The sequence below is a fragment of the Streptomyces sp. NPDC006368 genome, assembly GCF_040612535.1.
In the GTDB taxonomy this organism is placed as follows: Bacteria; Actinomycetota; Actinomycetes; order Streptomycetales; family Streptomycetaceae; genus Streptomyces.
The window spans coordinates 1-55,242 of the sequence record NZ_JBEXQK010000044.1 but is presented as its reverse complement, the minus strand read 5'-3'; the positions used below and the strand labels follow the sequence as shown (position 1 = coordinate 55,242).

Genomic DNA, 55,242 nt, shown 5'->3' with positions numbered 1-55,242 from the left:
GTGCTCCCGGCCGCCCCGCCGCGTATCCATGAGGCATCGGACGACTCGGGGTGGGGCATGGCCTTCTGGGACAACCTGTGGCGGAACAACACGGTGGCACAGTTCGACTCGGGCAGCGCCACGACGAACTCCATCGACCTGACCAAGCGGCGGCCGACCGTCTCGCTCACCAAACAGGGCGCCGCCACCGGCAACCTGCGCGTCAACCTCTCCTGGCGGATGCGCACCTCCGACATCGAGGGCCGCTCCAAACAGAGCGGCCGGCTGCTGCGGCACCCCTTCAAGCTCTTCCAGCCCGAAGTGGTCCAGGCCCACACCCAGGGCGTGGTCAACGTGGACCTCGACATCGGGTGCCTGTGGGAGATGGCCGACGGCAGCAAGGGTGTGGTCCAGCCGCTCGGCGGCTTCTTCGGGGACCTCAACACACCGCCGTACGTGAAGCTCAGCGGGGACGACCGGTTCGGAGCACCGTCAGGCGAGACGATCTTCGTCAACCTCGATCACCGCGAGGCGATCAAGCGACTGCTGTTCTTCGTCTACATCTACGACCAGACACCGGCCTTCGACCGCACGCACGCCACGATGACGCTCTACCCGAGCAACGGCCCGCGCATCGAGATCGAACTCGACGAACGCGCCCCACAGGCCCGCTCGTGCGCGGTGTTCCTGCTGGAGAACGTCAAGGGTGAGCTCGTGGTACGCCGCGAGGTGCGGTTCGTGTACGGCTTCCAGGCCGAGCTGGACCGGCTGTACGGGTGGGGCCTGCAGTGGGGGCGCGGCTTCAAGGCCGGCAAGGTCTGAGGCCTCGCCCGGTCAGTTCCGTACGAACTGGGGGCCCATCGGCGGCAGCCGGAAGCCCGGGTCCGGGGCGGGCGCCGCGGCGGCGGCCGGCTGGGGATAGCCGTACGCGGGCTGCGGCGCGGGAGCGGCGGCCGGCTGGGGGTAGCCGTAGGCGGGCTGCGGATACCCGTACGCGGGCGCGCCGGCCGGCGGAGGCGGGGCCGGAGGGGTGGTGGGCGGAGCCGGAGGGGTGGTGGGCGGAGCCGGGGGAGCGGGAGGCGCGGCCGGGGCTTGCGGCTCCTGCCGCGCGTCCGGCGCCGGCTCCGGTGCCGTCCCGCCGGTGCCCTCGCCGCGGTCCTGCCCGGCGTCCTCGGCGTCCTCGGCGTCTTCGTCCACCGAGATGCCGAACGCGGTCGCCAGGCCGATCAGCCCCGTCGGATAGCCCTGCCCTACGGCGCGGAACTTCCAGCCATCCCCGCGGCGGTACAGCTCGCCGCAGATGATCGCCGTCTCCGCACCCGTCTCCGGCTTCACGTCGAACACGGCCAGCGGCTCGGCGGCGCCCGAGCCCGCGTCGTACAGCAGGATCCGCAGGTCCCGTACGCGGTCGAAGGTGTCACCGTCCGACGACGCCGCCAGCACCACCTGGTCCACCGACGCGTCCAGCGCCGCCAGGTCGGCCTCGACCGTGTCGGTCAGCCCCTCCGTGACGCGCTTCTTCGACAGCCGCCGGACCAGGCCGGACGGGTGACGCGGCTGGTTGTAGAAGACGAAGTCCTCGTCCGAACGCACCCGGCCGTCGGTGCCGAGCAGCAGCGCCGAGGCGTCCACGTCGGGAATCCCCGGGCCGGGGGTCCAGCACAGGACGGCCCGGACGGCCGCGGCGTCGAGCGGGACGTTCGAGCCCTTCAGCATGGCGTGCGTCATGCCCGTCATCCTGCCTGGCCGTCCACGGGCCGGACAACGCGGGGGCCGGGTGTGGCCGTGCGTGGGGGGCGATAAGCAGCCGAGTTACCTGAAGTTCATGCACATGGGGAACCCGCGACACCCGTCTCTACGTACTATTACCGGCCACATGTCATCCGGGCCTCACCGCCAGTTCGGGGGAGTTATATGCGTCATTTCGGGCACATCCCGCCCGCTTCCCGGGTCGGGCTCTTCCATCGGGAGCCCTGCGAGTTCACCGGCGAATCCCCGGCGCGGGTGCTCGCGGCGGCCCTCGGGGCCACGCTCTACAGCCCCGCCACACGGCCGCGGCTCGCCGACGACGTCCTGAAGCAGGTGGGACGCGGGGTCGTATCGATGGTGCTGTGCCTGGAGGATTCCATTGATGACGCCGAGGTGGAAGGGGCCGAGGAGAATCTCGTCCGCCAGCTCGGCGACCTCCACCGGCGCGGCGCCGAGACGCCCCTGCTCTTCGTCCGCGTCCGCGAGCCCGCCCAGATTCCCGACCTGGTTCGGCGGCTGGGGACGGCCGGGCGGCTGCTGTCCGGATTCGTACTACCCAAGTTCACGGAGGAGCGTGGCGCGGCCTTCCTGGAGGCCCTCACGTCCGCCGAAGCGACGAGCGGCCGACGGCTGTTCGCCATGCCCGTCCTCGAGTCCCCGGAACTGCTCCACCTGGAGACCCGGGCCGAGACCCTGACCGGCATCGGCCGGATCGTGGACAAGTACCGCGACCGGATCCTGGCCCTGCGGCTCGGCGTCACCGACTTCTGCTCCGCGTACGGGCTGCGCCGCTCACCCGACATGACCGCCTACGACGTCCAGATCGTCGCGGGCGTCATCGGGGACGTGGTGAACGCGCTGGGCCGCTCCGACGGCACCGGATTCACCATCACCGGACCGGTCTGGGAGTACTTCCGCCTCGGCGAGCGCATGTTCAAACCGCAGCTGCGCCGCAGCCCCTTCACGGAACAGCGCGCCGACGAGCTGCGCACCGCGCTCATCGAGCACGACCTGGACGGGCTGCTGCGGGAGATCGAGCTCGACCGGGCCAACGGGCTGCTGGGCAAGACCTGCATCCACCCCTCGCACGTGCTGCCCGTGCACGCGCTGTCCGTCGTCAGCCACGAGGAGTTCAGCGACGCGCAGGACATCCTCCGGCCGGAGCGGGGCGGCGGTGGAGTGATGCGCTCCGCGTACACGAACAAGATGAACGAGGTGAAGCCGCACCGCGCGTGGGCCGAGCGGACCCTCCAGCGCGCCGAGGTCTTCGGCGTCGCCAAGGAGGACGTCGGCTTCGTGGAGCTGCTCACGGCCGGAATGGCCACGTGACGCCGGTCGGACCGGTGGAGCCGGTGGAGGCCGTGCCTCCGGGCAGGCGCGCGCACCCGGCGCCTCCCCCGAGGGAGAACATGAAGGAGAGCGTGAAGGAGAACGAGAACGTGGTGTGGTCGGGCACATGGGTCGCCGAGCGGCTCGGCGTCGAGCTGACCGGCGACGCGTCGCTGCGCGACCTGCTGGGCCTGGCCCTGCGGCGCAACCCGAAGCGGGCGCACCTGCTCGTCTCCCACGTGCTCGGCAAGCACGTCCCACAGAGCCCGCGTGTGGTCTGGCGGTCCGGTTACGACCTGGGCGTACGCGTCCGTGAGCTGCTCGGCCCCGCCGACGCGCCCCGGGCGGTCGTCCTCGGGTACGCGGAGACGGCGACCGGCCTCGGCCACTCGGTCGCGGACGGGCTGGGCGTCGCGCCGTACCTGCACTCGACGCGCCGCCCCGTCGAGGGTGTCGCGCGGGCGGGCGGCTTCGAGGAGTCCCACTCGCACGCCACCTCGCACCTCCTCCTTCCCGAGGACCCGGCGCTGCTCGCCGGCCCCGGGCCGCTGGTGCTGGTCGACGACGAGTTCTCCACCGGCAACACGGTGCTCAACACGGTGCGCGCCCTCCACGAGCGCTACCCGCGCGAGCGGTACGTCATCGTGGCCCTCGTCGACATGCGGTCGGAGGCCGACCGGGGCCGGCTCGCGGACTTCGCGGCGGAGATCGGCGCCCGCGTGGACCTCGTGACGCTCGCCTCGGGGACCGTGCGCCTGCCGGACGGCGTGCTGGAGAAGGGCCAAGCGCTGGTGGCGCGGTACGAAACGGCCCCTTCGGCCGTGTCCGCCGTGTCGGTCGCGCGGTCGGTGGACGGTCCGGTGGGCGGCCCGGTGGACGTCCACCGCGTGGAGCTCGGCTGGCCGGCCGGCGTACCGGACGGAGGCCGGCACGGCTTCACCCCGGCCCACCGCGCCCGCCTGGACGCCGCGCTCCCGGCCATGGCGGAACGCCTCGCCGCCGCGCTGGGGCTCGCGCCCGCCGACCCGGCCCGCCAGGCCGCCTCCGAGGGCGCCCGGCCCCGGGTCCTCGTGCTCGGGTGCGAGGAGCTGATGTACGCGCCGCTCGCCCTGGGCGTCGCGCTGGAGCGGCTGGCCGACGCGGACGTGCGGTACTCGACCACCACCCGCTCTCCCGTGCTCGCCGTGGACGACCCCGGCTACGCCATACGCACCCGGCTCGTCTTCCCCGCACACGACGAGCCCGCCGACGGCCCCGGCGACCGCTACGCCTACAACGTCGCGGGCGCGGGCTTCGACGCGGTCGTCGCCGTCGTCGACTCCACCGCCGACACGCCCGCCCTGCACGCCCCGGACGGCCTGCTGGCCCGGCTCGCCGCGCACATACCGCGCGTCCTGCTCGCCGTCGTCCCCTCGTACACACCCTCGTACACACCCAAAGGTGCCTCCATGCTGCCCGAGCCGCTGCGCGGTCCCGCCTTCTCCTCGTACGCCCCCGAAGAGGTCGGCTGGCTCCTCCAGGACCTCTCCGACGTCGAGCTGGAGGCGCCCACCGAGGAGCGCGAGGAGGCGATCCAGAAGGGCGGCGCGCACTACGCCGAGTCCCTGCCCGTCGAGTACCAGCCGAGCGACCGCTACCAGGAGCTGTTCCACGCGGCGCTGAAGACCTCCGCCGCCCGTATCGCCCGCGCCGTCGGTGCCGTCACCGAGACGGTCCTCGCCGAGAGGTCACCGCGCCCCGTGCTCGTGTCCCTCGCCCGCGCCGGCACCCCTGTCGGCGTCCTCATGCGCCGCTGGGCCCAGCACCGCCACGGGCTCGACCTCCCCCACTACGCCGTGTCGATCGTGCGCGGCCGGGGCATCGACGCCAACGCCGTGCGCTGGCTGCGACAGCACCACAACCCCGGCGACGTCGTGTTCGTCGACGGCTGGACCGGCAAGGGCGCCATCACCCGCGAACTGGCCGACGCCCTCAAGGACTTCGACGGCTTCAACCCGGAGATCGCGGTCCTCGCCGACCCCGGCTCCTGCGTCCGCACCTACGGCACCCGCGAGGACTTCCTCATCCCCTCCGCCTGCCTCAACTCCACCGTGTCCGGCCTCATATCGCGCACCGTCCTGCGCGCCGACCTCGTCGGCCCCCACGACTTCCACGGCGCCAAGTTCTACCGCGAGCTCGCCCGCGCCGACGTCTCCCACGCCTTCCTCGACACCGTCGGCGCCCACTTCGACGCGGTCACCGACGCCGTCGACGCCGACGCCAAGGAGCTCCTCGCCACCGACCGCACCCCCACCTGGGAGGGCTGGGCCGCCGTCGAGCGCATCAGCGAGGCGTACGGCATCCACGACGTCAACCTCGTCAAGCCCGGCGTGGGGGAGACCACCCGCGTCCTGCTGCGCCGCGTCCCGTGGAAGATCCTCGCCCAGCGCGGCGCCGGCGCCGACCTCGACCACGTACGCCTCCTCGCCGACCAGCGGGGCGTCCCGGTCGAGGAGGCCGACGACCTGCCGTACACCTGCGTAGGCCTGATCCACCCCCGGTACACCCGAGGGGCCACCGGCGCCGACGGCAGGGCGGCGAGCCAGGCATGAAGACGCTCATCGCCAGCGACCTCGACCGCACGCTCATCTACTCGTCCGCCGCCCTCGGCCTGACCATGCCGGACGCCGGGGCGCCCCGCCTGCTCTGCGTCGAGGTCTACCAGCACAGACCGCTGTCGTACGTGACCGAGACCGCCGCCGCGCTCCTCACCGAACTGCCGCGCCACGCCGTCTTCGTCCCGACCACCACCCGCACCCGCGAGCAGTACCACCGCATCCGGCTCCCCGGCCCCGACCCCGAGTACGCGATCTGCGCCAACGGCGGCCACCTCCTCGTCGACGGCGTCACCGACCCCGACTGGCAGCGCACCGTCGCCGACCGCCTCGCCGACGAGTGCGCCACCCTCGACGAGGTCCGCGCCCATCTGCTGGCCGCCGCCGACCCCGCCTGGCTGCTGAAGGAACGGGTCGCCGAGGACCTCTTCGCCTATCTCGTCGTCGAACGCGCCCTGCTGCCCGAAGGCTGGGTCAAGGAGCTCGGCGTCTGGGCGGAGGCACGCGGCTGGACCGTCTCCCTCCAGGGCCGGAAGGTGTACGCCGTACCGCAGCCGCTCACCAAGAGCGCCGCGATGCGGGAAGTCGCCCGACGCACCGGCGCGTCCCGCGTGCTGGCCGCCGGTGACTCGCTGCTCGACGCCGACCTGCTGCTCGCCGCCGACCGGGCCTGGCGGCCGGGCCACGGCGAGCTCGCCGACACCGGCTGGAGCGCCGGGAACGTGGACGTACTCGACGAGAACGGCGTCCTCGCGGGCGAGGAGATCCTGCGCCGCCTCCTCAGCTCCGCCGCGCTCCCGAACCCGGCTTGACCAGCCGCACACCCGCGAACACCACGACCGCGCCGACCGCCACCACCAGCACGGCCTTGGAGTAGAGGGACACGTAGCGCGTGACGTCCTCCCAGTTGTCGCCCAGGGTGTAACCGGCGAGGACGAAGACGGTGTTCCACAGCGCGCTGCCCAGCGTCGTCAGCGCGAGGAAGACCGGCAGCGGCATCCGCTCGATCCCGGCCGGTACCGAGATCAGCGAGCGGAAGATCGGGATCATCCGCCCGAAGAACACCGCCTTGGTGCCGTGGCGGGCGAACCACGCCTCCGTGCGCTCGATGTCGGCGACCTTCACCAGGGGCAGCTTCGCCGCTATGGCCACCGTACGGTCGCGGCCGAGCGCCGCCCCCACCCCGTACAGCGCGAGCGCGCCGATCACCGACCCGGCGGTCGTCCACAGCAGGACGGCGATCAGGTTCATCCGGCCGGTCGCCGAGGCGAACCCCGCCAGCGGCAGGATCACCTCACTGGGGAGGGGCGGGAAGAGGTTCTCGAGGGCGATGGCGATCCCGGCGCCGGGCGCGCCCAGCGCGTCCATGAGGCTGTTGATCCAGCGTTCCATGGCCCCACGCTAGGGACCCGTAGCTGAAGGCACCCTGAAGGCCGCCGCACGGTCGGGGCGCGGCCGATCGGCAGGGTCGCCGGCGGGTGACGCCGGGGTCGCCGGGCGGGGATCAGCCGCAGCAGCCTCCGCCGCAGCACCCGCCTCCGCCTCCGCCGCCGCTTCGCGCGGGCGCGGCGCCGCCCTTCGCCGTACCGCCGACGGCCACGGCCGACAGCAGCTTGACGGTGTCGTCGTGTCCGGCGGGGCAGGCGGCAGGGGCGGAGGACTCGGCCATGGGGCGGTTCAGCTCGAAGGAGTCCCCACAGGTGCGGCAGCGGTATTCGTATCGAGGCATGGCCACAGATTAGCGGCGAGCGCCACCGCCCCGTTCCTCACGAATCAGCTCCACGGCATGGGCGACCGTGGTCCGCACGGCCTCCGTCTCGCGCAGGAAGCGCCAGTAGTCGGGGTGACGGCCCTCCAGCCCGGCAATGGCCCGCTCCAGCCGGGCGACGGAGTCGTCGAGGGGACGGGCGTGCCGGGGGTCGGGGGTGGTGCGGCCGGCCATGGCGAGGCGCTGGGCGTCGCGGATGGCGAACCGGGTGCGCTCGATCTCCTGCTGCGGGTCCTCGGCGACGGCGTTCAGCCGGCGCAGCCGTTCGCCGGCGGCCGAGACGGCCTCGTCGGTGCTGTTGAGCAGCGCCCGTACGGTGGTGAGGAGGGCGGTCGTGTCGGCCCAGCGCTGTTCGGCGTGGGCGAGTTCCGCTTCCTTCAGCCTCTCCTCGGCCTGGCGGACGTTCTTCGCGGCCTGCTCGGGCACGGGCTGGAGGTCCTGCCAGCAGGCGACGGTGTAGCGGCGGCGCAGTTCGCTGAGGACGGGCTCGACGGCGGCGGCGCGGTGGGCCAGCGCCTGGGCCCGGGTACGCAGGGAGACGAGCCGTTTGGCCATCTCGGCGGCGCGCTCGGGCAGCCGCTCGGCCTCCATCCGTACGGCCTCGGCGTCCCGGACGACGCGGTCGGCGCGCTGGAGGGTGTCGGTGACGCCGTGGTGGCCGGCGCCCTGGTTGAGCCTGGTGAGTTCGGGGGCCAGCGCGGCGAGCCGGGCCGCGAGGTCATCGGCTCGCATTCCGGAGCTCCGCACCGCGTCGAGAGCGGTGCTCGCGGAGAGGAGCGCCGCCCTCGCCCGCTCCACGGCGGGCGCCAGCCGCGCCAGCTGCGTCTCCGCCTTGTCGAGCAGCGGCCCCAGCCCCTGCTCGAACCGGTCCAGCTCGCCCTTGACCCGTACGAGCGCGTCCTTGGCCCGGTTGAGCTCACCGCGCGCGCGTGCGGCGACGGAGGCCTCCAGGCCGTCCCGGTCCAAGTCGTACGCGTCGACTGCGGTGATGTACGCGTGGCTCACCTCGTCGATGCGCCGCCCGAGCGCCGCGAAGTCGTCCGCCGCGCGCCGCGCGGCGGGGGAGCCGTCCACCGCCGTGATCGTCTCGATCGAGATCCGCAGATCACGCTGCGCGGTGTCCAGCTCGTAGAACGCCGCCGCGGCGGCGTCCTTGGCGGCCTGCGCGTCGGCGCGCTGACTCTCGCCACGTCCGCCGAACCAGCGGCGCGTACCCCCACCTGCGAAGGCGGCCGGGGCGGCCGCGATCAGCAGCGGCACCGGCAGCAGCACCAGCGCGAGCAGGTCCTTCGCGTACCGCCGCGCGTGTGTCGCCGTCACATCCCGCTCCCGTGCCGTGTCCGCCCCTGCCGGTCAATTCTCCCACCAGTAAGGACGAACACACCGGCCCGTTAGTTCGCCGTACGCACGGTCACTTCCCCGTTGTCACTGCGGGCCTTCACCACGTGGGCGCTGCTCTCGTCGGTCGGCACGTCCACCGTGACGTCTCCGTTGTCGCTCCGCGCGGTCACGGCGTACGCGACCTCGTGCCCGCTGCCGCCCGGGCCGCCGGGCAGCTCGATGCTGATCGAGCCGTTGTCGCTGACGGTCTCCACCCGGTCGGGCACGCCGCGAGGGCCAGCCGCACCTCACCGTTGTCGGCGCGCGCGATGACGTTCCTGGACGTGGACCGCTCGACGGCGATCTCCCCGTTGCCGCTCTGCACGTCCAACGGCCCCGAGCCGTCGCGCACGACCACCTTGCCGTTGTCGGACCGGATCCTCAGCGCCGTACGGAACCCGTCGGCGGTCACGGCCCCGTGGTCGTTCTCCACCGTGACGGCGACGGCGCGCGGCACCCTCACCTCGTACCGGGCCCGACAGTTGCTGATCATCGCGTCGCACCCCAGCCGCAGCGTGAGCTTCCCGCCCTCCATGCCCCACCGGGCCTCCGGCCCCTCACCCGCGACCACCCACCCGTCGACCTGCCGGGTGACCTCCACGTCCTCCACGTCGGCGGGCACCAGCACCAGCTCGGAGTCGTCCGAGTCGATCGTCAGCGCCCGCCCCTCGAACGGAAACGTCTTCCGCTCCACCGGCGCCCCCGCCACGTCGGTGCTCCCGCACCCCCCGACCCCGAGCGCCACCAGCACGACTCCGCCGACGGCGACGAACGAACGGTGACGGTGGATACGGCGTCCGGCCACGATGACCCCCGGGTAGCGCTGCTGTGTGCCCTTCACGCCACGTAAACGCACGACACCCCACGATCCGGCCGTCCACCGTCCCGGGGGTGGGGACAACCCCCGACTCCGTCCCACGCCACAGGTCCGGGCCATGGGTTTGCGGGATGCACCGGTGTGCCATGTACGCTGTTGCCTCACTCCACGGGTGCGTAGCTCAGGGGTAGAGCGCTGCTCTTACAAAGCAGATGTCGGCGGTTCGAAACCGTCCGCGCCCACAGCGAGAAACAGCAGGTGAAAGCCTGATTGGGCCCTCCAGTCGATCTTGACTGGAGGGCCTTCTCTCTTCGCGGGGCCACATCGAGGCCACAAATCCCCACCGAGGTCGCCCCTGAGGTCACCCGCTCGGTAGGTTCCGGCCTCCGGTCTTTTCGAACCTGATTCGTGAGCGCAGGACGGTGCCACGCTCCACCCCACCGCCGGACCACGTCCTCGCAACACGGCCACAGATCGGCGAGCAGATCCGCGCGGCACGACTCCACGGGAACCTCACCCAAGAGTCGGTGGCGAACCGAATCGGCCTCGATCGGCCCTCGTACAACCGCATCGAGCAGGGTCATCAATCGGCATCGCTCGACGCTCTCGACCTCATTGCCGACGCGATCGGCGTCCCCCTCGCCGACCTCGTACGGTGGGGCCCGGCCGGCCGCGACGGGGGGGGCTCGGCCGGAGGGGGCGGTCGGGGTCAGCCCTTCGGCTCCGGCACGATGAAGGCGGGCACCCCGGCGGGCCTCCTGGCCGGTCCCGGCGGCCGCCCATGCGGGGGCGAGGCGAGCCCGCAGATGCTCTGCGGGCGGCGCCTCCTCGTCCGCAGGAAGCGGGAAGGCGTCCACGGCGGCACGGACGGCGGCGAGCCGCGGATGACCCGGCCCGCTGAACAGATCGACGTGCATGGACTGGTCCCCTGTGAGCTCGGCAAGATCACGGACGCGTAGCACCTCCGCGATCCGCCGGACCACTACGAGCCGGGGCACCTTCAGCCGTCCTTCTTCGAGCGCCCGCACCCACGAGGCGCTCTTGCCGCCGAGCAGACCGCCCATCTGGACGCGTGTCATGCCGCGGCGAGTCCGGAGGATCCTCAGCCGCTGCCCGAAGGCGACGGGGCTGTCGTACGGGTCCGGGGTTGCATCGGATGACACAGCCTTGCCCTCCCTCTGTGAGGCTCGACACTCACAGGCTATGGGGCAAGGTCTCTCTCGTGTGAGTCCGAACGCACAAAAACGCTCCCTGCCCGGCCCCTTGAGTTCCAGCGGTCATCGCAACACCCGAACTCCCAACATGAGAATGACCTCACCAGCGAGGCCCTCGTCATCCCTTCCGAAATCAACAGGGGCGGGCGGTTGGACCGTAGGCGGCACGTCACTCAGCGCGCCGCGCCGGGGTCAGGCCACCGGGCGGGCTCGATGATGCGGCTCGGGTACTGCAGCCACACAACCGTCAGCGCTCTCCAGCGTTGATCTCGGGAATGCTGTCGAAGGGCTCGATGAACGACCAAGCCGACGGCCTCGGTGCCGAGTTGCATGAGGGCCCGCCCGTTCGTACGGTCTGGTTCCCTGCGATGCCGAGCCAGAGCCCGTCGGCCCGAAGCTGGGTGTGGAGGGCGTGTCCGCACAGGACGAAACGGCCGCTGCGACTGCCGCAGCCGCTGCGGGACTCGGCGTGAGCCGCCCCATCATCAGGTGCGTGCGCCAGTACGCCACCACGTGATTGCCGACGCAGTCACGAACGGGGGTGCCCGCTCCGGCACGAGCACGTCCGGCCAACTGGCGAGGTTCGTGTGTGCGGTTCGAGCACGCAGCCGTCTCGTCGTCCCGGTCCTCCCGTGAATCCAAGGGCCACGTATCTGTCGGCCGCCCAGGTCGCATAACGCTGCGCGGCGATCCTGTGGGGCTTGCCATGGGAAAGCAGGGCAGCCCTTGGAGGCGCTGACGCTTGAAACCTCATTTCTTGAATGGGTTACCGGATTTCCCCAGTGGGGCGACACGTTGTACAGGAGTACGGTGGAAAGTGAAGTCCAATCAGGGCCGCGGCGGTCGTTCGGGCCCATGAGGAGATTCCCGTGAAAATCAAGCGTTCAATAACTGTCGTGCTGACAAGTCTCGTACTCGCCTTCGGCGGGGCCGCACTCGGTGCTACCCCGGCGTCGGCCGGAGGCGGCGGGGAAAGCCCCTGTCAGATCGGAGCCTCCGCTGGTGCGGGCGCAGTCGTGGGCGGGGGCGGCGCCGCTGCCGGCTCCTGGGCACAGGTCGGCTGCAAGTAGGCAGCGACCGGGCTGCGCGCAAATCCACGAGTGGTCGTGCAAGAGTGGCTGGAAAGCCTCTCTGGCGGCCACTTCGGCAATCAAGGAACTGTCTGGCGACCGGCTTGCGCCGCTCAATGAGTGGCGGCTGGTCGCATTTCGCGTACTTCCCCCGGCTCCCATGCCTCACCGTACGCACAGTGGTTGAGCGGAAGCCGCCTTGTTTCCGCGACTCGCCAGGCATGCAGACGGTCCAGGCGTTCACACGGTCCAGGAATTCAGGCGGTCCCGGCTGCGGCCAGTGCCGCCACCGGCAGCAGCAGCATCCACTGGGGCAGGCGCAGGAGTGGTTTCGACCAGCCGGCCGTCAGGGACACGGCGAGGAACACGCCCGAGTAGGCGACGAAGTGGGCCGCGAGGAGCCAGGCGATGGTGGTGCCGCCGTCTCGTTCGCGCAGGCCCAGCCAGATCAGGGCTGCGGCGGCCAGGGCCAGGTCGGCGGTGACCATGTGCCACACCGCGTGCAGGACGCGCCGGGGTTCCTCGGTGAGGTTGCCGGCCAGCAAGGGTCGGACCACGTCACGGCCGCCCGCGACGAAGTGAAGGGCGGCGACCGCCGCGGCGGTTGTGCCGGCGATGAGGAACCAGGCGTTCATCGGGTCTCGATTCCGCGGCCGACCATGGCGGCCAGTTGAGGGGCGAGCCGGGGGTGGGGTTGCCCGCCCACCAGCCCGACGTGGAAGAAGACGGCGCCGGCGAGGGTGTCGAGAACCAGGTCGACCGGGACATCGGGGCCGGCCTCACCGCGCTGGACGGCTCGCTCGAACACGGCCACCAGACCGTCCTTGGCCGGGGCCAGGAACTGGGTCCGGATACGGCTCCGCAACGTGGGGTCGGCGGAGAAGTCGGCCAGCAGGCCCGGCAGCGCAGCGGCGGCGGCCGGGGCGGAGAACTCCTGGATCAGGGCTTCCAACAGCGCCGTCAGGTCGCCGGCCAGGCTGCCGGTGTCGGGAACCTCGGCCGCCTCGGTCTCGGTGAAGACCGCCTCGTACACCAGCTCCGCCTTGCCCGACCAGCGCCGGTAGACGGTGTCCTTGCCGACACCCGCCCGGGCCGCCACGGCCCCGATGGAGGTGGCCGCGTAGCCGAGTTCGGTCACGAGCTCGGTCGCGGCGGTCAGGATCGCCCGGTGGGCGCGAATGTCTCGGGGGCGCCCACGAGGGGCGTCGCTGGGAACCGTCATGGGATAACCATACGGGACGACCCGTTGGGTAAGTGCCCGGGGCGGTTCGGGGAGGCCGCCGGAACGGTGGGGAACCGCTCGCCGATCTTGTACGTCCCTCCCGGGCGTGGGGCGAATGGGGGGCGGGGCGGTATGCCTGGAGCGGGCGTGGACATCGATCGTGGGCGGCGGGCGAGGGGTGGGCTCTGGGTGCCCGGGCTCGTGAATCTCGGCTTGGGCGTGCCGGCGATGGTCCCGCTCCACCTCGTGCGGTGGTTGGTGGTCGCCTACCTGCCGATGGACTGCCGCAGCGTGGACGACCTGGCTCGCCCCGGGCTCACCAACTGCGACTATCACACGCTCGATCACGCGGGTGCGGTGATGGTGCTGCTGGCGGTGACAGGGCTGTTCACGCTGGTGACCATCCTCATCGTGGACGTGCTCCTGCCGCTGCGGCGCGGTGCCCGGCTCGGCAGGTGGCTCGGCGCGGCCACGCTGGTCCCTGTGCCGTTCGCCGTGTGCCTGGCGCTGACCTGAGGGGCTACCCGGGGTTTGCCCCACCCGCGGACTCCCGCTGATGGATGTCGCGCCGCCGCGTTCGTGATCATGCTGGGCCGTGACACGGCAACGGCGAGGAGCGCCGTCATGCGGACCATGCGGAGCGCCTCCCATGGGGGCGGAAGGCCGGCGGGGCGGCGCCCTTGGGGCGGTCGGGCGCTCGCGGTGCTGACGAACCGCGACCGAGGCGACCGAGGCGATTGAGGTGACCGAGGCGGGGGTGGGGCCGGCGGGCCGGCCCCGGCGGGGGTCAGGAGTTGGGGTGCTTGCCGTGGTTGGCCTTGCGGTTCTTGCGGGTGCGGCGCTTGTTCCCTCGCTTGGACATGGCGCGCATCTCCCTTGAATCGGCGCATAGGGGACCTTCGCCATTCCAGGTTCCGCCCCGGAGCCGCGCACCAGGCGGCGAACCGTCGCAGTGGCGTCGCCGTACGCGCCCGGAGCGCACCCGGGCCGGGGTGCCGTGCGCCTTCCCGGAGGCGGTGCCGGGTGGTGATCCTGCGGGCGGGGACTCGATCGGCTCATGACGCAGGGAGGCGGTTCGGCATGGCTCGTAGGCAGTCGAAGTGCGGCGCGTGTACCAAGCACGGCGGGCGTTGTCAGCGGCTCGCCATGATCGGGGCCTCGCGGTGCAACCTGCATCGCGGGGACTGGGCCACGTACACGATCGACCGGTTAAGGGAGCGGGAGCGGGAGCGCAAGCGCCGCAAGCGGTGACCGGGGGCCGTGGCCGGAAGCGGTGACAGGGAGGGGCGCGACGGGAAGGGCGGGCGGAGGGAGACTGGAGGCATGTGCCGCAGCATCAAGACCCTCCGCCCGCCCGTACTCGCCCACGAGGCCACCGAGGAGGACGTCCGCGCCGCCGCCCTCCAGTACGTCCGCAAGGTCTCCGGGTTCCGCGCCCCGGCCGCCCACAACCGGGAGGCCTTCGAGCGCGCCGTCGAGCAGGTCGCCGAGGCGACACAGTCGCTGCTCGACGGTATCGAGGTGCGGGGGGCTAGGCAGCAGGCGCGGGTGCGGGCGTCTGCGTCGGACGCCGTATGACGTATCCCGCCAGGCTGCCCGCCAGTACGAGTGCCAGGGCCGGGACCGCCACGCCGGTCCATGTCGCGCCCAGCCACTGGCCGCCGAAGTAGCCGAGGCCCACGCCGTACGTCGCCCAGGCCGCGCCCGCCAGCGCCGACCAGGGCAGGAACTGGCTGGCCTTGCGCCGCGCCGCGCCCGCGCCGAGCGAGACCACCGAGCGGCCGGCCGGTACGAAGCGGGCGATCACGACGAGCAGGCCGCCGCCCCGGGCGAGCGCCGTGCCGAGACGTTCCCGCGCGGTGACCAGGCGGCGCGAGCGGGCGATGGCCCGGTCCAGGCGCTCACCGCCGCGCCAGGCCAGGCGGTACGCGACGAGGTCGCCGAGCAGGGAGGCGGTGGCCGCGCACAGGGCGAGGGTGAGCAGTGAGCCGGTGCCCGTCGCGGCGGCGGTCGCGGCCGTGATCACCAGAAGTCCGCTCGGCAGGACCGGCAGGAAGACGTCCAGGAGGACGGAGGCGGCCACCGCCGCGTAGATCCAGGGGCCGGCGGTCAGTGACCCCACGCTTTCGAGCACCTTCACCCGTACACTTTCCGGTCCCGTGACGCAGGGCGGCTGACAGGGACACAGCGTACGGCGTCACGCGGCGACCGGGCTGCCCTTTTCCCGGCGCTCGGCGGCGCCGGACGTACCGGACGCGCGGGAGCCGAACAGGCTGCCCAGGGACAGCGCGCCGGGGCCGGTGAAGACCAGGAGCAGCAGCGCCCAGCAGAAGACCGCCGGGACCTCGCCGCCGTTCTCCATCGGGAACAGGCCCATCGGCTGGTGGACCGTGAAGTACGCGTACGCCATTGACCCGGAGGCGATGAACGCGGCGGCGCGGGTGCCGAGGCCCAGCAGCACCAGGCCGCCGCCGACGAGCTGGATCACCGCCGCGTACCAGTTGGGCCAGGTGCCGGCCGGAACGGTGCCGCCGGTGCCGGCCGCGCCGCCCAGGACGCCGAAGAGCGAGGCGGCGCCGTGGCACAGGAACAGCAGGCCGATGACGATCCGGAAGAGGCCGAGCGCGTACGGCCGGGACGTATCGAGTTTCGCGCGGATCGAGGACATGGGTGGGCTCCGTTCGGCTGGGGACGATACCGATGAGGCCTCCACGTTAGGCTCCCCTAATCAATACTTGCAAGTTCAACATTCGAGGGGTCGTGCACCGGCGTGGCCGCGAGCAGAGCCGCCCGGGCGACCGCGTCCGCGTCCGACAGGGTCACCGAGTCGACCCCGGGCCGGGCGCCCGCCGCCGTCACCCAGTGCACGCCCTCCGTGGGAACCCCCAGCGCGAACCGCCGTGCGTGTGCCCGCCCCTGGCGGTCCACCAGGCGGTACGGGCGCGGCGTCACATCCAGTCCGCCGGTGTCGTAACCGTCGACGGTGTGCGTCCGGCACGCACCCGTGCGCAGCAGCTCCGCCAGCAACGCGTCCCCGGTGCGCCGCAGGTCCGGCTCCGGCAGCCGCGCCTCGACGAGCGTGGTCGCCGTCACGGCCGAGCCGGGGACGTCCGGGGAGGCGGCGGTGAACACGCCGCCCTCCGCGCGGACATCGAGCCGGGGGCCGATCACGTCCAGCACCCCGGCCTCGATCAGCGCGGCCATCTCCTCGATGCGGCGGCGCGGCGGGCCGATGGACAGGAAGGCGTTCAGCGGCGTGTACCAGCGGTCCAGGTGGTCGCGGCGCGACGCGCCCGGCAGGCCGGCGTGGTCCACGATCTGCCGCAGCTCGTTGCGGATGTCGCGCAGGACGTCCAGCGCGGCCTTCAGCGGGCCCCTGACATTGCCGAGCGCCGCACGGGCGGCGTCCCGGCGCAGGTACGCCAGCAGCCAGGCGCGGTGCTCCTCCGGCGAGCGGAACGTTTCGTCACCGTACGGGCGTGAGAGCCGCTCCCAGGACCAGCGGTCGGCCGCGGGGACGCCGAAGGCGTCGAGGGTGGCCCGCGGGTCGGACAGGAAGCGGGCGCGGAAGCCGGTGATGTCCGGCAGCAGCGCCTCGTAGTACGTCGTCTCGACCTCCAGCGCCACCAGCGGCCAGATCTCGGCCAGGAAGTCCGGAGGGTCGCCCGCGTCCGCCCGTTTGCGGAACGTCTCGATGACGTCCGGCGTCAGCACCAGCGGCTCGTGCCGCTCCGAGGGCCCCTTCTCGTTGTCGCCGCGCGCCTGGTACGGCACCCCGCGCCGCGACCCCGCGTACAGGCGCGGCTCCCGCCCCGAGGGGCGGTACGCCAGCCGGTCACCGTCCCGTACGAAGACGCCGCCGCGGCCGGTCGTCAGCAGGGCCATGTGGTCGAAGAAGTTGAGGCCCAGGCCCCGCAGCAGCACCGGCTCGCCGGGGGCGAGCGCCGACAGGTCGAGGTCCGCGGGGTTGGCGGGCGGCAGGTACCGCAGCCCGTGGCGGTCCGCGTACGCGCCCAGGGTGGCCTCCGGGCGTCCGGGCACCGTCGGCAGGTGCCCCTGCGCGAGGACGACCGCCCCGAGGCCCGTGAGCACCGTGCCGTCGTCCAGGGTGAGCGTCTGCGGCCCGCGCTCCCCGTCCACGGCGCGCCCGCCCCCCGTGGAGTCGTCGAGGCGTACCGCGCGGGCCCGGTGGACCCGTACGGTCACCTCCGGCGGCGCCTCACGCACCGTGCGCGCGAACGCCCACTCCAGATAGGCGCCGTACAGGGCGCGGGTGGGGTAGTCGTCGGGGCCGAGTCCGTACGCGCGCGTGGCGGCCCATTCGTACAGGCTCGGCCCCGGGCGTATCGGCCCCTCGCAGCGCACGCTGGCGTCGGTGAACACCGTGACCTGCGACGCGACCGTGTTCATCAGCAGCTCGGCCGGCTGGTCGGTGCGCCACACCCGGCCGGGGCCCGGCGGGGCGGGGTCGATGACATGGATCGTCAGCGGGGCCCCCGGGGCCAGTTCCGGGGCGGAGGCGCAGAGCCGTTCGAGCACCGACGTGCCGCGCGGACCGGCGCCGACCAGGGCTATGGCATGGGGAACTGCGGACAAGACTCGTACTCCCGGGGCAGGGGGGCGCGGCAAGCGGAACGCTCATCATGCCGCTGTCCCCACCCCCACCGAACCCTTGGGTGGAGCCTTACCGTCCGCTATGGGCGGGATGGGGTAGGTCCTGAACGGGACGTTCACACGACGTTCACAGCCAGAGGTCACTGCCCGGAGGTCCCACCGCCCGGAGGTCACCGCCAAGCGGTCAGCGCCCGGACGTCACCGCCCGCAGGTCTCACCGCCCGAAGGTCACCGCCAAGCGGTCAGCGCCCGGACGTCAGTGTCTCCTCCTGTACGGTCACGAGGCCGGAGTCCTCCTGAGCGTGCTCCAGCCGCAGGTCCGCCGACCGCCCGCGCAGCGTCAGCGTCATCAGCTGGTTGCCGAACCACGGCCCGCCCGTCCGGCGCCAGTCGACGACCGGCCGCCCGCTCCGGCCGTGCCGTGCCAGGACGCGCCCGAGACGTCGTCCCGCGCGCCCCCAGCCGAAGCGGAACGCCCAGCGAAGCGAGCGCGGGATGCGGTTGTGCACCGGCGAACACGTCAACTGGAGCACCCGCGCGTCGGGGACGGCCTCCGGCCACGCCCGCCACTGCGGCTCCGCGATGTACGCGTGGTGGACGTCGCCCGACAGTACGCACACCGTCGCCGGGGCGCCGGGACCGGTGCCCGCCTCCGCCAGCAGCCGCGTCAGCCGCTCGAACGACTCCGGGAAAGCCGCCCAGTGTTCCAGGTCCGCCTTCCGGCGCACGGCCTCCGACAACCGCGCCCAGCGCGCCCCCCGCTCACCCCGGCACAGCCGGGCGTTCCAGGTCTCGGCGTCGTGCATGAACGGCGGCAGCAGCCACGGCAGGGAGGTGCCCACCAGCAGGTGGTCGCAGTCCGCCCGGTCGGCCAGCGCCTCCTCGCGCAGCCAGCGCTCCTCCGTCGCTTCGAGCATGGACCGCCGCTTCTCGTCCAGGACCCGGGCCGCCCGGGTGTCCGCCATCAGCAGCCGGGTCCGCCCGAAGTCGCGCCGGTAGCTCCACCGCACCGTGGTCGGATCCTCGTCCGCCCCGGCGGCGAACTCGCGCAGCAGCTCCGTCCCGTCCGGCACGGAGCGCACCGCCGTGTACAGGGGGTCGGCGTCCAGCTCGGCGGGGGAGAGGTTGCCCAGGTGCTGGTGGACCCAGTACGACATCAGCCCGCTCAGGATCCGCTCCCGCCACCACCCGGTGCGGCGCATGTCCGCGACCCAGGCCGCGCTGGTGTTCCAGTCGTCGACGACGTCGTGGTCGTCGAAGATCATGCAGCTGGGCACGGTGGAGAGCAGCCAGCGCACGCCGCTGTCGAGCCAGGATTCGTAGTAGAGGTGCGTGTACTCCTCGTAGTCCGCGACCTGCGGCCCCGGTGGTTCACGCAGGTCGCGGCGGTCCGCCAGCCAGCGGCGCGTCGCCGGGGACGTCTCGTCCGCGTACACCTGGTCGCCGAGGAGCAGCAGGACGTCGGGGCGTACGGCGTCGGGGTCGGCGCACAGCCGGGCGGCGAGCTTGTCCAGGGCGTCCGGACCTACCGGGTCCTTCCCGTCGCCCACCCTGCCCTCGCCGACCTTCCCGTCGCCGGGCGGCGCCGACCAGCGGCAGGACCCGAAGGTGATCCGCACCTCGTCGGAGGCCGGCCGGGGCGTGGTGATCGTGCTCGCCGGGTAGCGCGAGTCGGCGAGCGGCCACACCACGCGGCCGTCCAGCCGCACCTCGTAGGGGGTCGTGGTGCCGGGTGTCAGCCCGGTCACCGGGATCAGCGCGTAGTCGTGCCCGGCGATCCGGAACGTGCGGGTCTCGCCGCCGCCCCCGCCGGCGCACCGGACCTCCGCCGTGCAGGGGCGGTCCGCCTCGACCCAGATCGTCGCGCGTTCGCCCGCGTCCCAGTCGACGTACCGCAGGACCGGTCCCAACCGCAGTCCGGCTGCCATGCCGTGGCCTCCTCCGTCGCCCCGCCCGTATATATGTACGGTACGGAACGACGGAGGGCGGTGCGCGGTTTCGCCCGGCGCGGCACCGCGCGGTTTCGCCCGGGGCCCTTCGGGGCGGAACGCTCAGCAGCCGTTGAGGACCGACTGGAGCGCGCTCTTCTCGGCGGAGTCCACGCTCAGGTTCCAGTGGTGCTTCACGTGCACCCACATCCGGGCGTACGTGCAGCGGTAGGTGGTGCGCGGCGGCAGCCACTCGGCCGGGTCAAGATCGCTCTTGGCCTGGTTGACGTCGTCGGTGACGGCGATCAGCTGCGGGCGGGACAGGTCGTTGGCGAAGGCCTGGCGCTGGGACGTCGTCCAGCCGCTCGCACCCGAGCGCCACGCCTCGGCGAGGGCGACGACGTGGTCGATGTCGAGGTCCGATGCCGCGCGCCAGGTGGCGCCGTCGTACTCGGAGTACCAACTGCCGCTGACCGCCGCACAGCTGGAGTCCTGGACGACGTTCACGCCGTCGCGCTTGAGGACGATTTCGCGGGTGTTGCAGGTGCCCGACTGGGTGCTCCAGTGCGGGAACAGATCCCGGCTGTAGCCGCTGGAGGAACCTTCCGCCCTGACCGTCAGCTGACCCAGGTACGTGCGGGCCGTGGAGGCGCTGATCGGGGTGGGCGGGGCGGCCTGGGCCGCCGGGGCGGTGGCCAGGACGCCGGTGGCGGTGAGGGCGGCGGACGCGGCGAGCACGGCTATTCGACGCGCGTAGACACCGGGCATGACGTTCTCCTTCGAGGCGGGGGGTGGTGACCGCGCCGCCCGGGGTCGGGCAGCTCGGTCAGCGTGGCGGCGCCAGGTTTCCGCAGGGGGTGCGCCAGGTAACAGCGTGACGACATGGGCACGTCACATCAAGGGGGTGTCATGAATACGTCACCGCCCACGAGGCGCCTGGCGCGGGCTTTCTGACCTGCCGACAGATGGCTTGTACCGCTTTGGACGGTGTCCTGGGTGGTGATCGCTCGCTGGGCTGTCCATGGGGAGGGGGCGTGGGGCCGGACGCCCGGGCCGGCCCGACAGCACGGACGACGGACGGGCGGTGCCCCTTGGCGCCGGCCCCGGCCGACAGTCTCTGCCAGGCCCGCTCGGGCACCTTCGCGGCCAGGGCATCCGCGCGGCACTTCCCCGCACCGCTGGTGACTTCGCGGGAGCAGGTGACGGCAAGCACGTAGCCGGTACCGCGCTCTTCCGGCGCGAACCGCGGCTGGGGTTGCCGCCGTAGACCTCGTCGCCTGCGACCCGGCCCAGGCGGTGCCCGGCGTCGAGGCACCGGCCGATCATGCGGGCGGCGAGTTCCGGCGTGGTCGCGAGAACAGTGCCCTCGCCCAGGCCCGCCGCCCCGCAGCGGTCCGGGTTGCACGTCGACGAGCGCGGGATGCAGCTCGCGGTCCACCGCCGCGTGCCCCCGGCGGCCCGCGTGGACGAGGTGGACGGCGACCTGCGCGTTTTCGATCCTGCCGGCGGTGCCGGTGCACTGGCGCCGGACACCGATGGTGTGCGTGTCCTTCTTCACCTCCCCGGTCGAGTCCCTCACCCGGCGCCGGGGCTCAACCCGCGCGAACCGGCCCGCTATCCGGCCCGTCAAGACCCCGAACGCCTCCTGCCGGCGGGCAGGGTCTGCGCTGTGACCCGCGGCCACCACAAGATTTCAGTCTTCACACACGGATGATCAGCGGTGGCCGTACCCGTCAATCAGCCGGTATTGAGCGCTCCAAGTGGTTGTGGCCGCGCTCCACGTCGAACGTCGCAGTCATCACGGAAGCGCGGTCGCAACCCTTCAACCGGCCATTCCGAGCACCGAAGAGGCCCTACGCTTTGACCTGCGCATATGCGTTACCGAGTTCGCATCCGCCACACGCTTCATGCGTGAGCGATGAGTTTGGGCGGCGGATCGGGTCTGCCCTGGCATGACTCGAATCATTGCTGACATCCCCGTCTCTCTCGACGGCTTCGTCACCGGGCCCGACCCCAGCCCGGACAACGGTCTGGGCACCACCGGCGACGCACCCGGCCTACGACGTCTCCCGGTGATCCGATGACCACTGTCGACGCCAATGAGATCGCCTTGGGCATCGAGTCGTTCGGTGACGACGACGCGCCCCTCGTCCTGCTCGCGGGCGGGACGACGATGCTTTCCTGGCCCGACGCGCTGTGCGAGCGCCTCGCCGCCGGCGGCCGCCGTGCGGTGCGCTACGACCTGCGCGACAGCGGGGAGTCGACGACGACGGATCCGGAGGCGCCCGCCTACACCTTGCGCGGCCTCGCCGCGGACGCGGCGGCCCTTGCCGACGCGCTCGGCGGGGGGCCTGCGCACCTCGCGGGGATCGGCGTCGGCGGGATGGTCGCCCAGGTGGCCGTGCTCGACCATCCGGGCGCGTTCTCGGCGCTCACCCTGGTCGGCACCCGCGCGGTTGCCCCTGGCCCGCCGGACGACGACCTCCCCGACCATGACCAGGCGACGATGAGCCGGCTGTTCGCGCGTCCGATGCCCGATTGGACCGACCGCGAGGCGGTTGCGGAGTTCGCCGCCGCCGGCGCGGAGATCCTCGGCAACGACCCCGTCGCCGCGCGTGCAATCGCTGGGCGCATCTGGGACCGCACGCCCGGCACCGCACCACCGGTCCAGATGGCCAACCAGATGGGCATGGTGTTTTCCAGGCTCGACTGCAAACCCCGCTGGCGCGAGCGCCTGCCCGGGATCGAGGTCCCCACGCTCGTCGTCCACGGGCGCCGCGACCCGTTCTTCCCCGTCGGCAACGGCGAGGCGATCGCGCGCGAGATCCCCGGGGCACGGCTGCTCGTCCTCAAGGAAGCCGCCACCGCGATCCCCGATGCGGCGGTCGGCGAGGTCGCCGAGGCGATGCTCACACTCGGATAGAGGACGGCGGGTGTCGCGCGGGTCGGGCCTCCACGCAGCAGTGGACGCCGGAGGCTCGATCCGCCCGCGCGCCCGCGATCGGCACGATTCCAACCCGAGGTCGTCCAGGACGCTTCTCTCGATCCATGCCCCGTAAACCCACGGCTTCTGCCGTCAGCGCTCCACGTCGAACGTCATAGTCATCACGCAAGCGCGGCCACAACCAACGGGAAACCCTGGCGCGCAGATGGCTACGAGGCAAGCGCGTCGGCGTGCGCATGGCCCGCAAAGGCATCGAGTCCAGCAGACGGTTGGGCCGCCGCAGGTGGGTGATCGAGCGGACGACCTCGTGGCTTTGTGCTGCTACAAGTGACTGGTCCGCCTCACCACACAGGAAACCGTCCTAGACAAAGGAGGCCGTCCTAGGGTTGACGCGTGCTGCTGCCCGTCAATGTCACCTTCGGGGCGGTCCTCGCCGTCCTGCTCGTCTGTGCCGCCACCGTCGCGGCCTTCGCCCGGCTGCGGCCCCCGCGCGAGATCGTCACGGCGGGCGTGCGGGCGGCGGTGCAGCTCGGCGCCGTCTCGCTGGTCATCGGGTGGGTGGTCCGCGCCGTACCGCTGCTGCTGGCGTTCCTGCTGATGATGTACGCGGTCGCCGTACGCACCGCCGGGCGCCGCGTCACCCGCAACGGCACCTGGTGGTGGGCGGCCGTGCCCATCGCCGCCGGGGTCGTTCCGGTGGTGGCCGCGCTGCTGCTCACCGGGCTCGTGCCGGTGAAGGGCATCGCGCTGATCCCGGTGACGGGCATCCTCATCGGCGGCGCGCTCACCGCGACGGTGCTCGGTGGGCGGCGCGCGCTGGACGAGTTGGAGACCCGCCACGGCGAGGTGGAGGCGGGCCTGGCGCTCGGGCTGCCGGAGCGGGACGCCCGGCTGGAGGTGGCCCGGGAGGCGGCGGCGGACGCGCTCCTGCCGGGGCTGGACCAGACCCGGACGGTCGGGCTGGTCACGCTGCCGGGCGCGTTCGTCGGGATGCTGCTGGGCGGTGCGTCACCGGTGGAGGCGGGGGCGGTGCAGCTGTTCGTGCTGGTCGCGCTGATGGCCGTGCAGGGGGTCGCGGTGGCGTCGGTACTGGAGCTCATCGCGCGCGGGCGACTGCACCGGAGGTCGTAGTGAGCCGGGGCACGGGCCCGTGGAGCCGCCCGCGCAGGCGGAGGCGGGCGGCGCCCGCGCAGGCGGAGGCGGGCGGGTGCCCGCGTCCATCGGAGGCCGCCAGGTGCGCATCGGCGGGTCCGCCGGCGGCGGTGGCGGACGCGGGGGTGTGCCTGCGGCTTCGCCGGGCCCGTGGCGGACGTGAGCACGTCCCCGCACCCCCGGACGACGTCGCGTTCCGCACGGCAGGCGGGCAGGCGGGCAGGCGGGCAGGCGGGCAGGCGGGCAGGCGGGCGGGCGGTGACAGCGGGAGCCGGAGCCCATGCGGTCGCCGCCCTCCGGCCGCCCCCGGGAGTCCTCGCGGACGACGATCACGTACCCTGGACGGAGCAGAAGGGGAGTAGCTCTTCGCCGGAACGTCGACATACTGCCGGGCCTCGTGCCCGGCCGGCGCCCGGAGGCGGCCTCGTTCCGGGGCCCGCCAGCGAGACCTTCGGCAACAGCAGCGTCCATCCACGCGCGCGCCGGTGCGCGTGCCCATGGCCCTGCCGTGCCGGAGCGACCCCTGACACGTCTCTTCTCGGTACGGCGGAGCCCGACCGATTGAGGAATCCATCCCGTGCTCAGCCTCACGATCATGGCGATCACCTTCGGCGTCGTCTTCCTCGCCGAACTCCCCGACAAGACCGCCCTCGCCGGGCTCATGCTGGGCACCCGGTACCGCGCGTCCTACGTCTTCGCGGGTGTCGCCGCCGCCTTCGCCGTCCATGTCGCGCTCGCCGTCGCCGCCGGCAGCGTCCTGACCCTGCTGCCGCACCGGCTGGTGCAGGCGATGGTGGGCGTGCTGTTCCTGGCGGGCGCGGCGATGCTGCTGCTGAAGAAGGACGACGGCGAGGACGAGAAGATCAAGGCCCCGGCCGACCAGTCCTTCTGGAAGGTCTCCGGGGCGGGCTTCATGCTGATCCTGGTGGCCGAGTTCGGTGACCTGACGCAGATCATGACCGCGAACCTCGCCGCCCGCTACGACAACCCGTTCTCCGTCGGCATCGGCGCGGTCCTCGCCCTGTGGGCGGTCGCCGGCATCGGCATCCTGGGCGGCCGGACGCTCATGAAGTACGTACCGCTGCGACTGATCACCAGGATCGCCGCCTGCCTGATGCTCGCGCTGGCGGGCTTCAGCCTGTACGAGGCGCTCGCTCCGTAGGAGCCGCCCACGCGGTGACGTGGAGGCGGATCGTGCCGTCGGCATCCGCCTCCACGCGCACGTGCGTCAGGTCCGGCACGTGGACGTCCGGGGCGAAGGCGCCCGCGCGGGGGCCGACACCGACCACGCGCATCCCGGCGGCGCGGCCCGCCAGGATGCCGGCCTCGGAGTCCTCGAACACCACGCAGTCCGCCGGGGCGAAGCCCAGCTCGGCGGCGCCCTTCAGGAAGCCCTCCGGGTCCGGCTTGCTCGCCCCCACCAGCTCGGCGGTCACCCGCACCTCCGGCATGCGCAGCCCGGCCGCGCCCATGCGGGCCTGGGCCAGCGCCTCGTCGGCCGAGGTGACCAGGGCGTGCGGCAGGCCGGTGATGGCGTCCATGAAGGCGGGGGCGCCGCCGATCGGGACGACGCCGTCGAGGTCGGCCGTCTCCTCGGCGAGCATCGCGCGGTTGTCGGCGTGGTTCTCCGCCATGGGGCGCTCGGGCAGCAGCACCGCCATGGTCGCGTACCCCTGGCGGCCGTGGACCACCTTCAGCGCCTCCTCCGGGTCGAGCCCGTGCCGTACCGCCCAGCGGCGCCAGCAGCGCTCGACGACGGCGTCGGAGTTCACCAGCGTCCCGTCCATGTCGAGCAGGAGGGCCTTCGCGGCCAGGTACGGGGCGGCGGACGTCATCGACGGCTCCACGGGAGAGGTGGGGGAGAGAACGAAGTGGCCCGCCCGCCGGTCAGGGAATACGGGCGGGACCACTTTGTTCCTCCACGATACAAAACGTGCCCGCCCGGCGCCAGCCCGTACCGCCGCGGACCCGACGGCGTGGCCGTTCATGACGGCGCCGCCGGTGGTGGTGGTGGGCCTGGGTGCGGTGGGTGCGGCAGGGGGAGAACCGTCGTCCTCCCACGCGCGGGAGGCCGTGATGGTGCCGTAGGTCGAGCGCTCCGGCCTGTCGATGCCAGGGCCGGCGGCGGACCCACCTCACCGCGCACACCCAGCGATCCCGACGGTCACTGGTACGTGGTTTCCGCCTCCAGGGACCGGCGGGTCGCCGGGCCGTAGACGCCCCAGCCGTCGGCGTCGATCGCGCGGGCCCGCTGGTAGCGGAACACGCCTTCCTCGACGTTCTTGTCGTAGCGGCCGTGCGGGGGGCCGTCGTAGAGGCCCGCCTGGCGCAGGCGCTGCTGGAGTTCGGTGACCTCCGGGCCGCGGGATCCGCGGCTCAGCGTCGGGGCCGGTTCCGGCGCCGGGGCGGAGGTCGCGCCCCGGCTGCGGGACGGCGACGGCTGCCCGCCGCCCCGGCTCGGCGCCGTCGTCGCCGGTGAGGTCGACAGGAGCGACGCCGGCTCCGCACCCGGCGTGGCCGCGGAGGCGGACGGGGACGCGGACGCGGACGCCGATGCGGACGGGGAGGGGGACCCGGACGGCGACGCGGAGGACGAGACAGGCGCGGACGCGCTCGCCGACGCGGAGCCCGTCGCCGACGAGGACGGCGGTCCCACCAGCCCGCTCGGCCACGCGGGCCTGTGCGCCTCCAGGTCGGGCAGGACCCGGTCCGTCTCCTCTCCCCCCTCGAAGAGGCCCCCGGCCAAGGCCGCCGCGCACGCCACGGCCACCACGGCCACCGCCGCGCCGAACGCGGCGTACGGGCCGCGACGGGAACGGGTACGGGCCCGCGCCCTGGCGCGCGGGCCGGGCGTGACCACCGGCTCGGGCCCCGGGTCTTCCGGCCGTCCCGGCGCCGGGGTCGCGGACGCCGCGTACACGAGCATGGTGGTCTCGGCGTCGTCGTGGCCCATCGCGGCGGTCGATGGTTCGAGATTCACGTACGGGCCTATGCGCAGTGGCTCGAAATCGCCGGTGCAGCCGCAGCCCGTGCCCTGCGCCGCCGTACCGCACTCAGGACACATCCGTCCCGTCAACGTGGGTCCCCTCCCCTTGAACTGCCAGCGATTATGCAGCTTCGGCCCGATCCGCCCAACGTGCCCGAGGCCGCCGCCCCCTCCTCGGCAGGCCATATCCGGCCAGAACACCCAGGATGGGAGGGAAAAGCGGGGGTACGCGACTGAGCCGACAGCGGCAGCGGAACAGCAGCCGCCGGAACGACAGCCGCGGAACAGCAGGCGCGGAACAACAGGCGCAGCGAGGGACCGCGAGGACCGCGAGGGACTACGAGGGATTCGAGGGAGATGCCGATGGCGCAGGAAGTCAGCACCCCGGCCACCAGCCCCGCCCCGGGCCAGGGCAACAGCCACCGCACCGTCCTGGTCGCGATCGGGGCCCTGCTCCTCGGCATGCTCCTCGCCGCGCTCGACCAGACCATCGTCTCCACCGCCCTGCCGACGATCGTCAGCGAACTCGGCGGCATGGAACACCTCTCCTGGGTCGTCACCGCCTACATGCTGGCGTCGACCGCCGCGACCCCCCTCTGGGGCAAGCTCGGCGACCAGTACGGCCGCAAGAAGCTCTTCCAGTCCGCCATCGTGCTCTTCCTCATCGGCTCGGCGCTGTGCGGCATCGCGCAGAACATGCCGCAGCTCATCGCCTTCCGCGCCGTCCAGGGCCTGGGCGGCGGTGGCCTCATGGTGCTGTCCATGGCGATCGTCGGCGACCTCGTGTCACCGCGGGAACGGGGCAAGTACCAGGGCCTCTTCGGTGCCGTCTTCGGCGCGACCAGCGTCCTCGGCCCGCTGCTCGGCGGCCTGTTCACCGAGCACCTCTCCTGGCGCTGGGTGTTCTACATCAACCTGCCCATCGGCGTGGTCGCCCTCTTCGTCATCGCCGGAGTGCTGCACATCCCGGTGCGCTCCACCCGGCACACCATCGACTACCTGGGCACCTTCCTCATCGCCTCCGTCGCGACCTGCCTGGTCCTCGTCGCGTCGCTCGGCGGCACCACCTGGGCGTGGGGCTCCCCGCAGATCATCGGCCTCGCCGTCCTCGGCGCGGTCCTCCTGGTCTGGTTCGTCTCGGTGGAGCGGCGCGCCACCGAGCCCGTCCTGCCGCTGAAGCTCTTCCGGATCCGCACCTTCACACTCGTCTCCGTCATCAGCTTCATCGTCGGCTTCGCGATGTTCGGCGCGATGACCTACCTGCCGACGTTCCTCCAGGTCGTCCAGGGCGTCACCCCCACCATGTCCGGCGTGCACATGCTGCCCATGGTGTTCGGCATGCTCCTGACGTCCACCGCCTCCGGCCAGATCGTCAGCCGCACCGGCCGCTGGAAGGTCTTCCCGATCACCGGGACCGCCATCACCGCCCTCGGGCTGCTCCTGCTCCACCAGATGAGGGAGTCCAGCTCGACCGGCGAGATGAGCCTGTACTTCTTCGTCTTCGGCGCCGGTCTCGGCCTGGTCATGCAGGTCCTCGTACTGGTCGTGCAGAACGCCGTCGCCTACGAGGACCTCGGCGTCGCCACCTCCGGCGCCACGTTCTTCCGTTCGATCGGCGCCTCGTTCGGCGTGGCCATCTTCGGCACCGTCTTCACCAGCCGTCTCACCGGGAAGCTGTCCGAGGCGCTCGCCGGGCAGGAGACACCGCCCGGCGTCGGCGCCGAGCGGATCGCCGCCGACCCGCGCGCCATCGCCGAACTGCCGCCGCCGCTGCGCCCCGACGTCCTGCACGCGTACGCCACGTCCATCACCGACGTGTTCCTGTACGCGTCCCCCGTCGTCCTCCTCGCCTTCCTCGTCGCCTGGTTCCTGAAGGAGGACCGGCTGCGCGGCTCGGTCACCGCGCCCGACCCCAGCCAGACCCTCGCCTCCAACCCGGTCGAGCGGTCCTCGTACGACGAGTGCGCCCGCGCGCTCTCGGTGCTCGGCTCCCGCGAGGGCCGCAAGGCGATCTACGAGAAGATCACCGCCCGTGCCGGTCTGGACCTGCTGCCGGCCGCGAGCTGGCTGCTGCTGCGCGTACGGCGCCACGGGACCGTGGAGCCGGGGCGGCTCGCGGACACCACCCCCGTACCCATCAGGGCCATCACCGAGGCGGCCCGGCAACTGGAGGAGCGGCATCTGGTGCGCCGTGAAGGGCTCCAGTTGCTGCTCACCGACGCCGGCGTGGGCGTGGCCGCGCGACTGGCGCACGCCCGCGAGGAGTCCCTGGCGGAGCTGCTCGGCGACTGGTGGCGGCCGGAGCGGTCGACGGACCTGCTGCAACTGGTCCAGGAGCTGACGGCCGAACTGAGCGGCTCGACCCGGGAACGGCCGAGGACGCCCCCGCCACGCCGCAACCACGCCGCCTGACCCCGGCCGCGCCGGGAGGGCCGCCCTGGCGGAACCCGATGGACGGTCAGGACAGTGGGGCCGGGTCCCCGGCGCGCAGGTCCTTGCCGTACCAGACCTCCATGTACGGGCCCTCGCAGTACGCGGGGATCTCACGGTAGCCGCCTCGGGTGTACAGGGCGCGTGCCTCGACGAGGTCGAGGCGGGTGTTGAGCACCACGCGCCGGGCGCCGAGCCCGGCCGCGGCCGACTCCAGGGCCGCCAGCAGGAGCCCGCTGCCGCCGGTGCCGCGGAAGGCGGGGCGGATGAACACGCGGGTCAGCTCCGCGCGTTCGGCGTCCAGCAGGAGCACCCCGCCGCAGGCGGCCGGTCCGCCGTCCACGCGGCCCACCAGGAACCGGCCCGTGGGCGGCGTCAGGTGCTCCACGCCGTCGTCGGTGAGCCCTTCGTCGATCTCCGCCGCCGTGGCCGGCCGCCGCCAGTAGCGGCTCGCGACCTCGTCGTAGTAGTCGCGGCGCAGCGCGGTGGCGTCGGACGTGTCGTAACGCTCCGGCAGAATCGCCCAGTTGGTGCTCGTCATGGTCCGTCTGTATCCGACGCGTGCGCCGTTTGGCCAATGGATTAGGGGCAACACGCCCGTCGAGGAGTTCCCTGACCCCCCGGAGCGAGGGAAGGCAGTCATGTCCACTGTCCTGATCGTCGTCGCCCTGGTCGTCGTCTTCGTCGCCGTGGTCGCCGCCGTTCTGTACGTCGGCCCCGGCCGGGCGAACGGCCGGCGGGGACGCGGCCTGAAGCGGAGGTTCGGCCCCGAGTACGAACGGACGGTCGCCCGGCACGACGGCGACACCAGGGCCGCCGAACGCGAACTCGCCGAGCGCGTCGAGCGCCACGGCGACCTGCGGCCGCGGCCCCTGTCACGCGAGGCCCGCGAGCAGTACGTGGCCCTCTGGACGGGCCTGCAGGAGCAGTTCGTCGACGCGCCGCGCCAGGCCGTCGCCGAAGCCGACCGGCTCCTGGCCCGGCTGGCCCAGGACCGGGGCTTCCCCGAGGCGTCCGCGTACGAGGAGCAGGTCGCCGCGCTGTCCGTGCACCACGCCCACCACGTCGACGGCTACCGCCGCGTGCACCGCGGCGCCCGCGCTCCGGAGCACGAGCAGGGCGCCGCCGAGACCGAGGAGCTGCGCGCCGCGATGGTCGACGCGCGACGCCTGTTCGAGGAACTGGTCGCCGAGCACCCCGAGGACCACGGCCGCCACGCGCCGCGCCCGGCCGGCCGGAGCCACCGGTCGCACTCCCCGTGGCCGAAGGGGAGTGGCGCGTGATGGACAAGGACCTCACAGGGCGCACCGCGCCGTACGACAGCGTCCCGCCGGAACCGGTGCCGCAGGGCGACCCCGTGCCGCAGGGCGAACCGGTGCGGGTCGAACCGGTGGCGTCGGCCGATCCGGTGGCACGGGCCGGACACATGCCGCAGACCGGTGAACCGGCGCCGCAGGGCGACCTGATGGCGCGGAGCGAACGCGACGAGCTCGGCCGGCGCATGCACGAGGCCCTCGCGGATTTCGTCGACAGCCCGCAGCGCGCGGTGCGCGAAGCGGCCGACGTCCTCGAAGCGGCGGCCGACCACCTCACGGCCGCGCTCGCCGAGCGCCGCCGCTCCCTGCGGACCGGCTGGGACGGCGACGGCAGCCACGAAACGCACGGTCGCCGCAAGGAGGCGGGCGAGGGGCGCGGACCGGACACGGAGCAGCTGCGCGTCACGCTCCGCGCGTACCGCGAGATGACGGAGCGTCTGCTACGGATGTGACGGCGCGGCGGGCGCCGCGGCGCCGACCGCGCCACGGTGGTGCGTGTGCGACCGGGCCACCGTGGTGCGTGTGCGACCGGGCCCCGGCCGGGTGCGGCCGGGGCCCGGTCCGCTCTCAGGCCACCACGCGGGCGAGGAGCATCCCGTCGTAGCCCTTCGGGCCCACGGTCTGGAGGGCCGTCGCGTCCAGCCGGGGGTCGCGGGCGACCAGGTCGACCATCTCGCGGGTACCGCGCACCGACGGGTCCGTGCTCGTCTCGTCGGTGACCGCGCCCCCGCGCACCACGTTGTCGACGACGATGAGGCTGCCCGGCCGGGTGAGCCGCAGCGCCCACTCCACGTACCGCGCGTTGTTCCGCTTGTCGGCGTCGATGAAGACGAAGTCGAACGGTCCGGCACCCTCGTCGGCCAGCTTCGGCAGGGTGTCCAGGGCCGCCCCCGTGCGTACCTCGGCGACCGTGCCGAGCCCGGCGCGGGCGAGGTTGGCGCGGGCCACGCCGGCATGGGCCGGGTCGTACTCCAGCGAGACCAGCCGGCCGTCCGGCGGCAGCGCGCGGGCCAGCCAGATGGTGCTGTAGCCGCCGAGCGTGCCGATCTCCAGGGCGGTGCGCGCCCCCTGCGTACGGGCCAGCAGGTGCAGCAGCTTGCCCTCGGCCGGTGTGACGGCGATGTCGGGCAGGCCCGCCGCCGCGCTGTCGGCGAGTGCGGCGGACAGCGCCTCGTCCGGGGGCGCCAGCATGTCGGTGAAGTAGTCGGAGACGGCGTTCCACTGCTGTTGCGTCATGCGGCCGAACGTAGTGGGCAAGGCCCCGGTGCGCGACGCACCGGGGCCTTGCCGTTCCTGCCGCTGAACTCAGTACCAGCCGTTGGACTGCCAGAAGTTCCACGCGCCGCACGGGCTGCCGTAACGGTCGTTCATGTAGTCCAGGCCCCACTCGATCTGCGTGGCCGGATTGGTCTTCCAGTCCGCGCCGGCGGACGACATCTTGGACGCCGGCAGTGCCTGCACCAGGCCGTAGGCGCCGGAGGAGGAGTTGGTGGCGGACGGGTTCCAGCCCGACTCGTGCTCCACGATCTTGCTGAAGCACTGGTACTGGCCCGCCGGGACCATCTTCTTCGCGATGTCCTGCGCGGAGGCGGCCGAAGCCGGAGCGGTCGTGCCGAGCACGGCACCGGTCGCGCCGAGCAGCACGGCGGCGCCGGCGACGACGGACTTCTGACGGGCGGAGAAACAGCGGGCGAGCGAGAACACGTAACGACCTGACGTCGGGGACGGGGGGTGTCGCCCGGGCATGCCGGCACCGCGCCAGGGGCGGGGTGGGAGTGGCTTGCCAGGGGCGCTGCAACTGCGGCACCCGGCGACGTTCACCAGAGAAGCAGGGCCACCGCGCCGCCGCAATGACCCCCGCTACTAGGGAAGACCGGACACCGGGCGGAACGACCGCCCCGGGTCCGCGATCCATCCGCGCACGTCGCCCCGGGCGACCGGGTGTCCCGGCGGGGCCCGTCGGCGCCCACTAGCCCGCTTCGTACAGGACGAAGGGCCTGTGGGTCACCTCACCCGTGCGGGACCCTCTCCGGACCCTTCCGCGCCTTCGAATGTGACCTGCGCCTCGAAGTTCGCCCGTCGGGTCGCCCGCCGCAGGGCCTTCAGCACCGTCGATCCGATGGTCACGGTCAGTACGACGGTGAGCACGGCCCGTCCCAGGTCCCAGCCGAGCGACGTCGCCGCGCAGTAGGCGAGGAACCGCACCAGGTTCTCGTGCACGGGGTCGCCCGGGTGGAAGGAGATGCCGCTGCTCATCCCGCCCTGGAGGATGACCCAGCCCTGCAGGTTCATCGCCGTCCCGTACCCGAAGGACGCCACCGCCCCGTAGCCGGCCAGCATCAGCACCTCGCCCCGGCCGCGAAGCAGCGACCGGGCCTTCGCCCCGCCGGCCGGCCTCGGGCGGGCGTCCGGCTCCACTCGGGCGTCCCGCTTGCCCCGACGGTCCGGCAGCAGCCCGGCACCCATCGCGAACCAGCCCATCGCCAGCATCTGGAACGGCATCCACGGCCCGACCCCGCCCGTGAGCAGCGCGGACGCGAACATCGTGACCGCGCCCAGCACGAACCCGAAGCCCGGACCGAGGACCCGGCCGCTCAGCACCATCAGGAAGAACATCGGCTCCAGGCCCGCCGTGCCCGCGCCCAGCGGGCGCAGCGCCGCCCCGACCGCGGCCAGTACGCCGAGCATCGCCACCGCCTTGGCGTCCATGCCGCAGTCGGCGATCGTCGCCACGACGACGGCGACGAGCAGCGGCAGCAGCGCCGCGAACAGCCACGGCGCGTCCTGCGCCCGGCCCGCCACGGCGGAGGCGCCGTCGGCGAGGAGCGGCCAGCCGAAGGCGATCACCCCGATGACGGTGATCAGCGCGAGGGCGGCGACGGACCGCGGCCCCAGACGGACGGGGCGGGCGGGGCGCGCGCTCACAGGGCGGCCTCCACCTGTGCCACGGTCAGCCACCGCTGCGGGGCGAGGATCTTGGCGACCTGGGGCGCGAAGGACGGCGACGACGTCACGATCTCCGCGGTGGGCCCGTCCGCGACGACCTCGCCGTCGGCCAGGATCACCACCCGGTCGGCGAGCTCGGCGGCCAGCTCCACGTCGTGCGTGGCCAGCACGATGCCGTGCCCGTCGGCGGCCAGCCCGCGCAGGACGGTGACCAGCCGGGCCTTGGCCGCGTAGTCGAGGCCCCTGGTCGGCTCGTCGAGCAGCAGCAGCGGGGGCCTCGCGGTGAGGACCACCGCGAGGGCGAGCGCGAGCCGCTGCCCCTCCGACAGGTCACGGGGGTGCGTGGCGTCCGCCACGCCCGGCAGCAGCGCGGTCACCAGGGCCCGGCACGCGCCCGGCTCGGCGCCCGCGTCGGCGTCCGCCGCCGCGCACTCGGCGGCGACGGTGTCCGCGTAGAGCAGGTCGCGCGGCTCCTGCGGTACGAGCCCGACCCTGCGGACCATTTCGCGCGGCGCCGTCCGGTGCGGCACCCGGCCGCCCACGAGGACGTCGCCGCTCGTCGGCTCGACCGTCCCCACGAGCGCCCCGAGCAGCGTGGACTTTCCGGCGCCGTTGCGCCCCATGAGCGCCACGGTCCGCCCGGCGCCCACGGTCAGGTCGACGCCGCGGAGCGCCTCGACCGCCTGGCGCCGTACGCGCAGCCGCCCGACCTCCGCCAGAGTCCCCACGAGAGCCTCCGGCGGGCTCTCCCTCCCCGGCTCCTTTTCGAACCGGGCCTGCGCACCACGTCCCGGGCGGCCGATTCCGCCACCCCCCGTGGCGCCGCGCCGGCCCAGTAGGCGGCCCAGCGCCGCGCGCACTCCGGCCCCCGCTCCCCGGCCAGGAACCGGCACCGGCGCGTGTACCGGCGCGTCCGGGACTCCCGCGGACGGCGCCGGGGTGGGGAAGTCCGGAGTGCCCCCCGCCCCGGGGAGCGAAGGGGCGGGGGAGAGGCCCTCCAGCCGGGCCCGCAGGCCGTCCGCCCGGCGCCTCGCGTCCCGCACCGTGAGCGGGGGCGGTGACCAACCCGCCAGCCGCGCCAGGGAGACCACCGGGGGATGGACCGGCGAGACCGCCATGACGTCGGCGGGGGAGCCGAGCAGCACGGGGGCGCCCGGGGCGCGCAGCAGGGCGACCCGGTCGGCGTACTGCACCACCCGTTCCAGGCGGTGCTCGGCCATCAACACGGTGGTGCCCAGATCGTGGACCAGGCGCTGGAGGACCGCCAGGACCTCCTCCGCCGCCGCCGGGTCCAGGGCCGACGTCGGCTCGTCCAGCACCAGCACCTTCGGGTGCGGGGTGAGGACGGAACCGATCGCGACCCGCTGCTGCTGGCCGCCCGACAGTGTCGCGATCGGGCGGTCCCGCAGCTCAGCGAGGCCCAGCAGGTCGAGGGTCTCCTCGACGCGGCGGCGCATCACCGCGGGCGGCACGCCCAGCGACTCCATGCCGTAGGCCAGCTCGTCCTCCACCGTGTCGGTGACGAAGTGCGCGAGCGGGTCCTGGCCGACCGTGCCGACGACGTCGGCCAGCTCACGGGGCCGGTGGGTGCGGGTGTCGCGGCCGTCGACGGTGACCCGGCCGCGCAGGGTGCCGCCCGTGAAGTGCGGGACCAGGCCCGAGACCGCGCCCAGCAGTGTCGACTTGCCGACCCCCGACGGGCCCACGAGCAGCACCAGTTCACCCTCGGGGACGGTGAGGTCCACGTTCCGCAGCGTGGGCGCCTCACCGCCGTCGTACGTCACCGAGACGTTCTCGAACCGGATCACACGGACTCCTTCGGGAGCGGGGCCACGAACGCGGGCACCAGGCCCAGCAGGATGAACAGCGCGGGCCACAGGGGTAGTTCGGGCGCCGCGAGCGGGGTGACGGACGGGTGCAGGGACGGCGCGTCCCAGACGGCAAGCAGACCGCCCACCGCCGCGCCCGACGCCGCCACCAGCCACGCCCGCGGGCCCCACCGGTCGGGCCGGTACCGCGTCCGTACCGAGCGGCGGCCACCGAGGCGCAGCCCGGTCAGCGCCGCGAGCACACCGGCGCCCACCAGGTACGGCCCGTACGCCGCGCCCCCGGCCGTCAGCAGTCCGTACAGGCCCACGCACACCCCCAGCAGACCGCCCAGGACGAGAGCCGTCGTGGTGTGCCGTACCGCCCGCGGCACGGGCGCGGTACGCCCGTACCCCCGCGCGTCCATCGACGCCGCCACCGCGACGGAGCGCTCCAGCGCGCCCTCCAGCACCGGCAGCCCGATCTGGAGCACCGCCCGCACCCCGCCCGTCGGCCGCCCGCGCAGCCGCCGCGCCGTCCGCAGCCGCACCACGTCGGCCACCATGTTCGGCGCGAACGTCATGGCGACGACCACGGCGACCCCCGCCTCGTACAGCGCGCCCGGCAGCGACTTCAGCAGCCGCACCGGGTTCGCCAGCGCGTTCGCGGCGCCCACGCAGATCAGCAGCGTGGCCAGCTTCGCCCCCTCGTACAGCGCGAACACCAGCTGCTCGGCCGTCACACGGCCCCCGACGCGCACCCCCTGCGCCCAGTCGGGCAGCGGCACCTCCGGCAGCGTGAGCAGCACCCGCGTACCGGGGATCGGCGAGCCGAGGACCACCGAGAACACCAGCCGCAGCGCCAGCACCATCAGCCCCAGCTTCACGAAGGCGCCGTACGAGCGGGACCACGGCGCGTCGGTGCGGCGGGCCGCCACCACATAGCCGGCCACGCCGACGAGCAGGCCCAGCAGCAGCGGATTGGTGGTGCGGGACGCCGCGGTGGCCAGGCCCAGCGCCCACAGCCACCAGGCGCCGGCGTGCAGGGCGTTGCTCCGGTGGGCCTCGGGTGCGCGCAGCGTCATCGGCGACGGCGGCGGGACGCCTGCCACAGCGCGGCGGCGCCGAGGGCGAGCACGGCGGCGGCGCCGGCGACGAGCCCGAGGGAGGGGCCGGTGTCCCCGGCGGGCGCGGAGGGCGGCGCCGGGGCGGTGACGACGTCGGAGTCCGCCACCTGCTCGCCGCAGCCGGTCCTCGGATAGCCCGCGATCGCGCACAGCAGGGCCTGGCTGTTGTACCGCAGCGGTTTCGCCACGGCCGCCAGCGCGTCCGCGCTCGTCGCCGCTTCCGGGACCCGGGCGCACGCGCCGCGCTGCTCCGGCGGCGCCCCGGAGCCCTCCGGCGCGTCCGCCGCCGTACCGAAGTCGACGACGATCGCGACCCGCTTGGTGCCGTCCTCGCGCGGCGTCGTCCCGCAGATCGCGGCGAAGTCGGGCGCGCGGCGCGGCTGCGACGCGGGGCTCCCGGCACCGGCGCTCACGGCGAAGCGGTAGCCGTTCACCTCGCCGTCGACCGGCCGGGCGGTGGCCGGGCCCTGCGTGGCGTACGTCCAGGACGGGCCGGGGCCGCTCTGCCAGAACGACCAGTAGCGGTACCCCGTGGCCTGCGCCGGCCCCGAGGCGAGCAGGGTCAGCGCCATGCCGAGGAGCAGGAGCCGGACGGCACGCATCACAGCTGCCGGTTCTTGTTGCGGCCGCTGATCAGGAAGCCGATGCCCATACCGGCGAACAGGAAGACGCCGACGACCAGCCAGACGCCGAAGCCGCTGTTCTCGCCGGACTCCTTGGTCTCGCTCTCCTCCTGCGCCCGCGTCTCGACCGTCGACTGCGGCTTGGGCCCGGTCGCGTTCAGCCGCTGTACGAGGTCGGCGCCGCCGAAGTCGCGGGGGTCGACGCCCACCGTGTGCGCGGCGAGTATCAGTTGTGCCCAGGCGGCGGGACCGGTCTGCTCGGCCCACGCCGGGCCGTTCTTCTTCAGCCACGCCACCGCGCCGGCCGCCTTGTCGCCGTGCCCGGCCGCGCCGAGCGCGACGACCGCGTCGGCCGTGTTGCCGACGTCGGGCAGGGGTGTGGTGGTCGCGGCGCCCGGCATCGGCGGCAGGTCGAGGTGCCCGTTCTTCGCGAGGGCGGTGACGAGCCAGGCGGCGCCGTTGCGCGCGGCCCGCTCGGCCGTCGGTTTGGCCGCCATCTCGCAGGTCGGCGCCTGGTCGGGCTTGGCGCCCCGGGTCTGGGCGTGCTTGCCGAGCCCGGCCAGTACGGCGGCCGCGGTGGCGTCGGCGTTGGCGACCAGCTTGCCGGCCTTGTCGGGCTGGTAGGCGAAGGCGCCCCCGCCCTGCCCGGCGCCGCAGGGGATGGCGAACCCGAGCAGCGCGTCGTACGGGCTCCTGCCGTCCGCCGACTTCACGTCGCCCGGCTTCTCGCCCGCCGCGGCGAGCGCGCTGATGACGACGGAGGTGGAGTTGGCGTCACTGGGCCCGCCCGGGTTGTAGCTCCAGCCGCCGTCCTTGTTCTGCACGCCCTTGAGCCAGGCCGCGCCCGCCTCCACGGCCCGGGTGACCGCCGCCTCGGGCCGGGGGAGCCCGGCCAGTGCCTGGACGGCGACGGCGGTGGCGTTGGTGTCCAGCACGGTCGCCGGGTCGCAGGGCTTGGCCGGGTCGGGGCGGTACGAGGCGAATCCGCCGCCGTCGCACTGCTGCCCGAGCAGCCAGTCGACGGCCTTCCCGGCCGGCTCGACGTCGCTCGTCTCCTGCGCCATGAAGGCGAGGGACTGCCGCCACACACCGTCGTAGGTGGGGTCCTTCTTGCCGTACAGGCCGGACGGGATCACGGCTGCCGGGCTGCTCGGGGAGGGCGCCGGCGCCGCGTACGCGGCAGGGGCGACGGCTCCGGCGCCGAACAGCACGGCGGTGAGCGCGGTGGCGACGCTGCGGCGAACGGTGGTCATGGCTGCGGTGGCCTCTCCTGCGGGGGCCGGGACCGGCGCACCGAAAGGCACCAGGCTCCGGCTCCGTATTCCTCGACGGTGCCGGCCACCGGGCAGATCCCGGTGACGCGAGCCGAACACGTACGCGTAAGGGGCGATCCGGCTCACCGCCGCTGCTGCGACGGCTCACGGTTGCGGGTCAGCGCCGGATTCGCACCGGCTTCTCCCCGTACGGGCTTGATGACGACGCGCTCACTCTACCGGGGGCCCTCGCGGCGGCCACGTGAGGGCTCTCGCCCTCAGCCCCCACCCGCCCGCACCCGGCGTACGGCATCGGGGCGGGGCCGTGCACCCACTGGAACCGCCGCCCCCGGGCCTTCGTTCCGGCGACCCGCATCCGGCGTACGGCATCGGGGCGCACCCGCCACCCGTACGAGACCCCGCCCCCGGGCCTTCGTTCCGGCGACGCGCACCCGGCGTACGGCATCGGGGCGGGGCCGTGCAGGGTCGTCCCCGCAGCGGGTCGGCGGCGCTGAGGCGGCACCACCGGCAGCTGCCGTACCCGGCACCCCGGGACACGGAAACCAACCGGCCACGCCCGCCCGCCCGTCAGGTCGCCCCCGCCCCCGCTCCTGCCCCCGCCCCTGCTCCCGCTCCCCGCCCCGGGCTCGTCAGGTCGATCAGCCGGCACGCCGTCTCGATGTCGACCGTCACCTGCGCGATCGACGCCCGCCCCGAGAGCCAGGTGATGAGCGCGGAGTGCCAGGTGTGTTCGATGACCCGCACCGCCGACAGCTGCTCGGGGGTCGGGCGCTCCAGGCCCGTCGCGTCCAGGATGATCGCCGTCGTGCGGCGCGAGACCGTGTCGACCTCGGCGCTCACGCTCCGGTCCGCGAACGTCAGGGCGCGCACCATCGCGTCCGCCAGGTGCGGCTCGCGCTGGAGGGCGCGGAAGGCGCGCATCAGCGTCTCGGCGACCCGCTCGGACGCGGCCTCACCGGCCGGGGGACGCTTGCGCAGCGTCGTGTGCAGGTCCTCCAGCTGGTCCTGCATGGTGGCGACCAGCAGATGGATCTTGGAAGGGAAGTACCGGTACAGCGTGCCGAGCGCGACCCCGGCGGCCTCGGCGACCTCGCGCATCTGGACGGCGTCGAAACCGCCCCGGCAGGCCAGCTGCGCGCTGGCGTGCAGGATGCGGCGGCGGCGCGCCTCCTGGCGCTCTGTCAGCGGCGGCGACGCCGGTCTGTCTTCCGCTGTCATGTGTCCCCGTGGTCCCGTTCCGTGACGATGGTGGCCTACCGTACGACCGGGCGCCCGCCGTGGCGTGAATCACCTGTTCCGGCCCTCACAGCGGCGCTACCTGCCGGTAGATTCGAAGCTCCTTGAACGATCAAGTCTGTAACTTGTTCTAGATTAGCGCGACCGGTTACGCTCCGGCGAAACGCAGGCAGAAGGGGGCCGCGAGTGACCGCTGAGGCCATAGAGGCAGGCCCCCGTGCCCACGCCGTCCAGGGGGACGCCGACGGCCCGCTGCGCATCGCCCTCCTCACGTACAAGGGGAACCCGTTCTGCGGGGGCCAGGGCGTCTACGCACGGCACCTGTCGCGGGAGCTCGCCCGCCTCGGGCACAGCGTCGAGGTGATCGGCTCCCAGCCCTACCCCGTGCTGGACGAGGGCGTGCCGCTCACCGAGCTGCCCTCCCTCGACCTGTACCGCCACCCGGACCCGTTCCGCACCCCCAAGCGCGACGAGTACCGGGACTGGGTCGACGCCGTCGAGGTCGCGACCATGTGGACCGGCGGCTTCCCCGAGCCGCTCACCTTCTCGCTGCGCGCCCGCCGCCACCTGGCCGCGCGGCGCGGCGACTTCGACGTCGTCCACGACAACCAGACCCTCGGCTACGGCCTCCTCGGCGACCTCGGCGCCCCGCTCGTCACCACCATCCACCACCCGATCACGGTCGACCGGCAGCTGGAGCTGGACGCCGCGACGGACTGGAAGCGCCGGGCCTCCGTGCGCCGCTGGTACGCCTTCACGCGCATGCAGAAGCGCGTGGCCCGCCGGCTGCCCTCCGTCCTCACCGTCTCCGGCTCCTCGCGGGACGAGATCGTCGAGCACCTCGGCGTACGGCAGGACCGCATCCGCGTGGTCCACATCGGCGCCGACACCGACCTGTGGTCGCCCGACCCGGCCGTCCCCGAGGTCCCGGGCCGCATCGTCACCACCTCCAGCGCCGATGTCCCCCTCAAGGGCCTCGTCCACCTGGTCGAGGCGCTCGCCAAGCTCCGTACCGAGAACCCGGACGCCCACCTCGTCGTCGTCGGCAAGCGCGCCGAGGACGGGCCGGTCGCGCAGGCCATCGAGCGGTACGGGCTGGACGGCGCCGTCCGGTTCGTCAAGGGCGTCACCGACGCCGAGCTCGTCGACCTCTACCGCGGCGCCCAAGTGGCGTGCGTGCCCTCCCTGTACGAGGGGTTCTCGCTGCCCGCCGCCGAGGCGATGGCCACCGGCACGCCGCTGGTCGCCACCACGGGCGGCGCGATCCCGGAGGTCGCCGGCCCCGACGGCGAGACCTGTCTGGCCGTCCCGCCGGGCGACGCGGGCGCCCTTGCCGCGGCGCTGGGCCGCCTGCTGGGCGACGCCGGGCTGCGCGCCCGCCTGGGCGCGGCGGGCCGCACCCGGGTGCTGGACCGGTTCACCTGGGCCCGCGCGGCCCAGGGCACCGCGCAGCTGTACCGCGAGGCCATCGCCGCGCGGGGAGCCCGCCGATGAGCCGGCGGACGAGCCCGCCGACGTGCCCACCGAGCCGGTCGACGAGCCCGCCGATGAGCGCGCCGATGACGCCTCCCACCGCACCCACCCTCCTGGCCCTCCTGGACCGTGAAAGCAGGCCGCACTCGTGCTGACCGTCGACTTCACCCGCTTCCCGCTCGCCCCCGGCGATCGCGTGCTCGACCTGGGCTGTGGGGCCGGCCGGCACGCGTTCGAGTGCTACCGGCGCGGGGCGCAGGTCGTCGCCCTCGACCGCAACGGCGAGGAGATCCGCGAGGTCGCCACGTGGTTCGCGGCCATGAAGGAGGCCGGTGAGGCCCCGGCCGGCGCCACCGCCACGGCGATGGAGGGCGACGCCCTCAACCTGCCCTTCCCCGACGAGTCGTTCGACGTCGTGATCATTTCCGAGGTCATGGAGCACATCCCGGACGACAAGGGTGTCCTCGCCGAGATGGTCCGCGTGCTCAAGCCGGGCGGGCGCATCGCGATCACCGTGCCCCGCTACGGCCCCGAGAAGGTCTGCTGGACGCTCTCCGACGCGTACCACGAGGTCGAGGGCGGCCACATCCGCATCTACAAGGCGGACGAACTGCTCGCGAAGATCCGCGAGGCCGGGCTGAGGCCGTACGGCACCCACCACGCCCACGCGCTGCACTCGCCCTACTGGTGGCTGAAGTGCGCCTTCGGTGTCGACAACGACAAGGCGCTGCCCGTCCGCGCGTACCACAAGCTGCTGGTCTGGGACATCATGAAGAAGCCCCTGGCCACCCGCGTCGCCGAGCGTGCCCTCAACCCCGTCCTGGGCAAGAGCTTCGTGGCGTACGCGACCAAGCCCCACCTCCCGCGTGCGGCGGCCGCCCAGTGACCTCACCGGAACAGGTCGCCGAACACCTCGTCCTGCCCGGCGTCCTCACCGCCGAGCAGGCCGCCGAGACCGTCGCCGGCATCCTCGCGGTGCAGCGCGAGGACGGCGCCATCCCGTGGTTCCGCGGCCACCACCTGGACCCGTGGGACCACACGGAGGCGGCCATGGCCCTGGACGCTGCCGGCGAGCACACGGCCGCCGCCCGCGCCTACGAGTGGCTGGCCCGCCACCAGAACGCCGACGGCTCCTGGTACGCCGCCTACCACGACGGCGACCCCACCCGGGTCACCGACGAGAGCCGGGAGACCAACTTCTGCGCGTACATCGCCGTCGGCGTCTGGCACCACTACCTCGCCACCGGCGACGACACCTTCCTCGACCGGATGTGGCCGGTCGTCTACGCGGCGGTCGAGTTCGTGCTGCGCCTCCAGCAGCCCGGCGGCCAGATCGGCTGGAAGCGCGAGGCCGACGGCACGCCCGTCACCGACGCGCTGCTGACGGGCTCCTCCTCGATCCACCAGGCGCTGCGCTGCGCGCTGGCCGTCGCGGAGGAGCGCGAGGAGCCGCAGCCCGACTGGGAGCTGGCGACGGGCGCGCTCGGCCACGCCATCCGCAGCCACCCCGAGCGGTTCCTCGACAAGAGCCGCTACTCGATGGACTGGTACTACCCCGTGCTCGGCGGCGCCGTCACCGGCACGGCCGCCAAGGAGCGCATCGAGAGCGCCTGGGACGACTTCGTGGTCCCCGGCCTCGGTGTGCGCTGCGTGTTGCCCAACCCGTGGGTGACGGGCGGCGAGAGCTGCGAACTGGCCCTGGCGCTCTGGGCGATGGGAGAGTCGGACCGGGCGCTGGAGATCCTCCAGTCCATCGGCCATCTGCGCGCCGAGGGCGGCATGTACTGGACGGGGTACGTCTTCGAGGGCGACCGTGCCGTCTGGCCGGAGGAGCTCACGACGTGGACGGCGGGCTCCCTGCTGCTCGCGGTGGCCGCCCTGGGGGGAGACGAGGCGACCACCGCTGTCTTCGGCGGCGAGAGGCTGCCGCGCGGTCTGGAACCTGGCTGCTGCTGACTCGCCGGTGGCGCACGGCTCAGTAGCGGCGCAGGCGGCCCGCCACCAGGTGGCCGACGAAGAGGTACACGACCGCGGCGAGGCCGTAGCCCGCCACGACGCGCGCCCAGGCCGCGTCGAAGGTGAACAGGTCGTACGACCAGCCGGCGAGCCAGCGGGCCGCGTCCTGGACGAACTGCACCAGGTCGTTGGCGCGGTTGGCGTCCAGGAGGTACATCAGGATCCAGAGGCCGATGACGGCGGCCAGGATGTCCGCGACGACCGCGACAGCGGTCGCCGCCCGGTTGCTTCCGTTCCGATGACGGGGAGACATGAGGGACGGGTTACCGCTCGGCCCCGCCCCAAACGAACCTGTCGCCATGGACCTGTCATGACGATCCGTCAGGACGCGTACCGGCTGTACGCCGACGGCCCCCCACCCGGGAAGGGTGAGGGGCCGTCCTGCGAGCCGGGGTGCGAGAGCTAACCCCGCTGGATGCCCGTGGTGTCCTGGAGGACGCCACGACGGCCGTCCTGCGTCTGGGCCACCAGGCCCTGACCGCGCTGCTCCACGGCCAGGTACCAGGTGCCGGGGGCCAGTTCGGCGATCGGGTTGGGGGCGCCGTCCTCGGCGTACAGCGGGCGGGCGACCGGCACCGCGAACCAGAACGGCGCGAAGTCCACGGCGGGCGCGGCCTGCTGCGGCTGCGCCTGCGCGGGCTGCCCCTGGCCGCCCTGCGAGGGCTGCGGGCCCTGCGGCTGGCCGCCCTGCGCGGGCCCCGGCTGACCGGGCTGGCCGCCCGGGTAGCCGTACCCGCCCTGCGGCTGGCCCGGCTGCGCCCCGTACGGCTGCTGCGCGGCACCCGGGTAGCCGTACCCGGCCTGCGGGTGCCCGCCGTACGGCTGCGGCTGCTGCGGGCGCGGAGCGCCCATCAGCGGGGCCTTGAGGACCGGGACGAGCGGGGAGGCGACGGCCGCCGCGGCCAGCAGCAGCGCGGCGATCAGGCCCAGGATGAGCCCCGCGCCCGCGCCGTCCGCCTCGAACATCCACATGAGCAGGGTCCAGGCCGAGGCGATCGTCAGGACGACACCGGCCTGGCCGAGGTCGAGCCCGGCGATCTTCCGGGGCTGGGGCAGCCCGCGGGCCACCACGATCAGAGCCGCGCCCACGATGCCGGGGATGTACGCGCCCCAGGCGAGCTGCGCGAACTCCCAGGCGCTCGGGGCGGAGTCACAGTAGGCGCCGGAGCATTCGGCGAGGTCCAGGAACGAGGCGATGAACAGCACCACCGCTGCTCCGATCACCACGCCATCGCCTCGAGTGAGGGAGCGGATGTTCACGTGAGAAGTCCTTCGTCGGTTGTCGTCGGGACGGGGGTGGCGCGAAGCACGGGGGCGGCCCCCTCGTACGGATGCTGTGCGTGCCCGGGGCGGCCCCCGGACCCCCGGCAGGTTATCGTTCGCCCCGCCTAGCCCCGTAGGTAGGTGCTGATCCCGTCCGCGATTCCGCGAGCCGCTTCCTGGCGCCACGCGGCATCCGTGAGCAATGCGGCATCCTCCCGGTCACGCATATTGCCGCATTCGATGAACACCTTGGGCACGGTCGACAGATTCAGTCCGCCGAGATCCTTCCGCACGTCCAACCCTGTGCCCCCACCCACGTAGTTGGCGGGCGCGCTGCCCGTGGCGGTGGCGAACCGCGCCGCGATGTGCCGGCCGAGCGTGCGGGAGGGGCCGACGATTCGCGTCGTGTCCGCGCCACCGCCCTTGACCGCGGCGGGAAGGATCACGTGGAACCCCCGGTTGCCGGTCGCGGAACCGTCCGCGTGGAGGGAGACGACGGCGTCCGCGTGGGCGTTGTTGCCGATCCGCGCGCGCTCGTCGATGCAGGGGCCGTACGGGCGGTCGGCGTCGTGGGTGAGGACCACCTTCGCGCCCAGCCCCCGAAGGAGCGTACGGAGACGGTGGGAGACATCGAGCGTGAACGCGGCTTCCGTGTAACCGGAGTTGGTGGACGTGCCGGTGGTGTCGCACTCCTTGTGGCCGGTGCCGATGTCCACCTTCGCGTTGATTTCCCGGGGGTGGTCGAAGTTCCCCGGGTTGTGGCCGGGGTCGATCACCACGGTCTTTCCGGTGAGAGGGGCCGCGGCGGGAGAGGCCGGCGCGTCCGCGCCGGGCGCCGGGCGGGAGGCCGCGGGCAGCGGCCCGTGCGCCCTCGGCGCCGGCTCGGCCGCGCCGCTCGTCGTGTCCCAGACCAGCCAGCCGGCCAGCGCGGCGAGCAGCGGCGCGCCGGCCGCGAGGAGGAGCCTCGACCGGCGGCGCGGGGCGGGAGTGTCGTCGTCATGCACTCCGCGATGCTAGGCGATACGGTCAGGCGCCCTGGCCCGTGCGGCGCAGGACACGCAGCGAGTCCGTCACCGACACCTCGGTGAAGGCGCCCGACTCCAGGGCCCGCAGATAGATCCGGTACGGGGCCTGGCCGCCGTCCGCCGGGTCGGGGAACACGTCATGGATGACGAGCAGCCCGCCGGGCGCGACGCGCGGCGCCCAGCCCTCGTAGTCGGCGTTCGCGTGCTCGTCGGTGTGGCCGCCGTCGATGAACACCATCCCGACCTCGCCCGCCCACACCTTCACCACCTGCGGGGACCGGCCCACGACCGCGATGACGTGATCCTCCAGACCCGCCTTGCGCAGGGTGCGGCGGAACGTGGGCAGCGTGTCCATCAGGCCGACCTCCGGGTCCACCACCGTCGGGTCGTGGTACTCCCAGCCCGGCTGCTGCTCCTCGCTGCCCCGGTGGTGATCGACGGTGACGACCACGGTGCCCGCCGCCCGCGCGGCGTCCGCCAGCAGGATCGTGGAGCGCCCGCAGTACGTGCCGACCTCCAGCAGCGGCAGCCCGAGCCGCCCCGCCTCGGCCGCCGCCGCGTACAGCGCCAGGCCCTCCCGTACGGGCATGAACCCCTTGGCGGCCTCGAACGCGGCGAGCGTCTCCGGCGCGGGCGCGGTCGGCGCGGTGGCGGCCATGGGGTTCCTCCTGGTCGTACGTCCGTACTGGGCGGTCACATCGTAGGCGGGGCCGCCGGGCGCTTCGCATCGCACTCGAACCACACCGTCTTGCCGCCCGCCAGCGGCACCGTCCCCCAGCGGTCCGTCACCGCCTCCACCAGAAGCAGGCCGCGTCCCCCCTCGTCGAGCGCGTCAGCCCGGCGCTCGGTGAGCGGCGGGCGGTCGGACCCGTCCGTCACCTCCACCCGCAGGCCCTCGGGGCGGCGGAGGATGAGCATCGTGCACCGCCTGCCGGGCACATGCCGCACGACGTTGGCGACGAGCTCCGTCATCGCCAGCTCGGCGGCGTCGGTCAGCTCCGCCATGTCCCAGCGCGTGAGGAACATGCGCAGGATGCGCCGCACGTGCCGCGCCGAGTGTTCACCGACCGTGAAGCCCATGCGGTAGCCGCCGCTGACGTTCGCCGGTGAGGGTTCAATCACGTGATCCATGTCACCAGAGTGCGGTGGCGTGCTTACGCTCGGCTACGAACCGAAACGAACGCCGCACGGCGTGAACTTGGGGGTGGCCACCGCATGGTCAACATCCGCGACCTCGACCCCAGCGCCTCACCGCTGGACTACTACGGCTCCGAGCTGCGCCGCCTGAGGGAGGAGGCGGGGCTGAAGCAGGCACAACTCGGCGACATCATCTTCTGCACGGCCTCGCTCATCGGCCAGATCGAGACCGCGAAGAAGGTCCCGACGCGGGACTTCTCGGAACGCATCGACGCGGCGCTCGGCACGGGCGGCACCTTCTCGCGGCTCGTGGGGCTGGTGCTGCGGAGCCAACTGCCGCACTGGTTCCAGCCCTACGCGGAGATGGAGGCGAAGGCGGCGTACATCTCGACGTACCAGGCGCAGTTGGTGGATGGACTGTTGCAGACAGAGGGGTACGCGCGGGCGGTACTGGGTGCCCGGACTGACGGTAACCTCGATGCCCGGGTCGCCGCCCGCATGGAACGGCAGCGGATCCTGGGGCGCGAGAATCCGCCGCTGATCTGGGTGGTATTGAGCGAAGCAGCGCTGCACCAGGAGATCGGCGGCCGGGAAGTCATGCGCGGCCAACTCACCCACTTGTTGGGCCTCCAGGGACGTGAGTGGGTGCAGGTACAAGTGTTGCCCTTCACCGCAGGTGCGCATGCGGGATTGCCGGGCACCTTCAGTCTCCTCCGATTCGATGACGACCCCGACCTCGTCTATACCGAGGACTTCGTGCAGGGCCATATGACGGCCAATCCGCAGGCTCTCAGGGAGGGTTCCCTCCGTTACGATCACCTTCAGGCCGCCGCCCTTTCCGTGGAGGAGTCGGCGGCACTGATCGCCCGCGTAATGGAGGAGCGCTATGGAGACCATCCAGGACCTGACGGGCGCACGGTGGCGTAAGTCCAGCTACAGCGCTGACACCGGTGGCCAGTGCGTCGAGTGCGCCCCCCTCGGCGCCGCCGCCTGGCGCAAGTCGTCCCACAGCGGCGACACCGGCGGCAACTGCGTCGAAATCGCCGCACAGCCCTGCCGCGTCGCCGTCCGGGACTCCAAGAACCCCGAGGGCCCCGCCTTCGCCGTCGGTACGGCGGCCTTCGCGGCGTTCGTCGGGGCCGCCGCCGAGGGACGCGTCTGAGGGACCTCGGTCCCACGGACGTACGACGAAGGCCCGATGTACGGAGCGGAACCCAGCTGCGACCATGACAGGCATGGTCCAGCCCCGTACACGTACCAAGCCCGCTTCCCTATCCGTCACCACTGAGCAGCGCCCGGCCCGCGCCTGGCTGGTCCTGCTCGCCGCCTGCGCCGGTCAGTTCCTCGTCGTCCTCGACGTCTCGGTCGTCAACGTGGCCCTGCCGTCGATGCGCGCCGACCTGGGACTGTCGGCGCTCGGGCTCCAGTGGGTGCTCAACGCGTACACGATCGCCTTCGCCGGGTTCATGCTGCTGGGCGGGCGGGCGGCGGACCTGTTCGGGCGCAAGCGGATGTTCCTGGTCGGGCTCGGGCTGTTCACCGCCGCGTCGCTGGCCGGCGGGCTCGCGGTGGAGGGCTGGCAGCTGCTCGCCGCCCGCGCCGTGCAGGGGCTCGGGGCGGCGGTGCTCGCGCCCGCGACGCTCACCATCGTGACCGGCGCGGTGGAGCCGGGGCCCGCGCGGACGCGGGCGATCGGCACCTGGTCGGCCGTGGGCGCGGGCGGCGGCGCGGCCGGCGGACTGGTCGGCGGCCTCCTCACGGACCTGCTCTCCTGGCGCTGGGTGCTGCTGATCAACGTGCCGGTGGGGGTGCTGGTGTTCATCGGCGCCGCGCTGTGGGTGCGCGAGGGCCGGACCGGTGGCGGCCGGCGGCTCGACCTGCCCGGCGCGGTCCTGGTCACCGGCGGCCTGGCGGCCGTCGCGTACGGCATCGTGCAGACGGAGCAGGCCGGCTGGGGCGACTCGGCGACCCTGCTGCCGCTGTGCGGCGGCCTGGCGCTGCTGGCGGCCTTCGTCGCGGTGGAGGCACGGACGGGCGCGCCGCTGATGCCGCTGAAGGTGTTCCGGTCGCGGGCGGTGTCGGCGGCCAACGTGTCGATGCTGGTGACCGGTTCGGCGTCGTTCGCCATGTGGTTCTTCATGACGATGTACGCCCAGAACGTCCTCGGCTACACGCCGCTGGAGGCCGGTCTCGCCCTCGTACCGAGCTCCATCAGCGTCATCGTCGGCTCCAAGCTGGCACCCCGGCTGATGGCCACGGCCGGTGCGCGGAACCTGGCGGTGCTCGGCACGCTGATCGCCGCCACCGGGTTCGGCTGGCAGTCGCTGATGGACGCGCACGGCTCGTACCTGCACGTGGTGCTCGGCCCCGGCATCCTGATGATGTTCGGCGTCGGCCTGGTCATCACCCCGCTCGCCGCCCTCGCCACTTCGGGCGCGGCTCCGGGTGACGCCGGGCTCGTGTCGGGGATGGTCAACACCTCCCGCACGATGGGCGGCGCCCTGGGGCTGGCCGTCCTGTCGACGGTCGCCGCCGCCCGTACGGCCGGGGGCACGGGTGCGGAGGCGCTGACGGCCGGTTACGCGCTGGCGTTCCGCATCGGTGCGGGAACCCTGCTGGCGGGCGCGGTGCTCATGCTGCTGTGGCTGCCGCGCCGTACCGTCGACCACTGACCCGACAGGACGCCGAACGCGGGAGGCGGGCCCGATGCCCATCGACGTGAGCCGCGCGATCGCCGCCGGGCCCCGGTCCGCCGCGATCCACTGGGACCCCAGGGACGTCCAGCTCTACCACCTGGGTCTCGGCGCCGGCGTCCCCGCCACCGACCCCGGCGAACTGCGGTACACCCTGGAGTCCCGGCTGCACGTCCTGCCCTCCTTCGTCACCGTCGCGGGCGGCGGCCCGGGCGTCATCGGCGGCCTGTCGACGCCCGGTGTCGATGTCGACCTCGCCGCCGTCCTGCACGCCGGGCAGAGCATCCGGCTGCACCGCCCCCTTCCGGTACGGGGCCGGGCCACCGGCAGCTCCCGGGTCGCCGCCGTGTACGACAAGGGCAAGGCCGCCGTGATCGTCCTGCGTTCCGAAGCGGCCGACGCCGACGGGCCGTTGTGGGAGAGCGAGGCCCTGCTGTACGTACGCGGGGAAGGCGGCTTCGGCGGCGAACGCGGCCCCTCCGCCCGGCCCGGCTGTCGCGAACCCTCGTACTCCGTTCCCGACGTGACCGTCGAGCGCCGCGTCCGCGAGGACCAGGCGCTGCTCTACCGGCTCTCCGGCGACACCAACCCGCTGCACGCCGACCCGCGATTCGCGCGGCGCGCGGGCTTCGAGCGGCCCATCCTGCACGGCCTGTGCACGTACGGCATGGCCCTGAAGGCCGTCGTCGACACGGTGCTCGGCGGGGACGTCACCCGGGTCCGGTCGTACCGGGCCCGCTTCGCCGGGGTCGTGTTCCCCGGGGAGACGCTCCGGGTCCGGTTGTGGCGGCCGGACGACGGGGGCCGGGTGCGGGTGGTGGTGACCGCCGTCGAACGGGACGACGCGCCGGTCCTCACCGACACCCTCGTCCGCACCGCCTGAAGGACGGACCGGGGACGGGCGGACGGGCGGACCGGGGACGGACGGAGGGCGGAGGGTGCGGGGAGGGGCGGCGGGGTGGAGGGGGAGATGTGAGAGGGCCGCCCCGGGGGGTGTCCCCTGGGCGGCCCTCATCGCTGTCGGCGGGCCGTCAGGCCGAGGTCCCGTGGTTCGGGTCCTTGCGGTGACGGCCGTGCGGCTGCGACGACAGGTCCTCCGTCGCCGCCGCGCCCCCTCGGTGCTTTCCGGAGCCACCGGCGTCCCCGTGCGGTCGCGCCTGGGTCGTGTCGGTCATGGCCTCAGACATGTGGGAAGTTCACCCCGTAAAGATCGCTGACGATGTGCGGCCCGAGAGTCTAGCCACGGGCGGTCCGGCCGGTGAGCGGAGCCTGCTGCAACGGAACCGGCTTGCACACTCCAGGAGTCGCGCCGCCCCGGGACGGTTCCCCACCTGCGCGTTCCGGTTGTGGCGGTTGTGTGACCGCCTCCACGGGCACCCGTGCCAGCCCGCACCGCACCGCCCCCGTCACGTACGGCAGGCGCAGCGCGCCCTCCGGCGTCCACAGCCCCGCCCCCGGCAGCCAGCCCGCCGGCGCGGGAAGCTGGTGCAGCCGCCGCCCCGCCGGCCGCCACACCCCCACCCAACTGCCCGCCGCCGCGTCGATCCGCAACGCCACCGAACAGACCTCCGGCGTCAGCATCTGCCCCGGCTGTACGGCGAACGGCGTCACCGCCGCGTCGGCGAGCCGCAGGCACTCCGGGAAGCGCACCGGCAGCGTGCTGCCCAACACCCCCCAGCCCAGCCGCGCGTGCCCCGGTGACGGCGCGTCGGAACGGATCAGCAGCAACCCGCTGTCCGCGTCCGCCAGCAGCAGCCGGTCATCGCTCTCCTCCGTGATCTGCAGCAACGGCGACACCTCCCCGCCGCGCTCCAGGTCCACCGCGACCGCCTTGACGGGCCCTCCGTCGAGCTGCCGGTCCAGCGCCAGCAGCCGGCCCGTACGGTCCAGCCACACCCCGCCCGTACAACGCCCGTTGATCTCGGCGACGCGCTCGGGGCCGTACGCCCCACCCGCCACCTGCCACACAGCCGAGGAGTGCTCCCCGGCGACCAGGGCGTACGCGCGCGTGCCGTCCGGCGACGGCGGCAGCAGCCGCAAGGACGCCGCGTCGACAGCGCCCAGCGGCAGCTGGCCCGTGCCGGGGCCGGTCGGGTACAGCAGCGCGAAGGTGTACCGCCCGCCCGCGCGGCGTCCGATCAGTACCCGCCCGTCCACCAGCGGCAGCAGCTGCGCGTGCGGGTCCTCCGGCTGGGCGAGCGGCAGGGGCACCGCGTACGGCTCGGGGCCGTCCAGCGTCCACCGCTCCGGATACAGCGCCTCGCCCTCACCCGCCAGCCGCGCCGCGTAGGTACCGTCCGCCGTGATCGTGAATCCCCTGTGACCGGCGATCTCGATGGCACAGACTGTCATCGACTCGTCACCTCCGGCGACCGAAGGTAGTTTTCGTACGCCGAACCGAACACCGTGAGCGGCACCGCTTCACCTATAAGGGTGGCCATGTCCTGGTTCGCCTGAGAAAGGGGAGGTGTTTGTGCTCCCGGTGCGTGTGGTGCGGGGGCCGGGTGCGGGGTGCCGGCGCGGGTCCCGGCAGCCGGGTGCCGGCGCGGGTCGCGAGCACCTTCACCCGCGCCCACGGGTACGGAGGGGAGGCGCCGGCGGGCGCCTGCGCGGGGTTGTCCACAGGCCAGGGCGGCGGGGCGCGCGGGACAGGTAGCCTTTCCTACGTGCCCCGTCTGTCTGAAGTCATCGCCGCGCTCGACGCCCTCTGGCCCCCTGAGCGGGCCGAACAGTGGGATGCCGTCGGCACGGTCTGCGGTGACCCCGACGCCGCGGTCACCCGCGTGCTGTTCGCCGTCGACCCCGTCCAGGAGATCGCCGACGAGGCGATCGAGCTCGGCGCCGACCTGATCGTCACCCACCACCCCCTGTATCTGCGCGGCACGACGACCGTCGCGGCCGGCCACTTCAAGGGCCGCGTCGTCCACACGCTGATCAAGCACGACATCGCGCTGCACGTCGCGCACACCAACGCCGACACGGCCGACCCCGGAGTGTCCGACGCCCTCGCGGGCGCCCTTGACCTGCGCGTCACCGGCCCCCTGGTCCCCGAGAGCGGCCTCGGCCGGATCTGCGAGGTCGACCCGCCCGAGTCTCTGCGGGACTTCGCCGCCCGCGCCGCCAAGCGGCTCCCGGCCACCGCCCAGGGCATCCGCGTCGCCGGCGACCTCGACGCGCTCGTCCGCACGGTCGCCGTCAGCGGCGGCTCCGGCGACAGCCTCTTCGACGCCGTCCGGGCGGCCGGGGTGGACGCCTTCCTCACCGCCGACCTGCGCCACCACCCGGCGTCGGAGGCCGCGCAGCACTCCCGGCTGGGGCTGATCGACGCCGCGCACTGGGCCACCGAATGGCCCTGGTGCGAGCTGGCCGCCGCGCAGCTCGACGAGATTTCCGACCGTCACGGCTGGGACCTGCGGGTCCACGTCTCGACGACGGTCACCGACCCGTGGACCCACCACTCTTCCTCTGGAGCCCCCAACTGAACGCCGCGCCCGCCGACCAGATCCGACTCCTCGACGTCCAGGCCCTCGACGCCCGCCTGTCGCAGCTCGCGCACAAGCGCCGGTCGCTGCCCGAGCACGCCGAGATCGACTCGCTGACCAAGGACCTCACGCAGCTGCGCGACCTGCTCATCGCCGCGCAGACGGAGGAGAGCGACTGCGCCCGCGAGCAGACCAAGGCGGAGCAGGACGTCGACCAGGTGCGCCAGCGCGCCGTCCGCGACCAGCAGCGGCTGGACTCCGGATCCGCCACGTCCCCGAAGGACCTGGAGAACCTCCAGAGGGAGCTCGTCTCCCTCGCCAAGCGCCAGGGCGACCTGGAGGACGTGGTCCTGGAGGTCATGGAGCGCCGCGAGTCCGCGCAGGAGCGCGTCGCCGAGCTGACCGAGCGGGTCGCCGCCGTCCAGGCCAGGGTCGACGACGCGACGGCGCGGCGTGACGCGGCGGAGCAGCAGCTCGACAGCGAGGCCGCATCCGCCACCAAGGAGCGCGAGCTCGTCGCGGGCTCCATCCCGGCCGACCTGCTGAAGCTGTACGAGAAGATCCGCGGCCAGCAGGGCGGGGTCGGCGCGGCCCGCCTGTTCCAGCGCCGCTGCGAGGGCTGCCACATCGAGCTCAACATCACCGAGATCAACGACGTGCGGGCCGCCGCCCCCGACACGGTCGTGCGGTGCGAGAACTGCCGCCGCATCCTGGTCCGTACCTCGGAGTCCGGCCTCTGATGCCGAACGGGCTGCGCGAGCTGATCGTCGAGGCGGACGGTGGCTCCCGGGGCAACCCGGGCCCCGCCGGATACGGTGCGGTGGTCCTGGACCCGGTGTCCGGTGAGCCGCTGGTGGAGGCGGCCGAGTACATCGGCGTCGCCACGAACAACGTCGCCGAGTACAAGGGGCTGGTCGCGGGTCTGAAGGCGGCCCGCGAGCTCGCCCCGGACGCGAAGGTCCGCGTCCGCATGGACTCCAAGCTGGTCGTGGAGCAGATGTCCGGCCGCTGGAAGATCAAGCACCCGGACATGAAGCCCCTCGCCGCCGAGGCGGCCCGGGTCTTCCCCGCCGGTCAGGTCACCTACGAGTGGATACCGCGCGAGAAGAACAAGCACGCGGACCGGCTCGCCAACGAGGCGATGGACGCGGGCAAGCGCGGCAAGCAGTGGCAGCCGTCCACCTCGGCCGCCGCCCTCGACGCGGGCGCCGCCCGCGTGGTGGGCGACGCGGCGGCCGGCGCGGCGAAGGCCCGCGCGGCCCTCGCGGGCGCGGTCACGGAGCCCCGGGCAGCCGTCGCGGGCGCGGCGCCCGCCGGTATGTCCGCCACGGCGGGCGCCGCGCTCGCGGGCGTCGGCGCCGCCGCGGCGGCCGAGGCGGCGACCCGGCCCACGCCGTCCGTCGGCTGGGGGGACTCGGCGGACATGGGCGCACCGGCCACCTTCGTCCTGCTCCGGCACGGGGAGACGGCGCTCACCCCGGAGAAGCGTTTCTCCGGCAGCGGTGGCACCGACCCGGAGCTGTCCCCGGTCGGCCTGCGCCAGGCCGACGCGGTCGCGTCCGCACTCGCGGCGCGCGGCACCGTCCAGGAGATCGTCTCCTCCCCGCTGCTCCGGACCCGCCAGACGGCCGAGGCGGTCGCGGCCCGCCTGGGCCTGGAGGTCCGGATCGACGACGGCCTGCGGGAGACGGACTTCGGCGCGTGGGAGGGCCTGACGTTCGCGGAGGTCCGCGAGCGGTACCCGGACGACCTGAACGCCTGGCTGGCCTCCGCCAAGTCGGCCCCCACGGGCGGCGAGTCGTTCGCCGCGACCGCTCGCCGGGTGGCGGCCACGCGCGACCGTCTGACGTCGCTGTACGCCGGCCGCACGGTCCTGCTCGTCACCCACGTGAGCCCGATCAAGACCCTGGTCCGCCTGGCCCTGGGCGCCCCACCGGAATCCCTGTTCCGCATGGAACTCTCGGCGGCCTCCCTCTCGGTGGTCGCCTACTACCAGGACGGCAACGCCTCGGTCCGCCTCCTGAACGACACGTCCCACCTGCGCTGAGGGCCGACCCCGCCCCGCGCCCCTGCGGGGCGGGCCGCCCGCGGGGCGGGCCGTGCGCCGTACCCGGGTCCGCCCGGGTACGCACCCGTCGGGTGCAGCCGTGCGGTGGGGAGCGGTGCCGGGCCGGCCGCCCTCGTGCGGGGCGCGCCGGCCCACGAGTACCAGCCCGAGCAGTAACGGCATGCCACCGGCCGCGCGTCGGGGCGGGCCGTGCCCGGCTACTTGGATGCGCACCCTCCGGCCGGGGACCTGACGGTCCGGGTCGCTGCACCCTGTGCGGCGTGCCGGTCGCGCAGGCACACCGCGCGCGGCCCAGGGCGGGCGGGGCTGCGGGGTCCGGTCCACGGGGCTGCCGGGGGACCGGCACGGTCTGCGGCGGGCCAGCTGGAGCGTGACCCTGCCCCGCAGCCGGCCCGGCCCTTCGTGCGGGCCATGTCGCGCCGGGTGTGCGCCGGTCCGGGCGCGGAGCCGCCGCGTTCGGGGGGGGGGGGCGTCAGCCCCCGCGTACGTACCACCGGGGTCCGGGGAGATCGGAAATGCGTCGGGGAGGGAAAGAGTGTGTGATTAGGGGTGTAGATCACGGTGGTAGCCGGAGACTTAAAA

At 73.5% G+C, this 55,242-nt stretch carries 53 protein-coding genes, 1 tRNA gene, 5 pseudogenes and 1 riboswitch; of the genes and pseudogenes, 27 read left to right on the top strand and 32 right to left on the bottom strand.

The features are described from left to right. Positions 1-57: 57 nt before the first annotated feature. Positions 58-801 carry a Tellurium resistance gene (locus tag ABZZ38_RS25655; protein ID WP_356744056.1) on the top strand — a complete coding sequence of 248 codons (744 nt, stop codon included), beginning with the start codon at positions 58-60 and terminating at the stop codon, positions 799-801. A gap of 12 nt (positions 802-813) precedes the next feature. On the opposite strand, the gene ABZZ38_RS25650 is transcribed toward ABZZ38_RS25655, so the two are convergent. Continuing rightward, a complete protein-coding gene (locus ABZZ38_RS25650) occupies positions 814-1,716 on the bottom strand; it encodes a TerD family protein (protein ID WP_356744046.1) in 903 nt (300 codons plus the stop codon). Between the two features lie 177 nt (positions 1,717-1,893). Here ABZZ38_RS25650 and ABZZ38_RS25645 point away from each other — a divergent pair, with 177 nt between their 5' ends. The 3 genes from ABZZ38_RS25645 to ABZZ38_RS25635 all read left to right on the top strand — a co-directional run bounded on the left by ABZZ38_RS25645 (position 1,894) and on the right by ABZZ38_RS25635 (position 6,463). Further along, positions 1,894-3,057, top strand: coding sequence for an HpcH/HpaI aldolase/citrate lyase family protein (locus tag ABZZ38_RS25645; RefSeq protein WP_356744044.1), 1,164 nt, complete (start codon positions 1,894-1,896; stop codon positions 3,055-3,057). Between the two features lie 80 nt (positions 3,058-3,137). Then, positions 3,138-5,648, top strand: a complete 2,511-nt coding sequence (locus ABZZ38_RS25640) for a phosphoribosyltransferase (protein ID WP_356744042.1) — start codon at positions 3,138-3,140, stop codon at positions 5,646-5,648. Then, positions 5,645-6,463, top strand: coding sequence for an HAD family hydrolase (locus ABZZ38_RS25635; protein ID WP_356744040.1), 819 nt, complete (start codon positions 5,645-5,647; stop codon positions 6,461-6,463). Before ABZZ38_RS25640 ends, ABZZ38_RS25635 begins: the two co-directional genes overlap by 4 nt. Here the strand turns inward: ABZZ38_RS25635 and ABZZ38_RS25630 are convergent. The 4 genes and pseudogenes from ABZZ38_RS25630 to ABZZ38_RS25615 all read right to left on the bottom strand — a co-directional run bounded on the left by ABZZ38_RS25630 (position 6,432) and on the right by ABZZ38_RS25615 (position 9,607). After that, positions 6,432-7,043 carry a DedA family protein gene (locus ABZZ38_RS25630; RefSeq protein ID WP_356744038.1) on the bottom strand — a complete coding sequence of 204 codons (612 nt, stop codon included), beginning with the start codon at positions 7,041-7,043 and terminating at the stop codon, positions 6,432-6,434. The two genes, ABZZ38_RS25635 and ABZZ38_RS25630, sit on opposite strands and share 32 nt — an antisense overlap. Before the next feature lie 112 nt (positions 7,044-7,155). Then, positions 7,156-7,380, bottom strand: coding sequence for a zinc ribbon domain-containing protein (locus ABZZ38_RS25625; RefSeq protein ID WP_356744036.1), 225 nt, complete (start codon positions 7,378-7,380; stop codon positions 7,156-7,158). A gap of 9 nt (positions 7,381-7,389) precedes the next feature. After that, complete coding sequence (locus ABZZ38_RS25620) at positions 7,390-8,739, bottom strand: hypothetical protein (protein ID WP_356744034.1); 1,350 nt, start codon at positions 8,737-8,739, stop codon at positions 7,390-7,392. A 71-nt stretch (positions 8,740-8,810) separates the two neighbouring features. Further along, positions 8,811-9,607: pseudogene (locus tag ABZZ38_RS25615) on the bottom strand (DUF4097 family beta strand repeat-containing protein). A 179-nt stretch (positions 9,608-9,786) separates the two neighbouring features. Between ABZZ38_RS25615 and ABZZ38_RS25610 the strand changes: the two are divergent. Together ABZZ38_RS25610 and ABZZ38_RS25605 are read left to right on the top strand one after the other, a co-directional pair. Beyond that, positions 9,787-9,858, top strand: a tRNA-Val gene (locus ABZZ38_RS25610). 180 nt (positions 9,859-10,038) lie between these two features. Next, a complete protein-coding gene (locus ABZZ38_RS25605; RefSeq protein ID WP_356744032.1) occupies positions 10,039-10,575 on the top strand; it encodes a helix-turn-helix transcriptional regulator in 537 nt (178 codons plus the stop codon). Positions 10,576-10,611: 36 nt separating this feature from the next. On the opposite strand, the pseudogene ABZZ38_RS25600 reads toward ABZZ38_RS25605, so the two are convergent. The 3 genes and pseudogenes from ABZZ38_RS25600 to ABZZ38_RS25590 all read right to left on the bottom strand — a co-directional run. Further along, a pseudogene (locus ABZZ38_RS25600) lies at positions 10,612-10,680 on the bottom strand (hypothetical protein); the annotation flags it as partial. A gap of 1,477 nt (positions 10,681-12,157) precedes the next feature. Beyond that, on the bottom strand, positions 12,158-12,535 hold the full coding sequence (locus tag ABZZ38_RS25595) for a hypothetical protein (protein ID WP_356744030.1): 378 nt from the start codon (positions 12,533-12,535) through the stop codon (positions 12,158-12,160). After that, on the bottom strand, positions 12,532-13,122 hold the full coding sequence (locus ABZZ38_RS25590) for a TetR/AcrR family transcriptional regulator (protein ID WP_356744028.1): 591 nt from the start codon (positions 13,120-13,122) through the stop codon (positions 12,532-12,534). Before ABZZ38_RS25590 ends, ABZZ38_RS25595 begins: the two co-directional genes overlap by 4 nt. Positions 13,123-13,323: 201 nt before the next feature. Here ABZZ38_RS25590 and ABZZ38_RS25585 point away from each other — a divergent pair, with 201 nt between their 5' ends. The 3 genes from ABZZ38_RS25585 (at position 13,324) to ABZZ38_RS25575 (ending at position 14,700) form a co-directional block, all read left to right on the top strand. Next, positions 13,324-13,638: a hypothetical protein gene (locus ABZZ38_RS25585; protein WP_356744026.1), complete on the top strand. Its 315-nt coding sequence runs from the start codon at positions 13,324-13,326 to the stop codon at positions 13,636-13,638. A 564-nt stretch (positions 13,639-14,202) separates the two neighbouring features. Further along, positions 14,203-14,373: a hypothetical protein gene (locus ABZZ38_RS25580; RefSeq protein WP_356744024.1), complete on the top strand. Its 171-nt coding sequence runs from the start codon at positions 14,203-14,205 to the stop codon at positions 14,371-14,373. A gap of 72 nt (positions 14,374-14,445) precedes the next feature. Further along, positions 14,446-14,700, top strand: a complete 255-nt coding sequence (locus tag ABZZ38_RS25575) for a DUF2277 domain-containing protein (protein WP_356744022.1) — start codon at positions 14,446-14,448, stop codon at positions 14,698-14,700. Here the strand turns inward: ABZZ38_RS25575 and ABZZ38_RS25570 are convergent. From ABZZ38_RS25570 to ABZZ38_RS25545, 6 genes and pseudogenes are all read right to left on the bottom strand, one after another. Next, positions 14,654-15,256 carry a VTT domain-containing protein gene (locus ABZZ38_RS25570; protein ID WP_356744054.1) on the bottom strand — a complete coding sequence of 201 codons (603 nt, stop codon included), beginning with the start codon at positions 15,254-15,256 and terminating at the stop codon, positions 14,654-14,656. The two genes, ABZZ38_RS25575 and ABZZ38_RS25570, sit on opposite strands and share 47 nt — an antisense overlap. A gap of 63 nt (positions 15,257-15,319) precedes the next feature. Continuing rightward, positions 15,320-15,781: a DoxX family protein gene (locus ABZZ38_RS25565; RefSeq protein WP_356744052.1), complete on the bottom strand. Its 462-nt coding sequence runs from the start codon at positions 15,779-15,781 to the stop codon at positions 15,320-15,322. Positions 15,782-15,846: 65 nt separating this feature from the next. After that, complete coding sequence (locus ABZZ38_RS25560; protein WP_356744020.1) at positions 15,847-17,718, bottom strand: FAD/NAD(P)-binding protein; 1,872 nt, start codon at positions 17,716-17,718, stop codon at positions 15,847-15,849. Positions 17,719-17,978: 260 nt separating this feature from the next. Then, positions 17,979-19,664 (bottom strand): alkaline phosphatase D family protein, encoded by a 1,686-nt coding sequence (locus ABZZ38_RS25555; RefSeq protein WP_356744018.1) that lies wholly within the window; start codon positions 19,662-19,664, stop codon positions 17,979-17,981. 123 nt (positions 19,665-19,787) lie between these two features. Next, the gene (locus ABZZ38_RS25550; protein WP_356744016.1) at positions 19,788-20,432 is read right to left on the bottom strand and encodes an HNH endonuclease family protein; all 645 of its coding nucleotides are present in this window, start codon (positions 20,430-20,432) and stop codon (positions 19,788-19,790) included. A gap of 313 nt (positions 20,433-20,745) precedes the next feature. Continuing rightward, a pseudogene (locus ABZZ38_RS25545) lies at positions 20,746-21,282 on the bottom strand (transposase); the annotation flags it as partial. Positions 21,283-21,616: 334 nt separating this feature from the next. On the opposite strand from ABZZ38_RS25545, the pseudogene ABZZ38_RS25540 reads away from it, so the two are divergent. From ABZZ38_RS25540 to ABZZ38_RS25520, 5 genes and pseudogenes are all read left to right on the top strand, one after another. Next, positions 21,617-21,715, top strand: a pseudogene (locus ABZZ38_RS25540) (dihydrofolate reductase); the annotation flags it as partial. Positions 21,716-21,744: 29 nt separating this feature from the next. Further along, the gene (locus ABZZ38_RS25535) at positions 21,745-22,587 is read left to right on the top strand and encodes an alpha/beta hydrolase (protein WP_356744014.1); all 843 of its coding nucleotides are present in this window, start codon (positions 21,745-21,747) and stop codon (positions 22,585-22,587) included. A 242-nt stretch (positions 22,588-22,829) separates the two neighbouring features. Further along, a pseudogene (locus ABZZ38_RS25530) lies at positions 22,830-22,919 on the top strand (IS5/IS1182 family transposase); the annotation flags it as partial. A gap of 82 nt (positions 22,920-23,001) precedes the next feature. Further along, positions 23,002-23,739, top strand: coding sequence for an ABC transporter permease (locus tag ABZZ38_RS25525; RefSeq protein WP_356744012.1), 738 nt, complete (start codon positions 23,002-23,004; stop codon positions 23,737-23,739). Positions 23,740-24,337: 598 nt separating this feature from the next. Next, a complete protein-coding gene (locus ABZZ38_RS25520; RefSeq protein WP_356744010.1) occupies positions 24,338-24,922 on the top strand; it encodes a TMEM165/GDT1 family protein in 585 nt (194 codons plus the stop codon). Here the strand turns inward: ABZZ38_RS25520 and ABZZ38_RS25515 are convergent. Both ABZZ38_RS25515 and ABZZ38_RS25510 read right to left on the bottom strand, forming a co-directional pair. Further along, positions 24,894-25,595: an HAD-IA family hydrolase gene (locus tag ABZZ38_RS25515; RefSeq protein WP_356744008.1), complete on the bottom strand. Its 702-nt coding sequence runs from the start codon at positions 25,593-25,595 to the stop codon at positions 24,894-24,896. The genes ABZZ38_RS25520 and ABZZ38_RS25515 overlap by 29 nt on opposite strands. Positions 25,596-25,924: 329 nt before the next feature. Next, positions 25,925-26,740: a peptidoglycan-binding domain-containing protein gene (locus ABZZ38_RS25510; RefSeq protein ID WP_356744006.1), complete on the bottom strand. Its 816-nt coding sequence runs from the start codon at positions 26,738-26,740 to the stop codon at positions 25,925-25,927. 369 nt (positions 26,741-27,109) lie between these two features. Here ABZZ38_RS25510 and ABZZ38_RS25505 point away from each other — a divergent pair, with 369 nt between their 5' ends. After that, positions 27,110-29,158 carry an MFS transporter gene (locus ABZZ38_RS25505; RefSeq protein ID WP_356744004.1) on the top strand — a complete coding sequence of 683 codons (2,049 nt, stop codon included), beginning with the start codon at positions 27,110-27,112 and terminating at the stop codon, positions 29,156-29,158. Between the two features lie 46 nt (positions 29,159-29,204). Here ABZZ38_RS25505 and ABZZ38_RS25500 read toward each other — a convergent pair whose 3' ends face one another. Then, on the bottom strand, positions 29,205-29,717 hold the full coding sequence (locus ABZZ38_RS25500) for a GNAT family N-acetyltransferase (RefSeq protein ID WP_356744002.1): 513 nt from the start codon (positions 29,715-29,717) through the stop codon (positions 29,205-29,207). Between the two features lie 100 nt (positions 29,718-29,817). Here ABZZ38_RS25500 and ABZZ38_RS25495 point away from each other — a divergent pair, with 100 nt between their 5' ends. After that, positions 29,818-30,459: a hypothetical protein gene (locus ABZZ38_RS25495; protein WP_356744000.1), complete on the top strand. Its 642-nt coding sequence runs from the start codon at positions 29,818-29,820 to the stop codon at positions 30,457-30,459. After that, complete coding sequence (locus tag ABZZ38_RS25490; protein WP_356743998.1) at positions 30,459-30,944, top strand: hypothetical protein; 486 nt, start codon at positions 30,459-30,461, stop codon at positions 30,942-30,944. Before ABZZ38_RS25495 ends, ABZZ38_RS25490 begins: the two co-directional genes overlap by 1 nt. Positions 30,945-31,059: 115 nt before the next feature. Here the strand turns inward: ABZZ38_RS25490 and ABZZ38_RS25485 are convergent, their stop codons facing one another. From ABZZ38_RS25485 to ABZZ38_RS25450, 8 genes are all read right to left on the bottom strand, one after another. Beyond that, complete coding sequence (locus ABZZ38_RS25485; RefSeq protein WP_356743996.1) at positions 31,060-31,728, bottom strand: O-methyltransferase; 669 nt, start codon at positions 31,726-31,728, stop codon at positions 31,060-31,062. Between the two features lie 69 nt (positions 31,729-31,797). Beyond that, positions 31,798-32,238, bottom strand: a complete 441-nt coding sequence (locus ABZZ38_RS25480) for a transglycosylase SLT domain-containing protein (protein ID WP_356743993.1) — start codon at positions 32,236-32,238, stop codon at positions 31,798-31,800. A 258-nt stretch (positions 32,239-32,496) separates the two neighbouring features. Further along, the gene (locus tag ABZZ38_RS25475; RefSeq protein ID WP_356743991.1) at positions 32,497-33,417 is read right to left on the bottom strand and encodes an ECF transporter S component; all 921 of its coding nucleotides are present in this window, start codon (positions 33,415-33,417) and stop codon (positions 32,497-32,499) included. Next, positions 33,414-35,246 (bottom strand): ATP-binding cassette domain-containing protein, encoded by a 1,833-nt coding sequence (locus tag ABZZ38_RS25470; protein ID WP_356743989.1) that lies wholly within the window; start codon positions 35,244-35,246, stop codon positions 33,414-33,416. Before ABZZ38_RS25470 ends, ABZZ38_RS25475 begins: the two co-directional genes overlap by 4 nt. After that, entirely contained in the window at positions 35,243-36,328 is a 1,086-nt protein-coding gene (locus ABZZ38_RS25465) for an energy-coupling factor transporter transmembrane component T (protein ID WP_356743986.1), read from the bottom strand. Before ABZZ38_RS25465 ends, ABZZ38_RS25470 begins: the two co-directional genes overlap by 4 nt. Next, on the bottom strand, positions 36,325-36,972 hold the full coding sequence (locus ABZZ38_RS25460; protein WP_356744050.1) for an SCO2322 family protein: 648 nt from the start codon (positions 36,970-36,972) through the stop codon (positions 36,325-36,327). Before ABZZ38_RS25460 ends, ABZZ38_RS25465 begins: the two co-directional genes overlap by 4 nt. Then, complete coding sequence (locus tag ABZZ38_RS25455; protein ID WP_356743984.1) at positions 36,972-38,246, bottom strand: prenyltransferase/squalene oxidase repeat-containing protein; 1,275 nt, start codon at positions 38,244-38,246, stop codon at positions 36,972-36,974. Before ABZZ38_RS25455 ends, ABZZ38_RS25460 begins: the two co-directional genes overlap by 1 nt. A 135-nt stretch (positions 38,247-38,381) precedes the next feature. Further along, positions 38,382-38,451, bottom strand: a riboswitch (cobalamin riboswitch). A gap of 383 nt (positions 38,452-38,834) precedes the next feature. Further along, a complete protein-coding gene (locus tag ABZZ38_RS25450) occupies positions 38,835-39,485 on the bottom strand; it encodes a TetR family transcriptional regulator (RefSeq protein WP_356743981.1) in 651 nt (216 codons plus the stop codon). Positions 39,486-39,689: 204 nt separating this feature from the next. Here ABZZ38_RS25450 and ABZZ38_RS25445 point away from each other — a divergent pair, with 204 nt between their 5' ends. The 3 genes from ABZZ38_RS25445 to ABZZ38_RS25435 all read left to right on the top strand — a co-directional run bounded on the left by ABZZ38_RS25445 (position 39,690) and on the right by ABZZ38_RS25435 (position 42,932). Beyond that, complete coding sequence (locus ABZZ38_RS25445) at positions 39,690-40,997, top strand: glycosyltransferase family 4 protein (protein WP_356743977.1); 1,308 nt, start codon at positions 39,690-39,692, stop codon at positions 40,995-40,997. Between the two features lie 127 nt (positions 40,998-41,124). After that, a complete protein-coding gene (locus ABZZ38_RS25440; protein WP_356743975.1) occupies positions 41,125-41,862 on the top strand; it encodes a class I SAM-dependent methyltransferase in 738 nt (245 codons plus the stop codon). Continuing rightward, entirely contained in the window at positions 41,859-42,932 is a 1,074-nt protein-coding gene (locus ABZZ38_RS25435) for a prenyltransferase (RefSeq protein WP_356743972.1), read from the top strand. The genes ABZZ38_RS25440 and ABZZ38_RS25435 overlap by 4 nt, the downstream gene beginning before the upstream one ends. 19 nt (positions 42,933-42,951) lie before the next feature. On the opposite strand, the gene ABZZ38_RS25430 is transcribed toward ABZZ38_RS25435, so the two are convergent. The 5 genes from ABZZ38_RS25430 to ABZZ38_RS25410 all read right to left on the bottom strand — a co-directional run bounded on the left by ABZZ38_RS25430 (position 42,952) and on the right by ABZZ38_RS25410 (position 46,411). Further along, on the bottom strand, positions 42,952-43,245 hold the full coding sequence (locus ABZZ38_RS25430; RefSeq protein ID WP_356743970.1) for a hypothetical protein: 294 nt from the start codon (positions 43,243-43,245) through the stop codon (positions 42,952-42,954). Positions 43,246-43,394: 149 nt separating this feature from the next. Further along, positions 43,395-44,252, bottom strand: a complete 858-nt coding sequence (locus ABZZ38_RS25425; protein ID WP_356743968.1) for a hypothetical protein — start codon at positions 44,250-44,252, stop codon at positions 43,395-43,397. 128 nt (positions 44,253-44,380) lie between these two features. Then, positions 44,381-45,259 (bottom strand): N-acetylmuramoyl-L-alanine amidase, encoded by an 879-nt coding sequence (locus ABZZ38_RS25420; protein ID WP_356743965.1) that lies wholly within the window; start codon positions 45,257-45,259, stop codon positions 44,381-44,383. 22 nt (positions 45,260-45,281) lie between these two features. After that, a complete protein-coding gene (locus ABZZ38_RS25415) occupies positions 45,282-45,938 on the bottom strand; it encodes a class I SAM-dependent methyltransferase (RefSeq protein ID WP_356743963.1) in 657 nt (218 codons plus the stop codon). Positions 45,939-45,973: 35 nt separating this feature from the next. Further along, a complete protein-coding gene (locus ABZZ38_RS25410) occupies positions 45,974-46,411 on the bottom strand; it encodes an ATP-binding protein (RefSeq protein ID WP_356743961.1) in 438 nt (145 codons plus the stop codon). Positions 46,412-46,495: 84 nt separating this feature from the next. On the opposite strand from ABZZ38_RS25410, the gene ABZZ38_RS25405 reads away from it, so the two are divergent. From ABZZ38_RS25405 to ABZZ38_RS25390, 4 genes are all read left to right on the top strand, one after another. After that, positions 46,496-47,344 carry a helix-turn-helix transcriptional regulator gene (locus ABZZ38_RS25405; RefSeq protein ID WP_356743959.1) on the top strand — a complete coding sequence of 283 codons (849 nt, stop codon included), beginning with the start codon at positions 46,496-46,498 and terminating at the stop codon, positions 47,342-47,344. Then, positions 47,304-47,579, top strand: a complete 276-nt coding sequence (locus tag ABZZ38_RS25400; protein WP_356743957.1) for a DUF397 domain-containing protein — start codon at positions 47,304-47,306, stop codon at positions 47,577-47,579. The genes ABZZ38_RS25405 and ABZZ38_RS25400 overlap by 41 nt, the downstream gene beginning before the upstream one ends. A 73-nt stretch (positions 47,580-47,652) precedes the next feature. Beyond that, positions 47,653-49,089, top strand: a complete 1,437-nt coding sequence (locus tag ABZZ38_RS25395) for an MFS transporter (RefSeq protein ID WP_356743955.1) — start codon at positions 47,653-47,655, stop codon at positions 49,087-49,089. 34 nt (positions 49,090-49,123) lie between these two features. After that, positions 49,124-49,993: a MaoC/PaaZ C-terminal domain-containing protein gene (locus ABZZ38_RS25390; protein ID WP_356743953.1), complete on the top strand. Its 870-nt coding sequence runs from the start codon at positions 49,124-49,126 to the stop codon at positions 49,991-49,993. A gap of 148 nt (positions 49,994-50,141) precedes the next feature. Here ABZZ38_RS25390 and ABZZ38_RS25385 read toward each other — a convergent pair whose 3' ends face one another. Beyond that, complete coding sequence (locus ABZZ38_RS25385) at positions 50,142-50,285, bottom strand: hypothetical protein (RefSeq protein WP_356744058.1); 144 nt, start codon at positions 50,283-50,285, stop codon at positions 50,142-50,144. Positions 50,286-50,346: 61 nt separating this feature from the next. Beyond that, positions 50,347-51,462 (bottom strand): hypothetical protein, encoded by a 1,116-nt coding sequence (locus ABZZ38_RS25380; protein ID WP_356743951.1) that lies wholly within the window; start codon positions 51,460-51,462, stop codon positions 50,347-50,349. Between the two features lie 314 nt (positions 51,463-51,776). Between ABZZ38_RS25380 and ABZZ38_RS25375 the strand changes: the two genes are divergently transcribed. Genes ABZZ38_RS25375 through ABZZ38_RS25365 form a run of 3 tightly spaced genes read left to right on the top strand, consistent with a single transcriptional unit; the run spans position 51,777 to position 54,639 of the window. After that, on the top strand, positions 51,777-52,592 hold the full coding sequence (locus ABZZ38_RS25375; RefSeq protein ID WP_356743949.1) for a Nif3-like dinuclear metal center hexameric protein: 816 nt from the start codon (positions 51,777-51,779) through the stop codon (positions 52,590-52,592). Beyond that, positions 52,589-53,332 (top strand): C4-type zinc ribbon domain-containing protein, encoded by a 744-nt coding sequence (locus tag ABZZ38_RS25370; protein ID WP_356744048.1) that lies wholly within the window; start codon positions 52,589-52,591, stop codon positions 53,330-53,332. The genes ABZZ38_RS25375 and ABZZ38_RS25370 overlap by 4 nt, the downstream gene beginning before the upstream one ends. Then, positions 53,332-54,639 (top strand): bifunctional RNase H/acid phosphatase, encoded by a 1,308-nt coding sequence (locus ABZZ38_RS25365; RefSeq protein WP_356743947.1) that lies wholly within the window; start codon positions 53,332-53,334, stop codon positions 54,637-54,639. The genes ABZZ38_RS25370 and ABZZ38_RS25365 overlap by 1 nt, the downstream gene beginning before the upstream one ends. Positions 54,640-55,242 lie beyond the last annotated feature (603 nt).

Coding starts and splice junctions, on each gene's coding strand:
- ABZZ38_RS25415 (WP_356743963.1), bottom strand. CDS start 45,938: ATGGCCGCCACCGCGCCGACCGCGCCCGCGCCGGAGACGCTCGCCGCG.
- ABZZ38_RS25385 (WP_356744058.1), bottom strand. CDS start 50,285: ATGACCGACACGACCCAGGCGCGACCGCACGGGGACGCCGGTGGCTCC.
- ABZZ38_RS25485 (WP_356743996.1), bottom strand. CDS start 31,728: ATGACGCAACAGCAGTGGAACGCCGTCTCCGACTACTTCACCGACATG.
- ABZZ38_RS25535 (WP_356744014.1), top strand. CDS start 21,745: ATGACCACTGTCGACGCCAATGAGATCGCCTTGGGCATCGAGTCGTTC.
- ABZZ38_RS25390 (WP_356743953.1), top strand. CDS start 49,124: ATGCCCATCGACGTGAGCCGCGCGATCGCCGCCGGGCCCCGGTCCGCC.
- ABZZ38_RS25650 (WP_356744046.1), bottom strand. CDS start 1,716: ATGACGGGCATGACGCACGCCATGCTGAAGGGCTCGAACGTCCCGCTC.
- ABZZ38_RS25505 (WP_356744004.1), top strand. CDS start 27,110: ATGGCGCAGGAAGTCAGCACCCCGGCCACCAGCCCCGCCCCGGGCCAG.
- ABZZ38_RS25640 (WP_356744042.1), top strand. CDS start 3,138: ATGAAGGAGAGCGTGAAGGAGAACGAGAACGTGGTGTGGTCGGGCACA.
- ABZZ38_RS25430 (WP_356743970.1), bottom strand. CDS start 43,245: ATGTCTCCCCGTCATCGGAACGGAAGCAACCGGGCGGCGACCGCTGTC.
- ABZZ38_RS25655 (WP_356744056.1), top strand. CDS start 58: ATGGCCTTCTGGGACAACCTGTGGCGGAACAACACGGTGGCACAGTTC.
- ABZZ38_RS25480 (WP_356743993.1), bottom strand. CDS start 32,238: ATGCCCGGGCGACACCCCCCGTCCCCGACGTCAGGTCGTTACGTGTTC.
- ABZZ38_RS25590 (WP_356744028.1), bottom strand. CDS start 13,122: ATGACGGTTCCCAGCGACGCCCCTCGTGGGCGCCCCCGAGACATTCGC.
- ABZZ38_RS25450 (WP_356743981.1), bottom strand. CDS start 39,485: ATGACAGCGGAAGACAGACCGGCGTCGCCGCCGCTGACAGAGCGCCAG.
- ABZZ38_RS25630 (WP_356744038.1), bottom strand. CDS start 7,043: ATGGAACGCTGGATCAACAGCCTCATGGACGCGCTGGGCGCGCCCGGC.
- ABZZ38_RS25625 (WP_356744036.1), bottom strand. CDS start 7,380: ATGCCTCGATACGAATACCGCTGCCGCACCTGTGGGGACTCCTTCGAG.
- ABZZ38_RS25400 (WP_356743957.1), top strand. CDS start 47,304: ATGGAGACCATCCAGGACCTGACGGGCGCACGGTGGCGTAAGTCCAGC.
- ABZZ38_RS25465 (WP_356743986.1), bottom strand. CDS start 36,328: ATGACGCTGCGCGCACCCGAGGCCCACCGGAGCAACGCCCTGCACGCC.
- ABZZ38_RS25455 (WP_356743984.1), bottom strand. CDS start 38,246: ATGACCACCGTTCGCCGCAGCGTCGCCACCGCGCTCACCGCCGTGCTG.
- ABZZ38_RS25460 (WP_356744050.1), bottom strand. CDS start 36,972: ATGCGTGCCGTCCGGCTCCTGCTCCTCGGCATGGCGCTGACCCTGCTC.
- ABZZ38_RS25395 (WP_356743955.1), top strand. CDS start 47,653: ATGGTCCAGCCCCGTACACGTACCAAGCCCGCTTCCCTATCCGTCACC.
- ABZZ38_RS25380 (WP_356743951.1), bottom strand. CDS start 51,462: ATGACAGTCTGTGCCATCGAGATCGCCGGTCACAGGGGATTCACGATC.
- ABZZ38_RS25580 (WP_356744024.1), top strand. CDS start 14,203: ATGGCTCGTAGGCAGTCGAAGTGCGGCGCGTGTACCAAGCACGGCGGG.
- ABZZ38_RS25555 (WP_356744018.1), bottom strand. CDS start 19,664: ATGGCAGCCGGACTGCGGTTGGGACCGGTCCTGCGGTACGTCGACTGG.
- ABZZ38_RS25595 (WP_356744030.1), bottom strand. CDS start 12,535: ATGAACGCCTGGTTCCTCATCGCCGGCACAACCGCCGCGGCGGTCGCC.
- ABZZ38_RS25550 (WP_356744016.1), bottom strand. CDS start 20,432: ATGCCCGGTGTCTACGCGCGTCGAATAGCCGTGCTCGCCGCGTCCGCC.
- ABZZ38_RS25410 (WP_356743961.1), bottom strand. CDS start 46,411: ATGGATCACGTGATTGAACCCTCACCGGCGAACGTCAGCGGCGGCTAC.
- ABZZ38_RS25490 (WP_356743998.1), top strand. CDS start 30,459: ATGGACAAGGACCTCACAGGGCGCACCGCGCCGTACGACAGCGTCCCG.
- ABZZ38_RS25635 (WP_356744040.1), top strand. CDS start 5,645: ATGAAGACGCTCATCGCCAGCGACCTCGACCGCACGCTCATCTACTCG.
- ABZZ38_RS25515 (WP_356744008.1), bottom strand. CDS start 25,595: ATGACGTCCGCCGCCCCGTACCTGGCCGCGAAGGCCCTCCTGCTCGAC.
- ABZZ38_RS25575 (WP_356744022.1), top strand. CDS start 14,446: ATGTGCCGCAGCATCAAGACCCTCCGCCCGCCCGTACTCGCCCACGAG.
- ABZZ38_RS25405 (WP_356743959.1), top strand. CDS start 46,496: ATGGTCAACATCCGCGACCTCGACCCCAGCGCCTCACCGCTGGACTAC.
- ABZZ38_RS25495 (WP_356744000.1), top strand. CDS start 29,818: ATGTCCACTGTCCTGATCGTCGTCGCCCTGGTCGTCGTCTTCGTCGCC.
- ABZZ38_RS25500 (WP_356744002.1), bottom strand. CDS start 29,717: ATGACGAGCACCAACTGGGCGATTCTGCCGGAGCGTTACGACACGTCC.
- ABZZ38_RS25365 (WP_356743947.1), top strand. CDS start 53,332: ATGCCGAACGGGCTGCGCGAGCTGATCGTCGAGGCGGACGGTGGCTCC.
- ABZZ38_RS25645 (WP_356744044.1), top strand. CDS start 1,894: ATGCGTCATTTCGGGCACATCCCGCCCGCTTCCCGGGTCGGGCTCTTC.